Below are 45,478 nucleotides of genomic sequence, written 5' to 3' on the forward strand. Positions count from 1 at the left end.
TGGAGTGCAACAGTCATGGGTCGATCCTCCTTGGGTGTGACGCTTGAGCTAGAACACGACGACTGAACGGATAGATTTGCCCTCATGCATCAGGTCGAAGCCCTTGTTGATGTCTTCGAGCTTGAGCGTGTGGGTGATCATCGGGTCGATCTGGATCTTTCCGTTCATGTACCAGTCGACGATCTTCGGCACGTCGGTGCGGCCACGGGCGCCGCCGAAGGCGGTGCCGCGCCAGTTGCGACCGGTGACGAGCTGGAACGGACGGGTGGCGATCTCCTTGCCGGCCTCGGCGACGCCGATGATGATCGAGGTGCCCCAGCCGCGATGGCAGGCTTCCAGCGCCTGGCGCATCACCGTGGTGTTGCCGGTGCAGTCGAACGTGTAGTCGGCGCCACCGTCGGTCAGGCTGACGAGATGCGGAACGATCTCCCCTGTGATCTTCTTGGGGTTGACGAAGTCGGTCATGCCGAACCGGCGGCCCCACTCCTCCTTGGAATCGTTGACGTCGACGCCGATGATCTTGTCGGCGCCGGCCATCTTGGCGCCCTGGATGACGTTGAGGCCGATACCGCCGAGGCCGAACACGACGACGTTGGAGCCCGGCGTGACCTTCGCGGTGTTGACGACGGCACCGACGCCGGTGGTGACGCCGCAGCCGATGTAGCAGCTCTTGTCGAACGGAGCGTCCTCGCGGATCTTCGCCACCGCGATCTCCGGCAGTACGGTGAAGTTGGAGAAGGTCGAGCAGCCCATGTAGTGGTAGATCGGCTTGCCCTTGTAGGAGAAGCGGCTGGTGCCATCAGGCATCACGCCCTTGCCTTGCGTCGCCCGGATCGCGGTACAGAGGTTGGTCTTCTGGCTCAAGCAGCTTTTGCACTGCCGGCACTCCGGCGTGTAAAGCGGAATGACGTGATCGCCCGGTTTCACGGAGGTCACGCCTGCTCCGATCTCGCGGATGATGCCGGCGCCCTCATGGCCGAGGATCGACGGGAAGATCCCTTCGCTGTCGAAGCCGTCGAGCGTGTAGGCGTCGGTGTGGCAGATGCCTGTTGCCTTGATTTCGACCAGCACTTCGCCGGCCTTCGGTCCCTCCAGATCGACTTCGACGATCTCCAGCGGCTTCTTGGCTTCGAAAGCGACGGCGGCACGTGTCTTCATCGGTAACTCCTCAAGTTCTCGCAGGATGCCAAGATTTAAGTCTCAGCGCGGCTGCAAACGTTCACTTCTTGCCCATGCACGAGTCTTCGTTCTTGGTGTAGGCATCGTTCTTGTCCTCATGCTTGCTTGGACGGGCACGGCCCCAGGCCTCGTTGGAGCGGGCGCGCAGGTAGACATAGAGATCGTCCATGTAGCAGGCGACGTTCGGATTATCGCCGAATGCCGGCATCACGTTCTCCTGCGCGGTCGAGACGTTCTTGCGGCCGGAGGCGACGACGCCGAGGAAATCGGCATAGCTCATGGTCTTGAGCGAGTCCTTCAACGCCGGCGCATAGGTCGAGCCCATTCCATCGGGTCCATGGCAGACGTGGCAATCCGAGTGATAGCGGCGGTATCCGGAATAGGTGTACCAGTCCACCGATCCCTCGGTGATCTTGTAGGTCGGATTACCCTCCTTATCGAGCCATTCGCCAGTTTCGTTCTGCTTGACGGCAGTCGGGTCGCCCGAGCCGTCCGCGACAGCAATTCCTCCGGACGCAACGAAGATCATCGTGGCAATGACAGAGCAGAGTTTACGCAAGAGGTGTTCCTCGAAGGCATCAGGTGGAGACGAGCCGGCGCGTGGAGTTGATCCACGCGCCGGAGCGAGACTGCACAGAGGCTAGTTGGGCAGCGAGAACACGGTCAGCGTGCCGCCGAGTGCCGTGTAGTTGCTGAGGGCCGCGTAGCCGCCGACCGCGCCGAGGCCCGCGGTCGGATCAGTCAGACCTGCCGCCAGACCGATGCCGGCCCAGCCGCCCACGCCGGAGAGCACGGCAACGTACTGCTTGCCGTTGTTCTCATAGGTGGTGACGTTGCCGATGATGCCGGAGGGAGTCTTGAACTTGTAGAGCTCCTTGCCGGTCTTGGCATCGACCGCCTTCAGGTAGCCTTCGAGCGTGCCGTAGAACACCACGCCGCCGGCGGTGGCGAGCGCACCCGACCAGACCGAGAACTGCTCCTTGTTCGACCAGACGATCTTGCCGGTCTTGCCATCCCAGGCGATGAAGTTACCCATGTTGGTATCGCCCTGCGGCGGATACATCGAGAGCGTCGCGCCCACATAGGGCTGGCCCGCGGTGTAGCTCACCTTGAACGGCTCGTAGTCCATGCAGACGTGGTTGGTCGGGACGTAGAACAGCTGCGTGTCCGGCGAGTAGGCTGCCGGCTGCTCGTCCTTGGTGCCCAGCGCTGCCGGGCAGATGCCCTTCACGTTGTGATCTTCACCGGCCTTGTCCGTCGAGGCCGCGTCGAGCACCTTCGGACGGCCATAGGTCGCCGAGTTCTTGTCCATGTCGACGCCGGAGGTCCAGTTCACCTTCGGATCATACTTTTCGGCGACTAGCAGTTCGCCAGTGGCGCGATCGAGCGTATAGCCGAGGCCGTTACGATCGAAATGCGTCAGCAGCTTGCGGGCCTGGCCGTTGATCGACTGGTCGGAGAGAATCATCTCGTTGACGCCGTCATAGTCCCACTCGTCATGAGGCGTCATCTGATAGACCCACTTGGCGACGCCGGTGTCCGGGTTACGTGCCCAGATCGTCATCGACCATTTGTTGTCGCCGGGACGCTGCTTCGGATTCCAGGTCGAGGGGTTGCCCGACCCGTAATAGATCAGGTTCAGCTCGGGATCGTAGGAGATCCAGCCCCAGGTGGCGCCGCCGCCGATCTTCCACTGATCGCCTTGCCAGGTCTTGAGGCTCGAATCCTTCCCGATCGGCTTGCCGAGCGCGGTGGTCTTGTCGTCGACCAGGATCTGGTCGTCCGGACCTTCCGAATAGCCGCGCCAAGCCAGCTTGCCGGTCTTGATGTCGTAAGCGCTCATGTGAGCCTGGACGCCGAATTCGCCGCCGGAGATGCCGATCAGCACCTTGTCCTTGATGACCATCGGCGCCGAGGTGCCGGTCTCACCCTTGCTGGGATCGCCGTTCTTGGCAGTCCACGCAACCTGGCCGGTTTTGGCGTCGAGCGCGACGAGAGTCGTGTCGGCCTGATGCAGGAAGATCTTGCCGTCGCCATAGGCGAGGCCGCGGTTAACCGTATCGCAGCACATCACCGGGATGACGTTCGGGTCCTGCTTCGGCTCGTACTTCCAGACGATCTTGTTCTCGTTGGAAAGGTCAATGGCGTAGACCTTGTTCGGGAACGGCGTGTGGACGTACATCATGTTGCCGATGATCAACGGGCCACCCTCGTGACCGCGCAGCACGCCGGTCGAGAAGGTCCAGGCGACCTGGAGCTTGCCGACATTTTGTGCGTTGATCTGGTTCAGCTTGGAATAGCGGTGATTGGCGTAGTCGCCGGTCGGCATCACCCAGTCCTTCGGGTTCTGCGACATCTTGTTCAGCTCGTCATTGGCCGACGCGGTCCCGACGGCGAGCGCCGCCGCGGAGCCAAGGAAAGTCGCCAGTAGCACCTTGCGCATAGTCATTTCCTCCGTTGGTCTCGTTTATTGTTCCGAAGCATTGCTGATTTACCGGGCTTCTCGTCCGGCATCTGCTCGTGCAGGGCGGTCGCTGATGGGACCAGAAACGATACTGTGCTGTTTCCTCCTCCTGATGAGAGCTACAGGTCCGCGTGCAGGAGCGGCCCGTTCTTTTTGTTCCTGCCGCAATTCCTAACGGCTTCGTAACCGGGAAACTTGCCCAAGAGAGAAGCCGATTTGCTCGATAGCGCACGGACGCGAAGTTTTTGATTTTGCAGGAGCGAATTCAACGTCCGCGACGTCGCGTGAGGCCGCGCTCAACGGTCAGGTTCCCCTTGACGGCGGTGCAACTAAGGCGGAGGATTAAGTTTCAAGGGTGGCAACGGAGTGATGGCGCTCGTTCTCAAAGACCGCCCAAATTTGAGGTAAACGTCACGCAATCACGGCTGAGGGCTCCAGCAAGCGCTGGTCGCGATTCGCGTCGAATCCGGGGACACACCAGTGGCTGGATTAATGTCCGACACAATTCATACGCTCTCGACGACCGGACTGACGCCGAAGCGCCAGATCCAGAGCTGGATCGACGGGCTCACGAGTCTGTGTGGTCACTTCGATGTCGATCCGCTGGAGGCGTCCTCGCTTGAAGGGCGTATCGATTACACCACGGTCTCGCGTCTGAAGCTTTGCCAGATCGAGGTGAGCCAGCATCGCATCGCGCATACGCTGGCGCGCGCCAAGTCAAACGAACACCCTTACATCAAGATCCACTTCCAGACCTACGGCGTGTCCTATTTCGAACAGGAAGGCCGCCACATCGAGCTGAACCCCGGCGACATCCTTGCCTACGACGTCTCATGTCCGCATTTGATCGTCAGTCCCGCCTTCACGCGCCACGACGTGGTGATCGTGCCGAAGGCGCTGCTGCGCGATCGCGGCTTCCCGTCGCAGCGCATGCCGGCCTGCAAGCTGACGGCGAAGACGGGGACGGGGCGGATCGCGCACGATTTCGTCCATGCCACGTTCGACGAGGCAGCGAAACTCTCGGCCAACAGTGCGGTCGGCGTGGCCGATTCGCTGATCGACTTGTTGTTGCTGCCGCTGCGCGAGGCCGACACGATGTTCGATCGGGTCGGGCCCGAGGCGATGTATGTTCGTGCCCAATTTTTCATCCGAGAACATCTGCGCGATCCCGATTTGTGCATCGACCAGATCTCGGCCGAGCTCGGCTGCTCCAAGCGCTATCTGCACATGTTGTTCTCCGAGCGCGGCACGACGGTGAGCGACTACATCTGGCAGGCGCGCCTTCAGAACTGCCGCCAGGAGCTCGAGGCCCACGCCGGCAAGACCATTACCGATGTGGCATTCTCCTGGGGCTTCTCGAGCTCATCGCATTTCAGCCGCGTATTCCGGAAATATTTCGGTGTGGTGCCGTCCTCCATCCACAAGGCGCAGCAGGGCGCCGTGGCGGCGGACGAGAATTAGGCGCCGGCCCGCCGGCTCGTCTCGGGGCTGCCAGGGCGGCCCTCCGCGACGAAGTTCACCGCTGAATGATCCTGGTCCACACGTCGCCAAGAATCGCGGGCTCGTGCGGCGGCAGAAAGGTCAGTCCTGCCTGCTTGCCGAATTCGGCGATCTTGCCCTCTGCGGCAAGGTCCGTCAGCGCCTTGCTGACGGCGTCGACCAGGGCGGCGTCGCTGGCAAGTCCGACATAGCCGCGATTGGCACCAATTGGATAATAATAGCCGGAGGCGGCGATAGCCGTAGCTGGATGCGCGGCACGATAGGCGTCGAAACGGGCAAGATCGATCAAGGTGGCGTCGTAGTCGCCGCGATCGAGTGCACCCAGGAGGTCGTCGCGGCCGGGGACCAGATGCGTGATGTTGTCGATCAGCCGTCCCTTGTCGAAGTTCATCAGGATCGCGTCGCCCAATGAGCCGCTCTCGACCGCGAGGCGGAGCCCGGCAAGATCACCGATGTCCCCGATCTTGCGGTCGCGCGCCTTCGGCCCGAGCACGACGGTCATCGGCGCATAGACGTAAGGCCTGGTCGGCGCGAGCTCGCCGAGCGCAACGCGGCGGCGCCGGTCGTCGCGCGTGGCTCCGGTGAAATCCGGCAGACGCGCGGTCTTCACGCCCGGCTTGACGAGCGAATCCACCGTCAGCGCGTAGCCGCCGATCAGCGAGCATCGCCCGTCGGAGAGCAATGCATTGGCCTCGAGCTGCGGGCTGGAATCCTCATCCAGTTTGCTTTCGAACCACTGGATCTTGAGCGGCCGTCCCATCCGGTCGGCGATCGCCTGCGCCAGTAGCACGTCGAAGCCGGAATCCGGCTTGCCGCGGTGATGCGCCGAGAGCGGCGGGCGATCCTCGTCGAGGCAGATGCTGAGCGGATCGGCCGCCCACGCCGTGGCCGGAGCGGCCAGCATCGCAACAAGACCGAGCACTGGCAGCCGGCGCCTCATGGCTTCCTCCGGCTCGAGATGAAGGCCCAGAGATTTGCTATGTCGTCGTCGCTCAAGACGTCGCCCCAGGGCGGCATCCTATTGTTCTTGCCGTTCTTGACGGTGGTGACGAAGCGCGTCTTGTCGTCCGGAAAGGCGCGCAGGTCCGGCGTGATGGTGCCGGAGTTCATCATGTTGGGGCCGTGGCAGTGCGAGCATCTTTCGGCATAGGTCGACTTGCCATGGTCGATCTGCGCCTGCAACGGATTGCCGTTCGAATCATCCGCAGCACGAACGGTCGCCGCAAGCGCGACCGTCAGCGCCGCGACGGTGGCGAGGATCGCCACCGTCCTGTGAGCTGTGTTCCTCAACGTTCCTTGCCGCTACTGCTTCACCGCAAAGACCCACAGGGAGCCGCCGGGCGGCACCTTGGCCAGCCGCTCGTCGCCGGAGAACAGCGAGTAGACGCCGCCATAGCCGCTCGTGACGGCGACGTACTGCACGCCGTCCTGCTGCCAGGTCACCGGCTGTCCCTCGATGCCGGAGCCAGTCTGGAATTGCCACAGCTTCTTGCCGCTGTCGGCGTCGAAGGCCTCGAACTCGCCGGTCAACGCGCCCGTGAACACGACGCCGCCCGCGGTCGAGAGCACGCCGGAGAAGCGCGGAATGTCGCTCGGTGCCTCCCACTTCGCCTTGCCGGTCATCGGATCGATGGCCTTGAGGTGACCGCGCGGCCCGTCGCCCCACTCCCAGGGGTCGGTGAGGTCCATGCCGAGATACCATTCACCCTGCTTGAAGGTGGCAGGCTCCGTCTTGTACTTGCCGCCAAAAGCGAGCGTGTTGGCGTAGGCCAATCCGGTTTGCGGGTTGAACGACATCGGTTCCCAGTTCTTGCCGCCAAGGATCGACGGATAGACCGTAACCTTCTTGCCCTCGCGCGCATCCTTGACGACGTCGGTCTCGATCGGACGGCCGGTCTTCATGTCGACGCCGGTTGCCCAATTCACCTTCACGTAAGGATTGGCCGCGAGCACCTTTCCGTTGGTGCGGTCGAGTACGTAGAAGAAACCGTTGCGGTTGGCATCCATGAGCACCTTGGTCGGCTTGCCCTCGACGTTCATGTCGGCGAGGACCATCTCGGCCACTGAGTCATAATCGAACGGATTGTTCGGTGAGAACTGATAGTGCCACTTGATCTTGCCGGTCTTGGGATCCATCGCCAGCACCGAGCAGGTGTAGAGGTTGTCGCCGGGACGCACCGCCGCATTGAACGGGCCGGGGTTGCCGATGCCCCAATAAACGGTGTTCAGCTCCGGATCGTAGGACCCTGTGATCCACGTCGAGCCACCGCCGAGCTTCCAGGTGTCGCCTTTCCACGTATCGCCGCCGGGCTCGTCCGGCGAGGGGATCGAATGGGTGCGCCAGAGATGCTTACCGGTTGCCGGGTCCCAGCCGTCGATGAAGCCGCGGGTGCCGAACTCGGCGCCGGAGATGCCGGTGATGACGACGCCGTCGGCGACCAGCGGGGCCACCGTCATTGAATAGCCTTCCTTGATGTCGGCCGCCTTCTGCCGCCACAGCTCCTTGCCGTCCTTGGCGTCGAGTGCGATGACGTTGGCATCGAGCGTAGTGCGGAACAGCTTGCCTTCATAGAGCGCCGCGCCGCGGTTGATGATGCCGCAGCAGACGATGCGCGGCGTCTCGGCCGGATATTCGATCTTGGATTTCCAGATCTGCTTGCCGGTCTTGGCGTCGACCGCCATGGTCGCGTTGTGCGAGGTCACGTAGATCACGCCCTGGTAGACCAGCGGCTGCGATTCTTCGCTGCGATCGTCGTTGAAGGAGTAGTTCCAGATCGGGACGAGGTTCTTGACGGTGTCTTTGTTGATCTGGTTCAGCGTCGAGAAGCGCTGGAGATTGTAGCCCATCCCGTAGTTGAGAACGTTCGACGTATCGGTTGCACCCTTGACCAGTTGGTCGGTCGTCTGTGCGCTCGCAACCGAGCATGCGGATATGACGAGGCTCGCGGCCATCGCAAAACGTTTCATCCGTTCCTCCCAATATGCGCGCCTTTTTGACGCTGCGAGCGCAACACTCCGTCGGAAAACAAAACGCGTCAATACGAAAGTCGAAAGCGGCTTGCCGATATGTTGGACGTCGGATGCCGGTCACCTCAGGGAAACCCGACGATCGACTCCTCACTTGTGCGCAGACGCTGAAATAATTCCGCGGCATGAAGTTGTCTCGGGGGGCGTTGCAATCGGAGGCCGTGGTCCCGCGAGTTGTGGGGCGTGCAGGTTGCAATTCCGGGCTTGAAACGAGGCAGGCTTGTGGACTTATGTAGCTTTCGAGCCCCGATGAATCAGGGCTGTTGGTCAAGGAGGTCTCAAATGATATCGCGTCATTCGGTTGCGCTTGCGCTCACGATCGCATTGCTGGCGGGGCCGGCCTGGTCGGCATCCGGCAGCGCCGTCAAGATGTTCGACACCGATAATGACGGCACACTCGATCTCGCCGAGGTGAAGAAGGCCGCAGCCGCGCTGTTCGCAAAGCTCGACCCCGACCATGACGGGACGCTCGACGCGCGCGAATTGCGCGGACGTTTAACCGCGAAGGAACTCGGTGCCGCGGATCCCGATCATGATCGGACCCTGACGCTCGATGAGTATCTTGCCGTGGTGGAGCAACGCTTCAATGCAGCCGATCCAGACAAGGATGGAACGCTGGACGCGAACGAGCTGAAGTCGCGCGCTGGCGGCGCATTGCTGCGGCTGCTGCGATAGGCAGGGGCGGAACTCTGCCCAACTTCGGAACATCGGCCGATTCGACCTGTTCTCCTCAACAACCCCGCCCGGCGCCGGGCTCCCGCGGCGGGAAGGTTGAGGAGACGAAGCGGATGAACACGAAGCGATCCATTCTTCTTGCATGCACAGCCCTGACGCTGAGCGCCGGCATGGCAGTGGCGGGTCCCTGCAAGACCAATAGCGCCAGCAACAAGGATGCCGGTTCTGGTCCTGTCACGGTGGGCTCGGCGCAGTCACATCCATCCGACGCGGCCAGCAACACCGGCCAGCATCCGCCGACCAGCACGATGAATCGCGCGAGCGGCGAAACACCGACATCGTCCGAGGACGCGCAGCGTCAGATGCAAAGTCAGCCGACGGCGGCTCAGAGCGCCCAAGGCGCCAAGCCGAATGCGATGACGTCCGACAAGGGCTGCTGACCGGGAAGGGCAGCCCGCATCGAGAGGTACGCCGCCTCGCGCAAGGCGCTCCTCGGTCGTTGCGTTTGACCAAGAGGGAACTGGCTTTGTCCGAGAGCGAAATGCGACCGCGAAGAATCGGCACAGAGTCGCTCGGCGTTCGAATCCAGGCTTGAACTGCGTGGAGCACAGCCCTACGTTTTGCCCCGCGCGATGTCGCGCTCGAATACTTGGCTCAAAATACTTGGGGAGACCCGAATGGCCTGGAAAGCTCCGAAGATCATGGAAGTGCCGGTCGGCATGGAAATCAACATGTACGCCTGCGCTGCGCGCAAGTAAGACTGACAATCTGTCACGGCTTCGATGGCGGATGCCGTCGACGCCGTGACAGTGTTCGGCGTTCGGCGCCGTTCACTCTCCGACATTGGGTGAATTTCCCTTTAGTCGGCACGGACCTTGAAACGCGCGTAACGAAGCGCAAGGGTCGGCAACACCAGCAGACTAAGCGCCATCGAGGTCATAAGACCCCCAAGGATGACGATCGCCATTGGGCCCTCGATTTCACGGCCAGGCTCTCCTGCGCCTATCGCGAGCGGCAGCAATCCCAAGCCGGTTACGAGAGACGTCATTAGGATCGGGACAAGGCGATCCGCCGCGCCCTCGATCGCAGTCTCCGCTCCCCATACACGACCATCGATGAGGACGAGATGCTCGTAGTGCGAAATCATGAGGATCGAATTCCGCAGCGTGATTCCGAGCAGCGTGACGAAGCCGACCATCGACCCCAGTGAAAGCAGGCCACCCGTTAAGGCGAGTGCGAGCACGCCACCGACCAATGCAAACGGCAGGTTGATCATCACCAGCAACAGATTTCGCCAATGGCCTGTGACCATCGAAAGCAGAACGACGATGCCTGTCCCGGCCAGCAGCGAATTGACGATGAGATCGCGTCGCGACCTGGCTTGAGCCTCTGCCGCTCCGGCAAATTCGATGTGAGCGCCGGGCGGGAGTTTGACTTCGTGGGCAAGTTTACGTTTGGCAGCGGCCACGAAGGATTCGAGATCGCGTCCGCTGACATTCGCCGTCACGGTTTGAACGCGCTGCGCGTTCTGGTGCTGGATCTGATAGCGGCCAGTCGTTTCATAGACGTCCGCGATCTGTTTCAGCAGAATGTAGGCGCCGCTCGGCGTGCGCACCGGCAGGTCGCCGATCTGGGTGAGCCGGGCGCGGGCGGGCGCATCGAGGATCACGATGATGTTGAAGACGGCGTTGCCTTCATACCCCTGACCGACGACGTCGCCCTGATAGGCGGTGCGCACCAGTTCGAGCACTTCGACCGCATCGAGGCCCCAACGCTGCAGGTCGGCCGGCCGAAGCGTCACGTTGACCTGCGGCATTCCGGGCGGTGACCGTCGCTGCACGTCGGCGGCACCGCCGACTTCGTCGAGCTCTCGCGCGACGTCGCGTGAGGCCCGATCGAGCGAGTCGAGATCAGTCCCGTAGATGTTGACGACCACCGCCGCGCTGAAGCCGGAGACGGTTTCCTCTACGCGCTCAGTGAGGTAGGTCTTGCTGGAGAAGGAAACTCCCGGGAAGTCGGCGAGCGCATCCCTGATGCGTGCTTCCGCTTGGGATTGGGCCTGACCCGAAAGCCCAGGCGCCAAATCGACCTCGAACTCGCTGGAATGCGGACCTACCGTGTCGATCCCGGCCTCGGCCCGGCCTGCATGCTGCGCCACCCTGCGGACGCCCGGGATCTGCCGGAGCGCATCCGTCATCAGTTTGCCGATGCGAAGAGATTCGTCGAGCGAGGTGCCGGGGATTGCCGAGACGTGCAGAATCAAATGGCCTTCCCTGAGGTCGGGGAGGAAGGTGCCGCCAAAGAACGGCAGCATTGCTATTCCGGCGATGGTGACGGCTGCGGCTGCCGTCATCACCAGCTTCGGGTAGCGGCCGATACGGCGGAGCAAGGCCTGATAGGAGCGACGGGACCAACGCACCACGGGCGGTTCATGCAGGCGCTGCCCGCCGCTCCTCCCGACGAGGAGCAGCATCGAGAGTGCCGGCGTCACCGTCAGAGCGACCGCGAGCGAAGCAATCACGGCGAAGATATAGGCGATGCCCAGGGGGCCGAACAGACGGCCGGCAATGCCGGAAAGCGTCAGGACCGGAAAGAACACCAGCAACACCGCAAACGTCGCATAGGCGACGGCCGTGCGCACCTCGAGGAAAGCGTCGAGCACGACGCGCGCTTCGGCCCTCGGCGCCGCGGCGCGGCGATTTTCGCGCAACCGGCGCACGACGTTCTCGACGCCGATCACCGCGTCATCGACGACTTCGCCGATCGCGATGGCGAGGCCGCCCAGCGTCATCGTGTTGAGGGTTTCCCCCATCCACTGCAATGCGAGCACGGCCGCTATCAACGACAGGGGGATCGCGGTGCAGCTGATGATGGAGGTGCGCCAGTCGGATAGAAACATGACCAGGACGACGACCACGAGCGCTCCGCCGATCAACAGGGCGTGGAGGACGTTCTCGGTCGCCGCATCGATGAAATTGGCCGGACGAAAGATATCCGCATGAAGCTTGACGCCGTCGGCTTGAAGGCCCGGTCGCAGCTCCTGCAGTGCGGCTTCCGCGCGTGTGGTGACATCTCGCGTATTTGCGCCGTATTGCTGGCTGACCATGAGCATGATGCCGGGCACGCCGTCGATGAGGGCGGCTCCGATCGGCTGCTCGGGAGCGGTCACGACGGTTGCGACGTCGCCGAGAACCACGCTTGCGCCGCCTTGGTGCAGGAGCACGGTGCGGGCCAGCTGGTCGGGCGTCAGCGACTGTCCCTGGGTTTGCAGCGTGATGCGCTGATTGGCGGTATCGATGAAACCGGCGCCGCGCACGCCGGTGGCTTTGCGCGCCGCGGCCAGCACGTCGTTCAGGCCGACCCGGAAGCGGATCAGATCGTCGGGGCGGACCTGCACTTGCAGGGATCTGACGTCTTTGCCGTAGGTCGAGACCTGTGCGACGCCCTGCACGGCCAGAAGCCGTCTTGCCACGGTCCAGTCCGCGATCGTGCGCAAATCCATCAGCGAACGCTTGTCGGACGTCAGGCCGATGACCAGCACCGTGCCGGCCAGCGGCGTCAACGGCGTCATCGAGGGCGGCTGAACGCCTTGCGGCAGCCGCGCTGCCACGACCGCGAGACGTTCGGTCACCAATTGACGCGCCCGATAGATATCGCTGCGCGGCTGGAAGATGACGGTCACGACCGAGAGCCCCTGGATCGACGACGAGCGCAGACTCTCGACGCCGGCTAGGCCGTTGATCGACGTTTCGATCGGCTGCGTGACCAGGATCTCGACATGCTCGGGGCTGAGGCCTGGGGCCTCGGTCTGGATCGTGACCTGCGGTGGCGCGAATTCGGGGAAGACGCCGTACTTGGCTTCGCCAAGGGCGAACAGGCCGTAGCCCAGCAGCGCAAACGAAAGCGCGAGCACGATGCCGCGGAAACGGATGGCAAAGGCGACGAGAGCGGCTTGCGGCCCTGACCTGCCGGAGCCGGTGCCATCAATCGTCATCGCCGCCCCGAAGCTCGCTTTTGGCCTCCTCGGACAACAGGACCTGCGCGCCCCGCATGACGATTTCGGACCCGGATGGGATGTCCCGAACCACGTAGTCGTCATCGGAGACCGGCTGGTCCGTGCTGATCGGATGCCGTCGGAAGCTGTCGGGGCTTACACGCAGGTAGACCCACGCCCGACCTTGCCACCGCACGATGGCGGTGTCCTCGATGAACACACCCTCGTAACTGTTGCCGGAGGGCACATAGACCGTGGTGTTCATCCCGGGCAGCAGGCCGCTATCGCCCGGCACGGAGAAGAAATAGCTCAATCCCTGAATGCGAGGGTCGGTGCGCGTTGCCGGCGAGATGTACTGCAGATCGATATTCGCATTCCGCGTCGGCGCCTGCGCCAGCGCCGTTCCCGGAGTGCCGGTGACGGTCGTGCCCGGCGGCAGCGTCACCTGGACCAGAAGCTGATCACGTTCGATCAGCCTGACGACGACCGGCGAGCGCTCGATGATTCCCCGGCCGATGACGGGCCCCCATTCCTGCTGTGCTGTTGCCGCGAGCGTCCTGAGCTGTGATTCCGCCGCGGCCAGCGCCGCCTTGTCGACCCGCCAAGTGCCTTCTGCGGCTTCGGCTTCCTTCTTCGGGAGGGCGGCGGAGTCGACGAGATTCCTGGTCCGGTCGTATGCGCTCTTGGCGACTTCGAGCTTGGCTTGCGCCGTCTGGAGTTGGGCTTGCGCATTGGCGTAGCTGTTGGCGAGCTCCGTAATGCGGGAAATATCGAGCACGGCGCCATAGGCACGGAATTGCTCGGGATGGGGAGCTGCTTGCAGAGCCGCAGTTTCCAGCCCGACCTGAGCCTGCTGGCTCGGCGTCAGCTTGACCACCGGCTGGTCGCTATTTGCTGTGCGGGAAGGCTCGGTGTTGCCCGAATTCGGTTTGTCCGGCTGCGTCTCCGCTTTAGCTCGCTGGACATAACCCGTGAGGGCACAGGCGCTGGCGACGAGCACCAGCACGCAGACTGCGGTGGCGACGCCGCGCCGGGAGGTTTCCTTAAGAGCCATCAGCCTGTTAGCAGTTGTCGGGAACCAGCTTATTGACGAAATTAGCAGGCGGCAAGGCGCCGATGACACCTAGGCTATCTCTGCGATGGCTCACTGGGTGTGGTTGCGTCGCCGTGATCATGCTCGCCCGGCTCACGCCTGTGTGAAACTTCCTGCCCGCTGAGGCGTAGCGTTCTATGATAACGTTCCAGCGATCCCTGAAGGATTCTCGGCATGAACCCGATCGACCTGGTGGTGACTGTGTGTGCGGTGCTCTCGCCTGCGACCTGCGAGGAGCAGCATCTGGTGTTCAACTTTGGCGGCTCGCCGGCGCAATGCTCGATGGCCGCGCCGCCCTATATTGCACAATGGGTCGGCGAACATCCGAAATGGCAGGCGGTGCGCTGGCGGTGCGAATATCCACACACGCATGACAAGGCGTAAGCCGCCTACTTGCTGCAATCCTTCAGATCCTTGTCCGCGATCGAGAACACGGCATCCGCCTTGATCTCGATGTCGCGAACGACGCATTGCCGTGAATTGGGATAACTGACCTTGGCGTCGTAGCGGCCGGGCTCGACGCCGGTGATGCGCAGCCGCTCGTCATGATCGACCTCCTTGTCCTTGTCGTTCAGGCACTGGTTCGGACCCCAATCCGTCTTGCCTGCTGGCGCGAGCTGGAAGCCGGAGATCGTCTCGCTCGTCAGGTTCCAGAGCCTGATGCCTTTGCCCTTGCTCTGCGCGAGCGTCGCGCCCGGCATGACAGCCAACAGGATACCGATCGCAATCAGCCGCCGCATGGTGGTCTCCTCAGGACAATCTCATTTGATCCAATTGACCACGAGTTTTCACTTCGATTCAAGCAGCAAGGCTGCAAGCTCGGCCCTGATCCTGGCAAGCTCAGCCTCGCTGCGCCCGGCGCGCGGCACGGCAATCGGCACCTCCTGCACGATGCGGGCGGGACGGGGCGACAGGAAGAACAGGCGGTCGCCAAGACGGATGGCATCGTCCAGGCTGTGGGTGACGAGCAGCGTCATCACGGGACGACTCGCCACCAGCGTCGCGATCTCGTCGCGCAGGCGGCCGGCAAGAGCATCGTCGAGCGAGGCGAGGGGCTCGTCGAGCACGAGCAGGTCGGGCTCGACTGCAAAGGCGCGGGCGAGCGCGACCCGGCGGGCGAGGCCCAGCGACAACTCGCCGGGAAAATGACTGCGATGCGCGTCCAGCTCGAGGATCTTGAACAGCTCCGACAGCTTGGCGTCGGTGACGTCAGGCGCGGCGAGCCGGACATTCTGCTCGACCGAGCGCCACGGCAATAGTCGCGGCTCCTGAAACACCATGCCGATGCGCGCCTCCGGCGGCCGCGCGACATGGCCATCGAAGTCGCGATCGAGTCCGAGGATGATGCGCAGCATCGTGCTCTTGCCGCAGCCGGACGGCCCGATCAGCACGCCGACCTCGCCAGACTGCAGAGCGAATTTGACCGGGGCCAGCACCTCGTGCTTGCCGCCCGCGGCGCTGCTGTAGGTCTTGCCTGTGATCTCGACCTCAAGCCGCACGGGGCCGCCACCGCGTTGCGCGGGCCTCGAACGGCTGCACCAGCGCCGTCTCGATCACGAGCACGACGGCGGCGAATGTCAGGGAATAAGCGAGCAGTCGTGGCGTATCGAACAGCTGGAAGGCAACGCCGATCTCGAAGCCGACCCCGTTCGGGCGTCCCAGCAACTCGGCAACCAGCACGATCTTCCACACCAGCGACAGACCGGAGCGGGCGGAGGCCGCGATATAGGGCGCAAGCTGCGGCAGCACAACATGGCGGAACGCGCGCCAGCGCGGCATCGCGAATACGCTCGCCATCTCGTCGAGCGAGCGGTCGAGCGCGCGCGTGCCCTCGCGCAAGGTGACGACCGCCGTCGGCAGCTTGTTGATGGCAATCGCCGCTATCGCGGCGGCTTCGGTGAGTCCGGCCCAGATATAGGCCAGCACGATCACGACCAGCGCCGGCAGATTGAGCAGCAGGATCAGCCAGGGATCGCCGAGCCGGTCGGCAAGCTTCACCCGCCCCATCAGATAGCCGATGGCACTGCCGACCGACATGGCCAGCACGAAAGCGAGCGCGACGCGCGCCAGCGTCGCGCCGAGGTGCAGGAACAGAGCGCCGCTCGCGGCTTCAGCGATGATGACATTGAGCACCGCGGGCGGGGAGGGCAGCTTCGCGCCGCCGACGAACAGCGCGGCGATCCACCAGATCGCGAGAAACAGGGCGAAGGAGAGAAGGCGCAGCAACTCAATCTCCGGAGAGGGCGTGATAGAAGGTGCCGGGATCGAGCTCGGCCGCCGGACCGACCAAGTCGCGACCGCCGATCTCGGCGAGCACGCGGTAGAGCACGCGCGCATCCGCCTCTTCGTCACTGATGCTCCGGCGCGGAATACCATCGCGATAACGGTCGCGATAGGTCTTGAGCATGGCGGGATCGGTCGCGCCGGTGAGCGCGGCGATCTTGTCCCAGGCCGCATCCGAAGTGACCAGCAATTGTTTGGCCTTGCGCGTCATGGCGATGAAACGTGCCACGGCGTCGCGATGGCTCGCGGCCCAGCTCTCGTCGAAGACATAGCCGACCGCGGACACCGCGCCCTTGGCGCCGAGCTTGGGCAAAATCTCCTCGATGCCGACGAGGCGCCTAAAACCCTTGGCCTCGAGCTGGGCACAGAAATTCCAGAAATTGAGGCTCGCATCCATCTCGCCGTCGAGTGCCTTGGCCGCGATCAGGGGCGGGGCGCCATAGACGATGGTGGCATCCGACTTCAGGTCGATGCCGTCCTGCTTCATCCGCGCCTGCAGCAGCAGCCAGCTCTTGTCGATCGGGCCGCCGCCGACGGCAAGCTTGCGGCCCTTCAGATCAGCCAGCGTCTTGATCGGCGAGGCGGCCGGCACCATCACGGCGCCGAGGGCGCTGGAATAGGGATAGAAGGTCAGCTTGGCACCGAGCGCGCGCTCGCGCGACACCCAGAGCCAGTCCGACAGCATGATGTCGGCATTGCCGGCGCGGAGCGCGATCTTGCCGGCCTCGGGACTCGCAAGCTCCGTGACCTCGAGCGCCAGGTTGGCTTCCTTGTCGAGCCCGGCCTCGCGGATCGTCGCCAGTTCCCAGGAGAATGTTCCGGTCTTCTGCACGGCCAGGCGGATGGTGTCCGCAGCATGGGCCGCCGTGCCGCACGCCAGCACCATCGCGAGCGCCAATGTCCGTGCCAAAACTCTCATCACTTGTGAGCCATTTCCTCTGACAGAGTGCTTTTCAGGACAATACGCATAGCATAGCTTCCATCGCAACCAGCGGGAGGATGCTCATGAGTTTTGCGGGACAGGTACGACCGATTGTCGCCGCTTTGATCGTGCTCGCGGCGGCGGTCACCGTGGCGCGGGCCGAGGAGGCCAACGACTATCCGACGTCGGCGCGCGCCGAATATGTCTATGGCTGCATGAAAGCCAATGGCGAGACACGGCAGGCGATCGAACAATGCTCCTGCTCGATTGACGTGGTCGCCTCGATCGTGCCCTATGAAAGATATGTCACTGCCGAGACCGCACTCAGTATGTCCCAGGTCCGCGGCAATCTCGGCACCCAGTTCAGGACGTCGGAGCAGGCGAATGCGGCCGTGAACGATTTGCGCCGGGCGCAAGCCGAAGCCGAGGTGAGGTGTTTCTGATCTGGCTGGTCATTCCGGGTTCGCGCTCTGCGCCCCGGAATGACGGCAAGAGGCATTCACGTCCCCGACTTCTCCACATCCCACTCATGGCGGAATACGTGTCCCTCCGTGTCCTTGGCTTCCGCGCGGAAGCGCTTGGCGCCGTTGGAGACATAGGTGAAGCGCAGATTGGGGTCTTCCGAGATCGAGATGCCGCCTTCCATCGACAGCACGGGGCTGTCGTCCTGCGTCAGCTTCAGCTGGTTGATGAAGAAGGCGGGGATATAGAGCTGCGTGACCTGGTCCATCTGCAGGCCGGAATTGTTGGGATGCCCGATCATGATCTGCGCCTCGCGGATGCGGCTTGCCGGCGCGTCCTCGCGCGCGAATTGCCGGTAGCGCATCTGGCCGAGGCGATTGTTGGCCTCCTCGGCATTCTTGCCGGCCGGTGCCGAGCAGCCGCCAGAGGCCTTCACATAGGTCTTGGAGACGTAGAGCTGGCCGTCGCTGAGTTCGGCGACCGCATGGACGTCGGTGTAATTGTTGACGCGCACGCGCGTGGAAATCTCGGTGACGTTGGCATCCGCGCCAAGCTCGAATTTCGCCGCCATCGGCGCCGGATTCCGATCGATCACCAGCGTGATCGATCGAATGCGGCGGCTATCTGCCGGCGACAGCTTGCTGCGCAGGCTCACCGGCACGATCGCCGCGTCCTCGGCGCGATAGGGCATCTCGATGGCGATGACGCCGCTGCCGTCGTTCATCGCACGGTTGTTGAAGATGTCCTGCACCAGACCCGGCCAGGGATCGTAGGCCTCTTCGGCGCTGGCAGGCAGCGCAAAGGCGATGCCGAGCAGTGCGGCGATCAGGGGCAGGCGGCGTGTGCATCCTGTCATGGTCAAGGTCCTGTGCGGACGACGCGGTAATCTGACTAAGGTAGCGCGCCCGCTACTCCCATTCAATTTCAGAAAATGCTGCGGTTGCGTTGCGCGCGTTGTAGTCGTCGAACAGTTCCCAATGAGGTCGCTCGGACGCCGCGGCCTTTTCGGCCGCGGTTCTGATCGGCTCGCCATTCTTGTTCGAGGCGCGGACGTCCGACAGCAGCGTCGAAAGATAACGCTTCTCATCGGCCGGCGCGGCCGGCCAGTCGCTCACAGGCCCGTGACCCGGAACGACTCGGACCGCCGGAACGGTCTCCAACTCCTTCAGCAAGGCAAGCCAGCCGCGAATGCTGCCGTCCATGACCGGAATATGGCGGAGAAAGACCAGGTCGCCGGCGAACAGTGTCTTCGTGGTCTCGTCGAATACCGTCAGGTCGTTGTCGCTGTGCGCGGCCGGCCAGGCTCGCAAGGTCAGCTGCCGCGATCCGAGATCGAGCGTCATCGTGTCCTTCACGAGCACGGTGGGCTGCACGATCTTCACGGGATCGATCAATTCGGCGCCCATGATGCGCCGGAAATTATCGAGATAATACGGCCCGCGTGTCGCCAGCGCCTGCGGCAGCTTGCTTTGGCCGACGAAGCTGGTTCCGTCTGCGACAAAGGCCGCATTGCCGAAGACATGGTCGGGATGGCCGTGGGTATTGATGACATAGCGGATCGGCTTGCTGGTTCGGGACCGCACAGCGGCCAGCAGCTCCTCGCCTTCGCGAAGGCTGCCCCCGGTATCGATCACGGCCACCGCCTCATCGCCGACGATGAAGCCGACATTGGCAATGTCGCCCTCGTTCTCCCGCGTCATCAGGGCGATAGTCCCGGAGTGCACGAAGATTCCGGGTGCCACTTCGCTCACAGGCAATTCGGTCGCCCCGGCGCGTGCTAGCGTCGCTGCGACCAGCAGGGTCAAGGCGGCGATCTTTGACGTGAGATGAGACACTTTTTCGCCTCAGTTCAGGTTTCACTGCATTGCACTGCAATACGAAAAGCCAACGCAAAGTTTGGCGAGACATGGTGCGTCCATGGCGTGCATGGATAGCATTCGAACGAAACGAGGAGGAAGCGCGATGGAGGCCGGACGACATCGTCGCTGGTTATTTTCACTTTGTGTGGTAGCGGCGTCTTGTGCAATCGGCAGCATGGCTCGCGCGCAGACGACTGACGGTGGTGACCTCTCCTTCGAGCTGGTCGATCCGAAGGTGCTTCGGGTCTGCGCCGACCCGCGCAACATGCCGTTCTCCAACGAGAAGGGCGAGGGGATCGAGAACAAGATTGCCGAACTGTTTGCGGACAAGCTGCAGAAGAAGCTCGACTACGTGTTCTTTCCGCAGGCCACGGGGTTCGTGCGAATGACGCTGGGTGCGCATCGCTGCGATGTCATCATGGGATTTCCGCAAGGCGACGACATCGTGCAGGGTACGAACCCCTATTACCGCACCACTTACGCGTTGGTCGCGAAATCAGGCAGCGGGCTCGAAGATGTCGATACGCTCGAGGATCCCAGGTTGAAGGGCAAGCACGTCGGCATCATCGCCGGCACCCCGCCGGCGACCAATATGGCCATCGCGGGGCTGATGCGCGACGCAAAGCCCTATCCGCTGATGATCGACACGCGCTACGACAATTCGGCGCAGGCGATGATCGACGATCTCACCGCGGGCAAGATCGACGCCGGGGTGCTGTGGGGGCCGATGGCGGGCTACTACGCCAAGAAGGCCGGCTCGCTGCACGTCACGCCGCTGGTGAAGGAAACCACGGGTCCCAAGCTGGTCTATCGCATCGGCATGGGCGTACGCGCCGCCGATCAGAACTGGAAGCGGCAGCTCAACAAGCTGATCCAGGAGAACCAGGGCGAGATCAACAAGATCCTGCTCGATTTCGGCGTGCCCCTGCTCGACGAAAACAACCGGCCGCTCGGTGCGGAGACGGCCAAGACGTCGCCATGAGGCGACATCTTGCCGCTGCGCTCGTCGTCGCCGCCCTGGCGGTGCCGGCATTGGCGCAGCAGCAGGAGCCGTTCGAGCCGGAAGGCTATCGCACCGACAATTACCGCGCGCCCGTGCCGGCGACGCTGGAAGGCGCGCGCGTGCTCACGACGGTGGAGGCCGAGACGATCTGGCGCGCGAAGAGCGGCGCCTTCATAGACGTATTGCCGCGCGCGCCGAAGCCGAAGAACCTGCCGGCCGGAACGGTCTGGCGCGATGTGCCGCGGAGAAATATTCCGGGCAGCATCTGGCTGCCGGACACCGGCTATGGCGCGTTGCCGCCGGCGATGGACGATTATCTCAAGCGCGGCCTTGCGCGCGCCTCGCACGGCGACAAGGCCGCGCTGCTCGTGATCTATTGCCTCGCCGATTGCTGGATGTCCTGGAACGCCGCCAAGCGCGCGTTGACTTATGGCTATTCCAATATCGCCTGGTACCCTGATGGGACCGACGGCTGGGAACGCGCGAAGTTGCCCACGGACGAGGCGCAGCCGGAGCCGCGGCCCGAGCAGTAGGCAAACTATCTCCACGTCATTGCGAGCGGATGCAGCATCGTCATCAGTCGGACTGCGCCGACCTGAATCTTACTGCTTCTGCAACTTCGTCAGCGTGCTCGAGCCGTCAGCGTCCGTCGCGGAGTACGTCACCCTGTCGCCGGCATGCACGGCATCCAGCATCGCGGCATCCTTGGCTTTGTACTGCTGGAGCGCGCCGGTTGCTCCACCGGTGCCGCTGCCCACCGTGCCTTTCTGGATCTGCTGGATCGAGATGGTGTTGTTGAGCCTGTTAATGCTGGTGACCATTCCGGTCATGTCGTCAGCAAAGGCGCTGGATGCGAGCATAGTGATGGCTGCAGCGCCCGCGAGGATGAATTTTGCTGTTCCCATCGAGGCCTCCCGGCGTTGGAGATTCTCATCGACAAGCCATCCTAGATCGATTTGGTTCCGGCAGATAGCGCGGTAACATTAAGGATCGCGTTGATATCGCGGGAACTTTTATGAAAGTCGTCAGCAAGGCTGACGCTATTCCATTTCCTGCTGGATGACGCGACCGAGCGCGAACAGGCGCTGGTCGATCGTGGTCGGCACTTCGCAGACGAAGCGCACCACCTTGCGGCGGTCCTCGAAGATGCGGGTGTCCCAGATCAGCTGGTTGCTCATGGTGTCGACCTTGGCGTCATCGCGCGGCGTTGCGTCCTGAAGCGCCTGGAGCTCAATCGTCTCCTCGCGGATCCTGTCGGCAGCGTCACGTTGCTTGCGGCTGACGCGCTCTAACCCACTCATGACCTGGGCGCGTTGGGCGTTCAGGGTGTCGAACAGGCCGGCAAACAGCAGCTTGGCGTTGGTGGTCTTGTCGGCCGAGGCCGCGAGGAATTCCTTCACCGACTTCTCGGCCTCGTCCAACGGCGTCTTGCGCGCCGCGAGCTTGGAGACCAGTGCGCCGACCTTGCTGTCGTCCTTCCACTTGTTCTCGGCGTCATCGAGCGGGGGACCAGCCCAAACGGCGGCCAGCGAGATATCCGGAACCTTGGCCTGCGCGCAGGGCCAATTGGGATAGCGTGGATCCGCTGCGCGTGCGGCCGAGCCTGCGACCACGAACGCAAGCGCCGTCATGGCAAATGTGCGAACCATCATCCTTCGCCTCCCGCAGGCCCGCGCCGTGCCAGCCCGCGTGACGGATCATAGGCATAGATCGCGGCGATCATGAAGACGATTGTGCAAGCTCCGACCACCGCCAGCGAGATCCAGTTGATCTGCCCATACAGCGCGAAGCGGATCAGTTCGACCGCATGGGTGAACGGATTGGCCTGGCAGACATAGTACAGATAGGGACTGCCCTCCTGCACGCGCCAGAGCGGGTAGAGTGCCGAGGAGGCAAAGAACATCGGGAAGATGACGAAATTCATCACGCCGGCAAAGTTCTCGAGCTGCTTGATGCCGGAGGAGATCAGCATGCCCAGCGAGCCCAGCATCAGCCCGGACAGGATCAGGGCGGGCAGTACGGTGAGGTAGCCGACCGGGGGCGGGGTGATGTCCCAGAACCAGGCGATGATCAGGAACGCATAGACCTGGAGTAGCGACACGGAGGTGCCCGCAAGCAGCTTGCAGAACAGGAGGAAGCCGCGCGGCAGCGGGCTCACCAGCAAGGTGCGCATGTTGCCCATCTCGCGGTCATAGACCATCGAGAGCGAGGATTGCATGCCGTTGAAGAGCTGGATCATCGCCATCAATCCCGGCGCGATGAAGACCTCGTAGAGAATGTAGGTCTCGTAGGGCGGGATGATGGAGATGCCGAGCACCTGGCGGAAGCCGGCGGCGAAGATGAACAGCCACACCAACGGCCGCACCAGCGCCGAGACGAAGCGCTCGCGCTGATGCAGGAAGCGCAGGCCCTCGCGCCAGACGATACCGGTGAGGCAGGTCATGTACTCGGAGGCCGAGAAGCCGCGCGGCACGTCGCGCGTGGTGATGCTGCTCATGCGCCGCCTCCCGGCATCACTTGCGCGCCGGTCAGGCGCATGAAGGCGGTGTTGACGTCCTGCGCGCCGGCCTCGGCGATGACGCGGCTCATCGAGCCCTGCGCCAGCACCTTGCCCTGGTGCAGCACCACCAGGTCGTCACTGGGCATGATTTCGTCGAACAGATGCGTCGCCCAGAGCACGCCGATGCCCTGCTCGGTGACGAGCTGCCGGACATGGCTGATGATGTCGGCCCGCGCCTTGACGTCGAGGCCGACGGTCGGCTCGTCCAGCAAGAGCAGCCGCGGCCGATGCAGCAGTGCGCGGGCAATCTCCAGTCGCCGCATCTGGCCCCCGGAGAGATCGCGCACCTTGCTGCCGGCGCGCTCGGTGAGGCCAATGCGCGCCAGCAACTCGGCGCTGCGGGCGGCCGCCTCGCGCCTGGCGATGCCATGGAGGGCTGCGTGATAGAGCAGGTTCTGCGTCAGTGACAAATCGAGATCGAGCGTTCGCGGCTGGAATACGACGCCAAGCAGCCGCAATGCCTCGCCGGGCGACCGGCTGATGTCGTGGCCGAAAATGCCGACGCGGCCGGACTGGATGCCGAACAATCGCGTGATCAGCGAGAACAGGGTGCTCTTGCCGGCGCCGTTGAGGCCGAGCAGAGCGGTGAAGCTTGCGGGCTGCACGTTGAAGGACACGTCCATCAGCGCGCGGCGCGGGCCGTAGGAATGGCTGACGCCGTCGATCGACAGTGCCGGCACCGGGGCGGCTTCCAGCCTCGGTCTGTCCTGCGATTCGGCGATGGTGGCGGGGCTGGTCATGGTGCGATCGTGATGCCCCAGGGCAATTCGCCCACTTGAATCGTCTTGATGACTTTCTGCGCGGCGACGTCGATCACGGAAACATCGTTGGAGACGCCGTTGGTGGTGAGCAGATATTTTTCATCCGGCGTGAACGCCATGTGCCAGACGCGCTGGCCGACCAGGAGATATTTCGTCACCTTGCGCGTGGCGGTATCGACCACGGCAATGCGGTTGGCGGGGCCGAGTGCGATGAAGGCGGTCTTGTCGTCCTTGGTCATGCCGATGCCAACCGGCTGGATTGCCTCTTTGCGCAAGCCCGGAATCTCGAAATTGACCTTGCCGATCACCGCATGCTTGTTGGGATCGACAATCGAGACTGTACCGCCGATCTCCGATGACACCCACAATTCGGATGCGTCATGCTTGTAACAGGCAAAGCGCGGCCGTGCGTCGACCAGCACGTTGGCGACGATCTGGCGCGAGCCAGTGTCGATGAAGTGCGCCATGTTGGTCGTTTCCGACGTGTTGATCAGGGTCTTGCCGTCGGGGCTAATGGTCATACCCTCGGGCTCGACGCCGACCTGGATGTCGCCGAGACGGGCGCGCTTTTCCAGATCGATCACGGTCACCGTGTTGTCGTTCTCGTTGGCGACGTAGAGCGTCTTGCCGGTAGCGTCCTGGGTGAACAATTCGGGGTCGGGCCCGGAGGGCAGGGTGTCCACGATGCCTTGCGTCTTGGCGTCGATCATCTGGATGGTGTCGTCATCGCCGACGGCGACCATGACGAACTTGCCATCGCGGGTGAATTCGATCCCGCGCGGGCGCTGGCCGACCTTGATGGTCTTGGTCACGGTCCAGCTGTCGGTATCGATTACCGAGACCGTATTGCTCTTCTCGTTCGAGACATAGGCGATGAAGGCATGCGCTGGTGCCGCCGTCAGCATCAGTGCGGCCAGCAATCCCGCACGCAACATCCCAACCCTCATTTCAGCTTGCATTTGCTCTCCGGGCGATCGTAGCCGAGCGTGTCGAGCTCGGAGACCTGGTGCAGAAATCCTTCCTGCGGCGATACGGACACCACCATGCGGCCGTCGACAAGGAGTATCGGCTGGCGCAGCTGGAGATTCCAGTCGCGTAAGGTGAGCCGGGTGCCCTTGAAGGCGGCGACAGAGAAATCCGGTCCCTTGATGAAATCCGTGACCTTCTTGACGTCGCCGGAATTGGTGCGCGAGGTCGCTTCGCCGATCATCCGCACCGCCGTCCAGGCCTGCATGTCCAGCGCGGTCATGCGGCGTGAGTTCAGCTTCATGAAGCGGTTCTGCATCTGCGTCGCGCCCCACTGGTCCTGTGCGGCGTCCCAGCTGCGCGCCACGAGCCCGGCCGAGCCTGCGACGGGGCGCGGATCCCAGGTGCGGTAGGGCAGATAGACTGCGAACACCTCGCTCTCGTCGGCGGCGACCAGCACATCGTAGGCGGGGGCCTGCTGCGTGAATACCGGCATCTGGCGCTGGATCAACGTCACGCCGGAATCGGTGCGGCGCGCGCCGCCGGTGTCCTCGAACGTGCGCTCCTGCACGATCTTGGCACCGAACCGCGACGCGGCGCGGCGGAGCGCATCGGCGTAGAGCTTGTCCTGGTCATGCGAGCCGACCACCAGCAGCCAGCGCGACCATTTCTTCCAGACCAGATACTGGCCGAGCGCATCCGCCAGCATCGACCGTGTCGGCGCGGAGTGGATCACATTGGCACGGCAGTCCGCCTCGCGCAGCCGCTCGTCAATGGCGCCGGCATTGAACAGCAGCGTGCCGCGATCGCGCAGGGCATCGGAGACCTTCAGCAGCGCGTCAGCGGGCAGGTCGAGGATGATGAAGCTGTTCTTCTCGGCGAGCGCGGTCGCGGCCTGGACCGGGTCCTCGCCATCCTTGATGCGGCGCTCCTCCAGCGTGAAATGCTGGTTCAGGAATTTTCCGGTGGTGTTGTTGTCCTCGATGGCGAGGTTGGCACCGGCGACGCCGTCATTCTGGGCCGGCTGCTCGACCAGCGACAGCGTCGACTTGGTGCCGGCGACGCCGAGATAGCCGACGCCGATTTCAATGGGGTCAGCCGCCAGCGCCTGCGTCGCCGCAAGTGCGAGGCCAATCAGGCCGACCAACCAACGGATCATGTTTCCTCCAAAAATCCTCCCCGGCTTGACCGCCGGTGGAGAATTGTTTCTGCTGGAAGCATGACCGATTTGGCAAGGCTTGCAACCCCGCATTTCGTCCGCGCGCGCGCCAGCGCAGGCATCACGATCGTGCGAGCGCTGCTGTGTTTCGCCGCATTGCTGTCGACGGGATCGGCCGCATTCGCCGATCCGCCGAAGCTTGCCGTATTCGATTTCGAGCTGATCGACACCAGCCTGCCCGGCGAATTCTACGGCTCGAAGCCCGAGGAGGCGCGCCTTGATCGCATCAGCGAACAGCTTCGCAAGGAACTGGCCGATTCAGGCAAGTTCCAGGTGCTGGACATCGCGCCCGTCAGGGATGCCGCCCGTCACAGCAATCTGCAAGCCTGCGGCGGCTGCGATCTCAAGCTTGCCGCGCAGCTGGGCGCCGAAATCGAGATCACTGGCCTGGTGCAGAAGGTCTCGAACCTAATCATCAATCTCAACATCTATCTGCGCGACGTGAAGACCGGCAACATGATCGCGGCGGCCAGCGCCGACATGCGTGGCAACACCGACGAATCCTGGTCGCGCACGATGAGCTATCTGATCCGCAACCGCCTGCTCGCGCCGAATTACGGCAAGCCGTAGCAGGGCATTCTCTCAGCGAGTCCGGAATCGCAGGGTGGGCAAAGGCGCACTCGCGCCGTGTCCACGATCGTTCAATGATTCGAGAGAAATCGTTGGGCACGCTTCGCTGTGCCCGCCCTACGATACTGCGGTGGCGGAGAGTTAGGGGAGAAGAACCTCACCCCTTCAGCCGCTCCGCATGCCAATGCAGATGATCGCTCATGAACGTCGAGATGAAATAATAGCTGTGGTCGTAGCCCGGCTGACGCCGCAGCGTCAGCGGGATGTTGGCCTTGTTGCAGGCGGCCTGGAGCAATTCGGGCTTGAGCTGCTCCTTCAGGAAATTATCGGCCTCGCCCACATCGACCAGGAAGCCTGAATATTTCGCGCCGTCCTCGATCAGCGCCACGGTGTCGTGGCTGCGCCAAGCATCCTTGTTGGGCCCGAGATAGCCGTTCAGCGCCTTGATGCCCCACGGCACCTGTGACGGTGCCACGATCGGGGCAAAGGCGCTGGCCGCGCGATAGCGGTGCGGGTTGCGCAGAGCCACCGTCAGCGCACCGTGGCCGCCCATCGAATGGCCCATGATCGATTGGCGCTTAGCATCGACGGGAAAATGTCTCGCCACAAGCTTGGGCAACTCGTCGGTGACATAGCTCCACATGCGGTAGTTCCGTGCGAACGGCTCTTGCGTGGCATCGACATAAAATCCGGCCCCCAGGCCGAAATCATAGGCATTGTTGGCGTCACCAGGCACATCGGGCCCGCGCGGGCTCGTGTCCGGCGCGACGAAGATCAGGCCGAGTTCGGCGCAGGCTCTGCGGAATTCGCCCTTCTCGGTGACGTTGGCGTGCGTGCAGGTCAGGCCGGAGAGGTACCAGACCACAGGCAGTTTGGCGCCTTCAGCGTGCGGGGGAACATAGACCGAGAATACCATATCGGTTCCGGTGACCTGGCTGGCATGGCGATACACGCCTTGCACGCCGCCGTAGGATTGATTGGTCGAGACAGTCTGGATCGTCATGCCGTTTGCTCCGTGGCATCTCACCACATCATCTTTGCAATGCTTGTGTGACCGAAATTTGCGGGCTCTTACGCCACGCCGCTGTCGATCGCCAGCCGCACCAGCTCCACCGAGGTCTTCACCCCGAGCTTCTGGCGCATGATCGAGGAGGTGTTGGCGACCGTCTTGTAGGACGATTGCACCAGCCAGGCGATTTCGGACAGGCTTTTTCCGGCGCTCAGCAGTCGCAGGATCTCCATCTCGCGCGCGTTCAGTTTCGACAGCGGGCTCTGGGCCAGCGTGGGACCGGCGAAAGCGATGCTGCGCGCAATCGCGCTCGGCAGATAAGTGCCGCCGCCACCGACGGTGCGGATTGCCTCGACCAGATCGTCGGGATCGCCGGTCTTGGATACATATCCCTTGGCGCCGCATTCGATCGCGCGCGCGGCGAAGGCGGGGTCATCATTCATGCTGAACATGATGATGCGGGCCTCCGGCGCGCGCTCGAGGATGCGGCGCGCGAGCTCGAATCCCGAGACGGTCGGTAGGTTGATGTCGATGACACAGAGGTCGGGGCGCTCGACGATGAAGATGCTCTCGCCATCCTCGGCATCGGCGGCCTCCAAAATCTCGATTTCGCCTTCGTCGGCCAGCACGGCACGGCAGCCGGAGGCGACAATGGGATGATCGTCGACGATCAGAATGCGCATAGGCGTTTCCCCGTGACAGCGCCTTCCCCGTGTTCGAACTGCCTGTTTCGTGCCGCATGATACCGGATGAGGAGGTGTGTCCGGTCATGCAACCCGGCCGGGATTGCTGTACGCTTCCGATTAGATATCGGGCGCTTTGCCTCTGTCAACGCTATCGGACAGGTGCACGCGATCCCAGGGCTAGGGCAGACGAAAGCAATGTGGCAAAATCTATCCTTGCGCGGGCGCATCAACCTTCTGCTGGCGCTGCTGCTCGCGCTCGGGCTCGCCGTCAACATCGGTCGCCAGGTCGCGGAGGCCGCTCCCCGCGTGCAGGCCGAGGACCAGAGCGTGATCCGGCTGGCGCGCGAGTTCATCGAGATGATCGTTGCCGATCTCAACGAGGCGCCGGATCCCGATGCCCGGCTGAACCAGATCGCGCGTGACCTCAATCGCCTTCGCCATGTCAGCATTGGGCTCCGCGATAGCGGCGGGAACCCGCTGACGCCGCTGCGGCCCGAGACCGACGATGACACCCCCGGGCCGCCGGCCTGGTTCGTCAACCTGGTTCATCCCGAACAGACTGCCGTCAGCGTGCCGGTCTCTGTCCATGGCACATCGGGCTCGCTCGTCATCACCTCGCATCCCAATGACGAGATCGCCGAGATCTGGGACGCGATTCTCACGCAGCTCGAGGTCGGATCCATAATCGCTTTGGTGCTGTTTCTGGTCATGATGAATGTCGTCGGCCGGGCGCTCGCGCCGCTCGAGTCACTGGGGCGAACCATGACCGAGATCGAGGACGGCGACTACAATGCCCGCGTCACGCCCGGCGGCGCACCCGAGCTCGCCGCGATCTGCACAAAACTCAATCATCTCGCGGCAACGCTCGGCGAGGCGGTTGAGGACAAGCGGCGGCTTGCCGAGCGCGCGGTATCGCTGCAGGACGTCGAGCGCAAGGAGATCGCGCGCGAGCTGCATGACGAGTTCGGGCCATATCTGTTCTCCCTGCGTGCACATGCCAGCGCGCTGGCGAAGCTGGCCGACAGACGGGCGCCAAGCGTCGATGCCGTGCGAAAGCACGGCAGCGCCCTGCTGGAGCAGATCAATGCGTTGCAGCAGTTCACCCGTCGCGTGCTGGAGCGCTTGAGGCCCGTCGGCCTTGCCGAGCTTGGCCTTGGCAAGGCGCTGGAATCGCTGTCGCGGCTGTGGCGGGAATCGCATCCCGACGTGACGATCGAAACGTCGATCTCGCCGGCGCTCGGCGTCATGGGAGAGACCGCCGACCTCACCATCTACCGCGTTGTGCAGGAGGCGCTCACCAATGCGTTCCGCCATGCCGGTGCCACCGCGATCGTCGTGGTGATCGAGCCGGCGGAGCAGCCCGGTCGCGACGGACGAGGCTGTGCCCGGGTGCGGGTCAGCGACAACGGCCACGGCATGGAGCCGGGCCAGAAACTCGGCTTCGGTCTCGTCGGCATGCGGGAGCGCATCCTCGCGCTGGGCGGCACGCTCAATCTGGTGTCGGGCGAGGGCGGCGTCACCGTCGAGGCGCTGGTTCCGATCGCAGCGGCATGATCCTACACGATGAGGAAAATCTCCGATCGGGAAGAATTCCCGATTTGGTCGGGAAAACGGGTGCGGATATTGCCCGACCTTTTGTGGCTAGTGCATCCGTGAGGGCCGACTACACTTCTCCACGCGATCGGCGACGTTCAAAACAGCCGACGCGGGGGAATGGGAACGGCAGGGGATGGGTGCGCGAAAGCTTTTGATCGCCTCGTCGATGGGGCTGGTGCTTTGGACCGACGCGGGCATGGCCGCTCAGGACGAAGACACCAATGTGCAGAATCTGCCCGCCATCGAGGTGGTGGCGCCACAGCCGGCTGCGCGGCGTAGCGCGCCGCGAACGGCGGCGCGCGTGGTGAATTCCGGGAAGCCCAAGAACCGCATCTACGTCTATCCGACGGCGCCCGGCAATGCGAAGGGCCTCGACGTCGACAAAATTCCCTCCAGCATCAACGCGGTCGATGCCAGCCAGATCAAGCGCACCGGTTCGCTGAACGTCACCGATGCGCTGCGTGACAATGTCGCCGGGGTCAACATCACGGAGGTGAGCGGTAATCCGTTCCAGCCGAATGTCGAGTTTCGCGGCTTTGTTGCCTCGCCCATTGTTGGCACACCGCAAGGGCTCGCCGTCTACCAGAATGGCGTGCGCATCAACGAAGCGTTTACCGACAGCGTCAATTGGGACCTGATCCCGACCGCAGCGATCCGGTCGGTCACGGTGGTGACCAACAATCCGGCCTTCGGCCTCAATGCACTCGGCGGCGCCGTCAATCTGCAAATGAAGGACGGCTTCACCTACCAGGGCGCCGAGATCGACACGATGGGCGGGTCGTTCGGCCGAATCCAGAGCTCGGCGCAATGGGGCAAGCAGGTCGACACCAACTACGCCGTCTATGCCGCGCTCGAAGGGCTGCACGACAACGGCTTCCGCACCTCCTCGCAGTCGGACGTGCGGCGCTTCTACGGCGATGTCGGCTACAAGGGCGGGGACAGCGAATTCCACGTCAATATGGGGCTTGCCAACAACAATTTCGGCGCCTCCGCCACCGTTCCGGCCGAGTTGCTGCAGCAATATTGGGGCGCGATCTACACCAACCCGCAGACCACCAACAACCGTGTCGGCTACGTCAATCTCACCGGCAAGGTCGAGGCGACGCCGACCTGGACGTTCGAAGGCACCGCCCATGCGCGCGTGTTCGAGCAGCGCGTGGTCGACGGCAACCCAACCAGCGTGCAGGAATGCGCCGCCGTCGGTTTGCTCTGCTTTGGCGACGATACGACGCCTGCGAACGGTCTCAATGGGGCGCAGCTCGCCAATCCCTTCCCGACCGGAAGCCTCCTCGGCGAACTCGACCGAACGACCACGCGATCGACAACGTTCGGGGTGTCCGGGCAAGCGACCAACACGGACAGGTTGTTCGATCATGAGAACCGATTCGTTCTCGGCGCCAGCTTCGATGCCAGCGTCACGCGATTCAATGCGACCGCAGAGCTCGGAACCATCGGCACCGATTACGTGGTCAGCGGCAGCGGGGTTTTCCTCGGCCAGTCCGGCACCCCCGCGACCGGCGAGATGGGACCGGTGTCGCTACGAACCGTCAACCAATATACCGGCCTCTATGCGCTCGACACGTTCAACGTGACCGATGCCTTCGCCATCACCGGCGGTGGCCGATTCAACCACGCCCGTGTCACGCTGGAGGACCAGCTCGGCACCGCGCTCAACGGCGATCACACCTACGACCGCTTCAACCCTGTTATCGGGGGCACCTACAAGATCACGCCGGAGCTCACCGCCTATGCCGGCTATTCCGAGGCCAACCGCGTGCCGACGCCGCTCGAGCTCGGTTGTGCCGATCCGAACAACCCGTGCTTGATCGCCTCCTTCCTGGTCTCCGATCCACCGCTGAAGCAGGTGGTGTCCAAGACGGTCGAAGCTGGCCTGCGCGGCACCAGGGAATTGAATATCGGTACGCTCGGCTGGAAGATCGGCGGCTTCCGCGCCACAAATTATGACGACATCATGGGTCTGCCCGTGGCGGGACGCCAGGGCTTTGGCTTCTTCCAGAACGTCGGCAACACGCGCCGGCAGGGCCTCGAGGCCGAGGTCAACCTCAAATCGGACACCCTCCAGTTCCACGCCAGCTACGCGTTCGTGGACGCGCGTTTTCTCGACGCTCTCGAGCTGTCGTCCAATAGCCCCACCGCCGTGTTGAACGGCGGCCTCATCCAAGTCGTGCCAGGTAACCAGATCCCGGCCGTGCCGCGCCACCGCATCAAGGCCGGTATCGAATATGCCGTGACCGACGCCTGGAAGATCGGTGGCGAGGCGCTGTGGGTCTCCAGCCAGTATCTGGCCGGCGACGAAGCCAATCTCGAGGCCAAGCTGCCGTCCTATGCCGTCTTCAACCTGCACACGTCGTACCAGGTCAGCAAGAACGTCCAGCTCTATGGCAAGGTCGACAACATCTTCGACAACCGCTACGCGACCTACGGCACCTTCTTCGATACCACTGCGGTGCCGAATTTCGCCAATGGCGGAGCCGCCTTCACCGACCCACGCTCGCTGAGCCCGGCAAGGCCGCGTGCGTTCTATGCGGGGATGCGTGTGACGTTCTGAGTGCACCACAGCAGCTTGCGGCTGGTGGGCAAGGCATGGCCCAATCTAGCTTTCAGGCGCATCCTGCCAGTGTCGCTCCAGCAGAAGCGTTTGACAGAAGCCAAGATTTGTGGCCCGAACGCGCAGTGCTGTTAGGACCCGCGGTCGTCCGCTTACTGGGGTAGACCGAAAAGGAATGCCAAACTCGCTGAAGGGAGCGATCGACCCGAGGCGGAACTCCGTTCTGCTTATAGTTGAAGCTTTCTGATCGCAATTTTTGACAATCAACAGACTAAAGAAGCCGCCAATGGGCGGCTTCTGTCTTGACATATCTTCGTAGCGTCAGACGGACAGTGCTGAGAATGATTTTCGATTGCGATAGGAGGCAAAGCCAACGCCTGCGAAGCCAATGAGCATCATTACCCAGGTGGATGTCTCAGGAACGCCTCCTATTACGCCCGAGGTGTCTCGGGTGACTTCGGCGTACAAATCCGCCGTAGCGCTTCCGCCTTCAATAACGTGCAGTTGGGTGCTGCTGGAGGAAAGGAAGCCGTCACCCACTACGTTTTGGAAGTCCACTAATGTTACGGTGTAGTTCGTCCCGCCGATATTGAAGATGCTTGGCGTGAAGGTACTTGGAAGGTTCACAAAGTCGGCGCTTGCGATTGGGTCGCTCGTGTTCGGTGTTGTCACAAGGCCAAGCGTAAATGTACTCGTGACCAAACCAAGAGCGCTCGGGGTCGTGAAATTCGTGGCTAGCTGAAGGTCAACAGATGTTGCCTGCGTTCCCAACGAGATTGCGCCGTTATGGTAGAAAAGGGTGCCCACGTAAAAGGGGACCTCAAACGCACTTGCAAACGAAGGATTGCCGGTAAATGTCAGTCGCGTCGGCACGTCGATTGTCTGGCCGTACGTGAAGTTGTTTGTTCCAACCCCTGTCGTGGTAGCCCCAACTGGCAGTGGGTTTACAAAAATGCCGCTCGACGAGCCTTCAACGTCCGCCGCTTTCGCGGGTATGTCTCCGAAGCTTGCAATTCCTGCCAGGACGACAACAAGTGCTATGTGGTTTCTCATTTGACGCTCCGATAATTAAATGAATTTCCTTCCTTCCAATTAAACAAAGCCAAAAACCGCACTTAGAATATCCACCTTAATTCATTTTGCGTCAATCGCCGACAGCTTCTTGCCAGCGCAAATTCTGGGGGCTTGCTCTTCCAAATCCGTGGCGGCGGCCCTTTCAATAATCAAGTCATTCTCTCTGCATGGATTTTTAATCGTGCGCCCGACTGCGGAGTTCGACGCTCACTGAGAAGGTCGGCTTATCGGGGTAAAGCGAAAGCGGCTACATGGCGTTCCACTGGCGAACTGAAACTCCAACTCGATCTCTACAGGCCCGCCGTTGTCCCCAAGGCTGCGTTGCAGTTTCTTGCGGACGGCACCGCGCGCAGATTCACATATTCGCTGGGCGACAAAGGAGCGCGATCGGAAGAGCAAAAAGCCAGGCTTCTTGTTGAGCAAGTATGTTGCCTGATGAGTTCGCAGGCGCAAGCTACGTCGATACTCCCACTAATTCTGTGGCAACCGTTTGGAACGGAATGATTCCAAGTGCTCTGCCGGCGCTTCCGGGCGCCTCGACAAGTAGCGCTTTTGCTATCAACAATTTCGGCCGGGTCGTCGGTGTTAGCAATTCCGGTGCGTCGAGCATCGCAACAGTGTGGAATGCCAACATCCCCACAGCGCTGAACCTTCCGGCAAATACGACAGGTAGTACGGCGCTAGACGTCAATGATGTCGGTCGGGTGGTCGGATAGAGCATCGATGGCGAAGGACACGCTTTTTGCAACACTCTGGAATGGGTCGACGCCTACCTTACTTCAGATGCCCGCGACCGACGTAAGTAGCGTCGCATATTCGATTAACGAACTAGGCCAGGTCGCTGGTTCCATCAGATGCGAACGGACGGACCCCTCGCGGTGATGTGGGATGGTTCGTCGATCGTTCAGTTAGATGAACTGAAGGGCGGCACTGACAGCGTCGCTCGCGGCATCAATGATTTCGGTCAAATTGTCGGCTACGGCGGCACAATGGACGGTCAAGCACATGCTCTGATTTGGAGCGCTGCTGCCGTCCCTGAACCCTCAACTTGGGCCATGATGCTTCTTGGGTTCTGCGGGCTCGGCTTTTTGCTGTACCGCCATCGCAACAAGGGCTCCGGGACCTAGGTCAGAACTCCATCGTACATGTTGCGGGCTCGCAGAGGATCGGATACCTGGCAGGAGGAAAGCACGACTTTAATGCAGGGGAGACCGCCTCCGATAATCTACGCTGATGACAAGTCTTTTTGATTCAGCCGTGGCCGAAGCCAATCGCATGTTGCCGTCGCGCGCTCAAACCCCGCCTTAGGCGCCGCCCCCGTTCCAGCACTAATTCTCTCTTCGTGGCTCGTTAGCCGGTGATTAACGCTCCAATTTGAAAAGCGGATCTTACAATTATGCCAGGCGGAATCGCGTAGTTGGGATTCAGCAGCTGGAGTTTCGCGCCAAAAGTTCCGCTTGCGGCGTCTAGGACGTGATCCACGATGATCACCGCGATTTTCCTGATGGCCTAAATTCTCTTGTAGGTGACATGGGCCGTCGCGAATGGAATGCCAGCGCGCCCCGCGCTACCGCGGACGATGCACGCATGATCATCGATCGCATAGAACCAATCATCGAAGTTCAGTTTGAAAGACTTGCCATCGCCTTGCGGCGTATCTCGGGTGTACTTCCAATGGAACGCGCATCCGACCTGCTCGCCGACGGCTTCGCCTTCCAGCCGGTTCTCATGCCACGTATATTGACCTTCGGCCGTCTTATGAATTGTCCATCTCAGTGTATCGCTGTGACCGTCATCGAACGTATAGGTCTCAGTGAAAACGACCGTGTCGGTGTCGCTGTCCAATTCCCCGTGAGCCGTGATTGCCGCACGCTTGAGGAGGCCTCCGACAAGACTTTCCATTACCGCCCATCCTTCGAGGCGACCGACAAAGAACCTCTCGGGAAGGAATAGGGGCGCGGTGCCCGCGAACGCGTCTATAGCCATGGATGATCCTTTCGGCGACACAAGCCGTTGTTCGAAAAGAAGTTCCACCTCGATCGCGGCATCCTCCGGCTCAGCTTTAGCTGAAGCTTGCAGAACGAGCATTCGATAGAGCGCGTCCTGCTTGCTTTAGCGCTCCATGAACTCAAAAAAAGGAACACCGGCGGTCCGATTTGATTGGATGCTCGGAGAGCACCATGAAGAACGTTTGGGCCAAATCAGGCGAGCAAGAAAACCTCAGTAGCTGGGGACTGGCCACCGCGATCGGGCTGCTTGTGGTCGCATTTGTGGTGGAGCGTGTGGCACCGCCGGAGCGCCAGGCGCGACTCGCCGAAAAGTCACCCGCTCGTGCCGCCAGAGCCGGCGCACAAGATGGAGGAGAAGAGCGCGGCCGGCATGCCACCTCTCCGTCAGAGATCCCCGCGAAGGGATGGAAGGATATCCTGCTGCGGGTCTATTCCAACGTCTCGAAGCACCGCATCTTAGCCCTCGCTGCAGGCATGACCTACTACAGCATACTTGCCATTTTTCCCGCGATCGCGGCGCTGGTTGCGGTTTACGGACTGTTCTCCGATCCCATGACCATCGGCAAACACCTCGATCAGCTCGGCGGATTCCTGCCGGGCGGGGCGCTGGAGGTTGCGAGAGAGCAGCTGACCCGCGTGGCGTCAAAGGGCTCCCACACGCTCGGCATCACTTTCCTGATCGGACTGGCAACATCTCTCTGGAGTGCGAATGCGGCCATGAAGTCGCTTTTCGACACCATGAACATCGTCCATGGAGAGGACGAGAAGCGCGGCTTCTTCAAGCTGAATGCTGTTTCGCTGAGCTTCACGATCGGGGGTATATTATTCATCCTGGCGGCTCTCGGCGCCATCGTCGCTGTTCCGGTGCTCCTCAACTATGTAGGCTTGTCCAATACCGCCGACCTTCTACTTCGTATCGGCAGATGGCCTGCGATGTTTCTGGTACTCACGCTGGCCTTGGCCTTGATCTACCGCTATGGCCCGAGCCGGGAAGCCGCCCAATGGCGCTGGGTGACGTGGGGTAGCGCGATCGCCGCGCTGCTTTGGCTGGCGGTCTCCGGCTTGTTTTCCTGGTACGCTGCCAGTTTTGGCAAGTTCAATGAGACGTACGGTTCGCTTGGGGCCGTCATTGGCTTCATGACCTGGCTATGGATTTCGGCCATCGTCGTCCTCCTTGGCGCCGAAATCGATGCCGAGATGGAGCATCAGACCGCTCGCGATACAACGACCGGGCCTCCAACCAGTCTGGGCGCACGGGGCGCACGCGTCGCTGACACGGTGGGCGCCGCGCAAGGCCGGTGAAGGACAGCAGGTGGAGATCATGCGCCGTCGTACGCCTGCTTCTTGCCTGCCATTCACGACAATGCTGTTGGCCGGGATCCCTTCTGGGCTTCAGCCACACACAGATCTACAGCAGCTCGCAGCGAACTGACGTAATAATCAGCCCCCACGGCCATCTGCACTGCTTTATCTTTGAGAACCTCGTCGTCGGCGGGCCATAACCCGACGAGAAGGGGGGTATCAGGGAGCCTGCGCCTCAGTCGCTGCAGCAAATAGCGCAAATGCGAAGGATTGCCCTGGATGTCAAGGTACGAGATGCAAACCATTGCAACTCCCGTTACCTCCAAAGAGCTGATCCCTTCTCGCGACGCCTCATGATAGCTCGCCACCCTTGCTCCGAGACCGTGCTTGTCGAGCAGTTGCGCCAGCATCGCAGCCGCGGATTCGTCGAGGGGACCTTTGCCCGCAAGGCATAACACCGGCCGCTCGCCCTGCCACGGGGCCGAGAGCGAGCGGGGGTTCAAGATGGTCTTCGGCGGAGGCGCTTCCGCAATGCGTTGCTGGTCTTTCGGAGTTCCAGCCGGCGGCTCTCCGGAGGAAGGCGGATGGCCGTCATCGTAGGTCGACAGCTCGCTTATCAGGCCGAGGATCGTATTCCTGACCTTCTCCAGTTGCCGGTGACCGATCGCGCCGCGTTCCGCGTCATTCGCAGCAAGCTGCAAGCCCTTGAGCGCAACCTCGTCGTAGTAGGAAGACAAGGAGCGCTTGTCCAACAGGAGCTCCGCATGGTCTTGAGCCTCGTCGGCATCTCCTGCCAGGATTCGCTGATAGAAGCTCTCGACCGGGGTCAGCGGTGGCCGATCGCCAAGCAGAACGTCAAGAAATTCAAGCCGGTCCACGTATCTGCCAAGAACGACCAGGCACAATGTCAGAGGCATCGAAAGCACTAGTCCGATCGATCCCCAGAGCCAGCTCCAGAAAATGGCGGAAACGACGACCGCAAAAGGCGAGAGGCCGGTGCTGTGGCCGTAGAGAACGGGTTCAACGCCTTGGCTCACCAGCAGTTCGACCACCACATAGAGTGCGGCCGTCCAAATCGCCATGGACCAGCCGGGGTCAACCGCCGTTGCAAGTGCGATGGGCAGGCCTGCCGACATGAACGAGCCGATGTAGGGCACAAATCGCAGCAATGCGGAAAGAATGCCCCAGAGAATTGGGTTGGGCACACCGATCAAATAAAGGCCTGCTCCGATGACGAGTCCGAATGCCGAATTCAACCCAAGTTGTGCCAGGAAATAGCGGCTCAATCGTTTGGCGGCGTCATCCATCGCCACGGTCGTCCGATGCAAATCCGTGGAGCCGAACAATCGGATCATACGATCGCGCAAATCCTCCTTCTGCAGCAGCACAAAAATGGCGACGACCACAATGATCCCGAATGTGGCGAATGGTGACAGGACCGGCGACAGATATTTTTCCAGCAGCGCTAACGGATTTGATGGCTGGGCACCGGGCGCTGGCTGCTCGCGAGGGGGGGAGTCGGCCCTGGGCGTCGAAGGCGGCGTGGTGGAGGTTTGCCCGGACTTTACGTCATAACCAAAATGCTCAACTACGCCTGATATCTTATCCAAGGCTAACTCCCGCACGGTCAAGACCTTCTTCTCGATCGTCGAAGCATATTCCGGGGCATGACGCGTCAATTGCGCGACCTGAGATCCGATGATGGTGCCGATGACAGCGATGATCCCGATCGCAAGGAGGACGGCGATGAGAACCGACGGGATCCGGCCAAGCCGCAACCGGCGAAGGAAGTTCACCAGTGGAGACAGCACGAACGATAGAAGAACCGCGACGGTGATCGGTACGAGCACCTCTCTTGCAAAATAGAGCGCAGCTACGATGATGACGCCAATCTGCAGCGATAAGATGGTCGAAGCCGGACTGGCGGCGGCTGGGACATTTTCTTCTTCCCAGGACGGGGAGCGATCCGCATGAGACATGGCGGCCCTATGAGGCAGGCACCCCGCAAGCGGCGCGGCGCTTAGCCGAACCCGCCGTTCTTCCAAACGTTCCCACGCCCGCAGTCATCGTTTGGGAGCCGCAGACGGGTGATGGCCATAAGCAAGGAGCTCCGACTTTTGTGCCAGTCCAAGAGGCCTCGCGTCTACCCACACCCTCTCTGGCGCCGGGTTCAGCGCAACGCTTGCAGGGGCGGCGGATAGGAACACCCCGGTCTCCTCCAAGTTCAACTTCTCAACCTGTTGAGGAGCCCTAAGATGAGCCGCGGAATGCCCTCCATGACCGCACTTCTCGGAATGCTGGCGATTGCCGGGTATCAGAATCGCGACAAGCTGGCGGAGTTGCTTAGAGGGCCAGGCGCTGGATCGCTGGAGCCAGCCAACCGCCAGCAGCCGCTCGGCGGCCTTCTCGGAAATCTTACAGGTATGTTGAGCGGCGCGGGCGTTGCGGGCCTGCTTCAGGGAGGAATTGGCGAACTCCTGGAAAACTTCAACCAGAATGGCCATGGAGACACGGCCAAGTCTTGGGTCAGTTCTGGGCCAAACAAGGAGATTTCGCCCCCGCAGCTCCGGGAAGCAATCGGGCCCGAAGTGTTGGAAAAGCTCGAGAAGGAGACCGGGCTCTCTCAAGAAGAAATCCTCGCAAGGCTATCGCGTGAGCTGCCACAGGCGATCGACAAGTATACGCCCGAGGGGCGCCTACCAAACTCATAGCCGTTGAACGGTCCCCATCGATTATCAGGAGTGGAGCATGAGCATTATTTGGACGGTTATCATCGGCTTTATCGCAGGCGTGATCGCAAAATTCATCATGCCGGGTGACAACGAACCCTCAGGGTTCATCCTTACGACTATTCTCGGCATCGTCGGCGCCTTCGTTGCCACCTATCTTGGCCAAGCACTTGGCTGGTACCGTCCAGGAGAGGGTGCCGGACTCATTGGTGCCGTGTTCGGCGCCATTATCGTGCTCTTTGTGTATGGCCTATTCGCTGGGCGACAAAAGCGCGCGATCTGAAAAGCAAAAGGCCAGGCTTCTTGCTGAGCAAGTATGTTGCCTCAACCATGCTGCCTGATGAGTTCGCGGGAGCGTGCCGCCGTCAGCACGCACCTGCGATAACGCTCATCAAGAAGACTTCACCTCGGCACGCGCTGCTGCGGCAGCATCCGAGCCAGTTTGCTTGAGGCGGTCCACCAGTTCCGCCCCGGTGTCGCTGATCTCTGCGACGACGGTGTCCGAAGCTTCCCGGAGAGCCTGCGAGACTGCACCGGCGCGTCGATTCAGATCCGCCTTCAGGTCGTCGCTGACGTCGCCGATATACTTGTTCTCCATATCGGACGTGCGAAACGCGCCCGCAACTGCAGCTCCGATCGCGACACCCACGACACCGAGCACGAGGGGTTGCCGTTCAAGCATATCGGCAAGCGACGATTTTGCGCTGTTGACGGTTTGTCTGTCCGGAAACGAACTGCCGAGCTTGCTGAATTGCTCCTGCGCGAAGGCGACGCCCTCGTCGAAACGGTCGCGGACGTTGTCGGCAGCTCCCGACACAGCATCGGAACCGGCAGCGGTGGCGCCACGAAACGTGTCTCCGACGCCCATCGACCTGTCGTCGTCCATTTCAGGTGCGGTCGGAGGCGCCACAGTCTGCTTGACGGCGGATGCCGCCGACCTGAGACCGCCCGTTAGACCGCCCGTTGCAGCGTCGGCGGTTGATGTAACGGTCTCTGTCGCCGATCGGGCCGCGCTCTTGACCCTTTGGTCGCCGGCGAGCAACCAGAGCGCTCCGCCCCCGATCAGCGCGGCGGCAAGGGGGTTTTCCCTGGCGGCGATAACCAAACTGTCCATAAAGCTGGTTTTTGTGCCGGTCATCGCACCATTCCCTTCACGGTATCCTTATCCTTTTCGAGCTGGCCGATCGTTTCCCGGGGGGCCAGATGTCGCGCATCAAGGCGGTTGATACCGATGGCAACCAGCACCGCGGCGATCACCGCCGCGATGATTGCTGAGGTCATATAGGAAACCGGCGGCGACCATCCCGCGGAGATCAATGCTGCGGACAAGGCGAAAAGCGCCATGACGATCGCCGGGATCACCAAAACGGCGCCGCCTACGATTAGGCCTAACGCCCCGGCGATCTTCTGAAGCTTGTCGCCGAGCTCCGCTTTTGCCAGGTCTATTTCATTCTGGAACAGCTTGGCGAACTGCGACATGGCATCGGCGAGCAGTGTTGAGATAGCCCTGAATTCGCCCTGGCTGGTTTTGATGTCGCGCTCGATGCTCATGGTACGGTGCCGCCCTGTGCCGACGAGGTTTGTTTCGTATTAGAGCTGCCCTGGGTGGATTCCTGAGCCCAGGCTTGTTGGCCCGCCCCGAACGAGCTCCCGCCCGGCTGCTGACCCTCTCCCGAAGACGAACTGCCCGTCATCTTGCTCTGCCCGGCGGATGAGGACTGCCCTCCTGATGCTTTCAAGAAGCGGACGGCGGCGAAGCCTGCCAGCACTGATATCCCGAGAAAGGCGGCGGGCTGACGTTTGGCAAAATCGGTGGCACCCTCGAGGAGATCTCTGAAGCTTCCTTCCCGGATCTTCTGCGCAGAGTTCTCGACATAGTCGGCGGCGGAATCGATTCCCCGCGCCGCAAACGGCACGTCTGCCTCAAACGCGCGGGCGGCTTCGCGAATATTGCCTGCCAGGCGCTCGATGAATTCGGCGCCGGAGCGCTGCTGCTCGCGAGCCTGGCTCTGAATCTGGTCAACGGCCCCGTCCGCGACGCTCTTCGCGGCATCTGCGGCCTCCCCGAACTTGTCCCGTGCAAGACCGGCCGATGCCTGGAAAGCATCGCCCGCGCGCTGCTTCATCTCCGCTCCGGCATCGCTAAGCTGTTCTTTGAGATCATTCGCGGTGCCCCTGTTCTGGTTCTTCCCGAATTCAGTGACGTTGTGTGGGTCCAAATCGCTCATGACGGTCTTCCTTCAAGTGTTGGTTTGAGAGGGGCTAAAGGCAGCTTTGACCACGTCTTCGGCTGCCTCTTTCAAAGTGTCCGCCATGTTCTGCGTCATACGGCTGGCATGGCTGCCGAGATCAGCGTCGGTGACCTTTTGCGTCGCAGCATCGGCTGCAGATGTGGTCGCGTTTTTCACCGCCTCGAATCCGGATTGCGCGGCAGCAGCCGCAGCCTGCCTCATTCCGTCACTTGCCCTACCCATCACCTTGGCTTCAGCCTTCGTCTCGGGAAGGGCGGCAGCAATGATGGCGCCGATCGCGATGCCCAAGCCTCCAATCAGCGCGGCATTGTCGCCGATGGTCTGTCGGGTCTGCTCAGGCGCGTTCGCAGCGGCGTCCTTGGCTGCATCCATGCTGCTCTTGAGTTTTTCACTTGCGAAGTTGGCAGCCTGCGCCGCGCTCGCCCGCAGATCCGAGGCAAGACCAGCGGCCTTGTCCTGCGCGTCAGCAGCCGACCCGGCGGCTCGGCTTTGGGCGGAGGATAGTGTCTCCCTGGCCTCGCCCTGCATGGCCCGGGCGACCTCCGTCACGTCCCCAAGCATCTGCTCCGCTTTGTCCATGACCGGACCGGTGACGTCTGCCGCGCGATCCTGCACTGTCTTCGAAGTCAGGGCCAGCCCGGCCCCGATCATGAGAAGCGGCAGCGGCGTACCTCGCACCAGGCGGAGCAGCGGGAAACCCACTGCGGCGCCCGCGGCCACCGCGCGCATCGGATTGTCCATGATTTGCTGCTTGAGCCCGTCGACCCAACTCTGGGTCTTTTGGCTGACATATTCGGTGACTTCGGATTTGATGTGCTGCGGGGAGACCTTATGGCGAATGTCGTCAGCGGTGTCCGATATCTGCTCTTTCAGCAGACTTACCGTAGTCGCCAGCTCTGCGCGTGTGCGCTCAGACTCGCGTCTCAACTCCTCCACCGATCGCGTCATCGATCCACCCTCATATTTCTCTTTGTCCTATTTCTCTCGAATTTAAGGACGAACTCACGCTATATTGAATCGTTCCTCAGGGATCGTCTTGGTCGTGCCTGTTGCGACGTAACCGTGCTTTGAAGAGCGGCTAATCCGCCCACCCTGTCCATGTAATTTTGGAGCGATAGAGCTCGCGCCGCGCGCCCGCCCGCGACCTGGACGTTTTATCCGACGACCTTTGACAGCGCGGCCGAACTATCGGGGTGAACAGGCGTTTACCGACCAGGCAGACGCGTTCGACTATTTCCGCGCCTACGCCGTCCGCGCTTGCAAGCGCGGCCGATGCCGAAGGGCCGGATGAAGCACCTGCAGCTTGTGGTCGGCCGGCTCTATAGCCTGATGCGCGCTAGCGTGAGCGCGATAGCGAAGGAGCGGTATGAGCGGTAGTCCAAGATCGGATGCGCTCCGCGTCGCGGCAGGTCTGTAATGCAGCGCGATCACTTATAACCGGGTATGCCAGTTTTAGCGGCTATCGGTCACATCGTGGAGCGGCGCAAGCCGCCCGTGCCGTGCTGTCAAAGCGCTGTTGTCGATAGTTCTGTCAGGACGTGCTTGGTCACGTCTGGTCGTATGCCTGCAATCTCTGATATTGGCGTTGCGATCTCATGTTCGCGCCATGAAACCTCAGAGGTAGAAAGAATGTCGCCTAGGCCCCCACTGAGCATTTTAACGACACATCGGGTGAGTCAATCGAATGTAACCAGGCCGAACTGAATTGCCTCGCATCGATAAGGGCACTGGCTCGCATTGTCCCAACGTTAAGAGCTATGCGAGCCAGCGCCGATGGGCGAAAGAGCAGCCCTAGGAGCCTTTCTCCCCGCTCATAACCGGGCCAAATCGCTCCCAGCTTTCTCCCTTGAACCGCATCATTTGAAGCTGTTCGATCGGAGCGAAGTCAGTCGGGCTCGTTTTGATCCGAGTTCCCGGCAAGTAGATGCCGATCTCGAAATCGAGGTTGGCTGCCTGCTTCATGACGTTCTCACGCGTGAGATTGTCACCGCATTGCCGAAGCACTTGCTCCAAACCTTTGGCAACGCCATAGCCGAACACAGTTGCAGAGTCGTCAAGATCGCCTTCAGGATACCACTTTGTCATGAAGGCTCGCCACTCGTTCATAGCGGGATCATTCTTCCACTCAGCATCCTTCGGATCTTTAAGGTATGCCGTAGATAGGATGTCCTGGCTGGCCTCATAACCCGCAGGCTTAATTACACCTCCAATGGAAGCAGAAACATTGGTCAAAAACTGCACTGGATGCCAGTTCAGTTCAGCGATCTTCTTGATGGCTTGAGCCGCGAATTTGGGCGTTGCTATGTTAACGAAAATGTCGGGGTTTGCACCTTTGATCTGGACGATCTGAGAATCGACTGTCGGCGAGCTCGTCTCATACGCTGCTTCTGCTACGATGAGCTTGCCGGCTTGCTCGCCGAGGCCGTCTTTTAGCCCGATTACGTAATCCTTGCCGAAATCGTCATTCTGGTAGAGGACCGCGATCGTTTTCCCCGGGTAGTTTTGGAGGATGTACTTGCCATAGATGCGAGCTTCGACCTGATAACTCGGCTGCCACCCCATCGTCCAAGGGAAGTTCTTCGGGTCATTCCACTTAGCGGCGCCTGTCGACACGAACAGCTGAGGGACCTTCTTGGCATTCATGTATTTCTGAATTGCGGTGTTGCCGGGCGTTCCGAGGGGGTTGAAGATGAGTAGCACCTCGTCGCTCTCTACTAGCTTGCGAGCCTGTTCGACCGTCTTTGGCGGACTGTACGTGTCGTCATAAGAGATGAAATTGATCTTGCGACCGTTGATGCCCCCTTCAGAGTTGATCTTGTTGAAGTAGGCCGCCTCTGTTTTCCCAATGGTGGCGTAAGCTGATGCCGGACCTGAGTACGGCATGATGTTGCCGACCTTGATCTCGGTATCACTTGCTCCGGGATCGTATTTCTTTTGGGCATTGGCGGCGGCAGACAGAGCTAGAAACGTTGCCGCCGTGATAGCGACCGAACAAGTGAATTTGACGTAATCACTACGCATCCTTGTCCTCCCATAAAGCTCCGGCTCTTCACCTTCTAGGGTCTTCTCGGCCGGGGCTTCTTGAGTATGCACGACAAGGAATTGGACGCTAGGCAAGTCAGCAGTTCCATGCTGCCGCCGAATTGCAGCGCAGTGCACAATTCCTCATATTGGAATATCTGAGCAACGAACGGTTGAGCTCACTAAGAGCCACCGGTGTATCCGAGCAAATAATGATCGTGTACTCGCTCACCCTGTTCGCTCGCTCGAAATCAATCCATCTAACTGTCGTCGATCTCATGGTTCTCTTCGGTCAGGGAGCATCGATAAAGCGGAATAGCTGCTCGAGCGAGGAAACGAAGCGTCCGAGGAGCGACCAGCGGGCTTAATTGTGAGAGCGTAACCTTCCTGAATTGGTTGCATGCACAAGGGCATGCGGCGAGGCGGATGGCTGCCGATAGGCTGGCCTAGACTGGAAAAGCGGAAACTCAAAGTGGTGACGATCGCTCGGGCCTGGACCTCCGGCAAAAATTGTCCGTCGTCTTGGCAAACCCGCGGCGGTTCAAGATTACCCGCGCCGCCGATATCGCGGCCGACTCTGGCGGCCTAGGTTCTGTATTCACACCGGCGAAGCAAACGTAAGCGTAGCTCTGCCGCCCTTTGAATGACGCTTGACGCCTATTTTGTTCGCGTGGCGCGTCGCCGCGGCATCCAT

At 61.8% G+C, this 45,478-nt stretch carries 44 protein-coding genes and 2 pseudogenes; 16 read left to right on the forward strand and 30 right to left on the reverse strand.

Features of this window, described 5'->3' with window-relative positions; all coding sequences use genetic code 11:
• Positions 1 to 48 precede the first annotated feature (48 nt).
• From IF809_RS29460 to xoxF5, 3 genes are all read right to left on the reverse strand, one after another.
• Complete coding sequence (locus IF809_RS29460) at positions 49 to 1,158, reverse strand: S-(hydroxymethyl)glutathione dehydrogenase/class III alcohol dehydrogenase (protein WP_462839314.1); 1,110 nt, start codon at positions 1,156 to 1,158, stop codon at positions 49 to 51.
• Positions 1,159 to 1,219: 61 nt separating this feature from the next.
• Complete coding sequence (locus IF809_RS29465) at positions 1,220 to 1,708, reverse strand: c-type cytochrome, methanol metabolism-related (protein WP_128969211.1); 489 nt, start codon at positions 1,706 to 1,708, stop codon at positions 1,220 to 1,222.
• A gap of 111 nt (positions 1,709 to 1,819) precedes the next feature.
• A complete protein-coding gene (gene xoxF5 / locus IF809_RS29470) occupies positions 1,820 to 3,622 on the reverse strand; it encodes a lanthanide-dependent methanol dehydrogenase XoxF5 (RefSeq protein ID WP_128964864.1) in 1,803 nt (600 codons plus the stop codon).
• Positions 3,623 to 4,135: 513 nt separating this feature from the next.
• Here xoxF5 and IF809_RS29475 point away from each other — a divergent pair.
• The gene (locus IF809_RS29475) at positions 4,136 to 5,104 is read left to right on the forward strand and encodes a helix-turn-helix domain-containing protein (RefSeq protein ID WP_128964865.1); all 969 of its coding nucleotides are present in this window, start codon (positions 4,136 to 4,138) and stop codon (positions 5,102 to 5,104) included.
• A 55-nt stretch (positions 5,105 to 5,159) separates the two neighbouring features.
• On the opposite strand, the gene IF809_RS29480 is transcribed toward IF809_RS29475, so the two are convergent.
• From IF809_RS29480 to IF809_RS29490, 3 genes are read right to left on the reverse strand one after another with little or no spacing between them, the layout of a single operon-like run.
• A complete protein-coding gene (locus IF809_RS29480; RefSeq protein ID WP_462839315.1) occupies positions 5,160 to 6,083 on the reverse strand; it encodes a substrate-binding periplasmic protein in 924 nt (307 codons plus the stop codon).
• Positions 6,080 to 6,433: a c-type cytochrome gene (locus tag IF809_RS29485; RefSeq protein WP_462839316.1), complete on the reverse strand. Its 354-nt coding sequence runs from the start codon at positions 6,431 to 6,433 to the stop codon at positions 6,080 to 6,082. The genes IF809_RS29480 and IF809_RS29485 overlap by 4 nt, the downstream gene beginning before the upstream one ends.
• A 12-nt stretch (positions 6,434 to 6,445) precedes the next feature.
• Positions 6,446 to 8,110: a methanol/ethanol family PQQ-dependent dehydrogenase gene (locus tag IF809_RS29490; protein WP_128964868.1), complete on the reverse strand. Its 1,665-nt coding sequence runs from the start codon at positions 8,108 to 8,110 to the stop codon at positions 6,446 to 6,448.
• Positions 8,111 to 8,452: 342 nt separating this feature from the next.
• Between IF809_RS29490 and IF809_RS29495 the strand changes: the two genes are divergently transcribed.
• The 3 genes from IF809_RS29495 to pqqA all read left to right on the forward strand — a co-directional run bounded on the left by IF809_RS29495 (position 8,453) and on the right by pqqA (position 9,603).
• The gene (locus IF809_RS29495; protein ID WP_453996224.1) at positions 8,453 to 8,845 is read left to right on the forward strand and encodes an EF-hand domain-containing protein; all 393 of its coding nucleotides are present in this window, start codon (positions 8,453 to 8,455) and stop codon (positions 8,843 to 8,845) included.
• A 113-nt stretch (positions 8,846 to 8,958) separates the two neighbouring features.
• A complete protein-coding gene (locus IF809_RS29500) occupies positions 8,959 to 9,285 on the forward strand; it encodes a hypothetical protein (protein WP_128964870.1) in 327 nt (108 codons plus the stop codon).
• A 237-nt stretch (positions 9,286 to 9,522) separates the two neighbouring features.
• Positions 9,523 to 9,603 carry a pyrroloquinoline quinone precursor peptide PqqA gene (pqqA, locus tag IF809_RS29505; protein ID WP_462839343.1) on the forward strand — a complete coding sequence of 27 codons (81 nt, stop codon included), beginning with the start codon at positions 9,523 to 9,525 and terminating at the stop codon, positions 9,601 to 9,603.
• 101 nt (positions 9,604 to 9,704) lie between these two features.
• Here pqqA and IF809_RS29510 read toward each other — a convergent pair whose 3' ends face one another.
• Both IF809_RS29510 and IF809_RS29515 read right to left on the reverse strand, forming a co-directional pair.
• Complete coding sequence (locus tag IF809_RS29510; RefSeq protein WP_462839317.1) at positions 9,705 to 12,839, reverse strand: efflux RND transporter permease subunit; 3,135 nt, start codon at positions 12,837 to 12,839, stop codon at positions 9,705 to 9,707.
• On the reverse strand, positions 12,829 to 13,845 hold the full coding sequence (locus IF809_RS29515; RefSeq protein WP_462839318.1) for an efflux RND transporter periplasmic adaptor subunit: 1,017 nt from the start codon (positions 13,843 to 13,845) through the stop codon (positions 12,829 to 12,831). Before IF809_RS29515 ends, IF809_RS29510 begins: the two co-directional genes overlap by 11 nt.
• A 261-nt stretch (positions 13,846 to 14,106) precedes the next feature.
• Here IF809_RS29515 and IF809_RS29520 point away from each other — a divergent pair, with 261 nt between their 5' ends.
• Positions 14,107 to 14,316, forward strand: a complete 210-nt coding sequence (locus IF809_RS29520; protein WP_128964872.1) for a hypothetical protein — start codon at positions 14,107 to 14,109, stop codon at positions 14,314 to 14,316.
• Between the two features lie 5 nt (positions 14,317 to 14,321).
• On the opposite strand, the gene IF809_RS29525 is transcribed toward IF809_RS29520, so the two are convergent.
• Genes IF809_RS29525 through IF809_RS29540 form a run of 4 tightly spaced genes read right to left on the reverse strand, consistent with a single transcriptional unit; the run spans position 14,322 to position 17,134 of the window.
• Positions 14,322 to 14,672 carry a hypothetical protein gene (locus IF809_RS29525; RefSeq protein WP_128964873.1) on the reverse strand — a complete coding sequence of 117 codons (351 nt, stop codon included), beginning with the start codon at positions 14,670 to 14,672 and terminating at the stop codon, positions 14,322 to 14,324.
• A gap of 48 nt (positions 14,673 to 14,720) precedes the next feature.
• On the reverse strand, positions 14,721 to 15,431 hold the full coding sequence (locus IF809_RS29530) for an ABC transporter ATP-binding protein (protein WP_462839319.1): 711 nt from the start codon (positions 15,429 to 15,431) through the stop codon (positions 14,721 to 14,723).
• Entirely contained in the window at positions 15,421 to 16,158 is a 738-nt protein-coding gene (locus tag IF809_RS29535; RefSeq protein WP_128964875.1) for an ABC transporter permease, read from the reverse strand. Before IF809_RS29535 ends, IF809_RS29530 begins: the two co-directional genes overlap by 11 nt.
• A 1-nt stretch (position 16,159) precedes the next feature.
• Positions 16,160 to 17,134: an ABC transporter substrate-binding protein gene (locus IF809_RS29540; protein WP_462839320.1), complete on the reverse strand. Its 975-nt coding sequence runs from the start codon at positions 17,132 to 17,134 to the stop codon at positions 16,160 to 16,162.
• An 86-nt stretch (positions 17,135 to 17,220) separates the two neighbouring features.
• On the opposite strand from IF809_RS29540, the gene IF809_RS29545 reads away from it, so the two are divergent.
• Entirely contained in the window at positions 17,221 to 17,580 is a 360-nt protein-coding gene (locus IF809_RS29545) for a hypothetical protein (protein WP_462839321.1), read from the forward strand.
• A 56-nt stretch (positions 17,581 to 17,636) separates the two neighbouring features.
• Here IF809_RS29545 and IF809_RS29550 read toward each other — a convergent pair whose 3' ends face one another.
• The gene (locus tag IF809_RS29550) at positions 17,637 to 18,455 is read right to left on the reverse strand and encodes a quinoprotein dehydrogenase-associated SoxYZ-like carrier (protein WP_462839322.1); all 819 of its coding nucleotides are present in this window, start codon (positions 18,453 to 18,455) and stop codon (positions 17,637 to 17,639) included.
• 52 nt (positions 18,456 to 18,507) lie between these two features.
• On the reverse strand, positions 18,508 to 19,434 hold the full coding sequence (locus IF809_RS29555) for a quinoprotein relay system zinc metallohydrolase 2 (protein ID WP_462839323.1): 927 nt from the start codon (positions 19,432 to 19,434) through the stop codon (positions 18,508 to 18,510).
• A gap of 127 nt (positions 19,435 to 19,561) precedes the next feature.
• Between IF809_RS29555 and IF809_RS29560 the strand changes: the two genes are divergently transcribed.
• A complete protein-coding gene (locus IF809_RS29560; protein ID WP_462839324.1) occupies positions 19,562 to 20,440 on the forward strand; it encodes a substrate-binding domain-containing protein in 879 nt (292 codons plus the stop codon).
• Positions 20,437 to 20,994 carry a PQQ-dependent catabolism-associated CXXCW motif protein gene (locus tag IF809_RS29565; RefSeq protein ID WP_462839325.1) on the forward strand — a complete coding sequence of 186 codons (558 nt, stop codon included), beginning with the start codon at positions 20,437 to 20,439 and terminating at the stop codon, positions 20,992 to 20,994. Before IF809_RS29560 ends, IF809_RS29565 begins: the two co-directional genes overlap by 4 nt.
• A 69-nt stretch (positions 20,995 to 21,063) precedes the next feature.
• Here IF809_RS29565 and IF809_RS29570 read toward each other — a convergent pair whose 3' ends face one another.
• From IF809_RS29570 to IF809_RS29595, 6 genes are all read right to left on the reverse strand, one after another.
• A complete protein-coding gene (locus tag IF809_RS29570; protein WP_462839326.1) occupies positions 21,064 to 21,366 on the reverse strand; it encodes a copper-binding protein in 303 nt (100 codons plus the stop codon).
• 135 nt (positions 21,367 to 21,501) lie between these two features.
• The gene (locus tag IF809_RS29575; RefSeq protein ID WP_462839327.1) at positions 21,502 to 22,113 is read right to left on the reverse strand and encodes a hypothetical protein; all 612 of its coding nucleotides are present in this window, start codon (positions 22,111 to 22,113) and stop codon (positions 21,502 to 21,504) included.
• Positions 22,110 to 22,958 (reverse strand): ABC transporter permease, encoded by an 849-nt coding sequence (locus tag IF809_RS29580; RefSeq protein WP_462839328.1) that lies wholly within the window; start codon positions 22,956 to 22,958, stop codon positions 22,110 to 22,112. The genes IF809_RS29575 and IF809_RS29580 overlap by 4 nt, the downstream gene beginning before the upstream one ends.
• On the reverse strand, positions 22,955 to 23,761 hold the full coding sequence (locus IF809_RS29585) for an ABC transporter ATP-binding protein (protein WP_453996247.1): 807 nt from the start codon (positions 23,759 to 23,761) through the stop codon (positions 22,955 to 22,957). The genes IF809_RS29580 and IF809_RS29585 overlap by 4 nt, the downstream gene beginning before the upstream one ends.
• The gene (locus IF809_RS29590; RefSeq protein WP_462839329.1) at positions 23,758 to 24,741 is read right to left on the reverse strand and encodes a YVTN family beta-propeller repeat protein; all 984 of its coding nucleotides are present in this window, start codon (positions 24,739 to 24,741) and stop codon (positions 23,758 to 23,760) included. The genes IF809_RS29585 and IF809_RS29590 overlap by 4 nt, the downstream gene beginning before the upstream one ends.
• Positions 24,726 to 25,907, reverse strand: coding sequence for an ABC transporter substrate-binding protein (locus IF809_RS29595; protein WP_462839330.1), 1,182 nt, complete (start codon positions 25,905 to 25,907; stop codon positions 24,726 to 24,728). The genes IF809_RS29590 and IF809_RS29595 overlap by 16 nt, the downstream gene beginning before the upstream one ends.
• 60 nt (positions 25,908 to 25,967) lie before the next feature.
• Here IF809_RS29595 and IF809_RS29600 point away from each other — a divergent pair, with 60 nt between their 5' ends.
• Positions 25,968 to 26,537 carry a DUF3280 domain-containing protein gene (locus IF809_RS29600; protein ID WP_462839331.1) on the forward strand — a complete coding sequence of 190 codons (570 nt, stop codon included), beginning with the start codon at positions 25,968 to 25,970 and terminating at the stop codon, positions 26,535 to 26,537.
• 157 nt (positions 26,538 to 26,694) lie between these two features.
• On the opposite strand, the gene fghA is transcribed toward IF809_RS29600, so the two are convergent.
• Positions 26,695 to 27,540, reverse strand: coding sequence for an S-formylglutathione hydrolase (fghA, locus tag IF809_RS29605; protein ID WP_462839332.1), 846 nt, complete (start codon positions 27,538 to 27,540; stop codon positions 26,695 to 26,697).
• Positions 27,541 to 27,608: 68 nt separating this feature from the next.
• Positions 27,609 to 28,229, reverse strand: coding sequence for a response regulator (locus tag IF809_RS29610; RefSeq protein WP_128964890.1), 621 nt, complete (start codon positions 28,227 to 28,229; stop codon positions 27,609 to 27,611).
• Positions 28,230 to 28,427: 198 nt separating this feature from the next.
• Here IF809_RS29610 and IF809_RS29615 point away from each other — a divergent pair, with 198 nt between their 5' ends.
• Both IF809_RS29615 and IF809_RS29620 read left to right on the forward strand, forming a co-directional pair.
• Positions 28,428 to 29,786 (forward strand): histidine kinase, encoded by a 1,359-nt coding sequence (locus IF809_RS29615; protein WP_462839333.1) that lies wholly within the window; start codon positions 28,428 to 28,430, stop codon positions 29,784 to 29,786.
• Positions 29,787 to 29,994: 208 nt separating this feature from the next.
• Complete coding sequence (locus IF809_RS29620) at positions 29,995 to 32,397, forward strand: TonB-dependent receptor (protein ID WP_462839344.1); 2,403 nt, start codon at positions 29,995 to 29,997, stop codon at positions 32,395 to 32,397.
• Between the two features lie 321 nt (positions 32,398 to 32,718).
• On the opposite strand, the gene IF809_RS29625 is transcribed toward IF809_RS29620, so the two are convergent.
• The gene (locus IF809_RS29625; protein WP_128964893.1) at positions 32,719 to 33,450 is read right to left on the reverse strand and encodes a choice-of-anchor K domain-containing protein; all 732 of its coding nucleotides are present in this window, start codon (positions 33,448 to 33,450) and stop codon (positions 32,719 to 32,721) included.
• A gap of 902 nt (positions 33,451 to 34,352) precedes the next feature.
• Here IF809_RS29625 and IF809_RS29630 point away from each other — a divergent pair.
• Positions 34,353 to 34,481, forward strand: a pseudogene (locus IF809_RS29630) (hypothetical protein); the annotation flags it as partial.
• A gap of 9 nt (positions 34,482 to 34,490) precedes the next feature.
• Positions 34,491 to 34,598, forward strand: a pseudogene (locus IF809_RS29635) (PEPxxWA-CTERM sorting domain-containing protein); the annotation flags it as partial.
• A gap of 382 nt (positions 34,599 to 34,980) precedes the next feature.
• Here IF809_RS29635 and IF809_RS29640 read toward each other — a convergent pair.
• Positions 34,981 to 35,457 (reverse strand): DUF3833 family protein, encoded by a 477-nt coding sequence (locus IF809_RS29640; RefSeq protein WP_462839345.1) that lies wholly within the window; start codon positions 35,455 to 35,457, stop codon positions 34,981 to 34,983.
• Between the two features lie 194 nt (positions 35,458 to 35,651).
• Here IF809_RS29640 and IF809_RS29645 point away from each other — a divergent pair, with 194 nt between their 5' ends.
• Positions 35,652 to 36,782 (forward strand): YihY/virulence factor BrkB family protein, encoded by a 1,131-nt coding sequence (locus IF809_RS29645; RefSeq protein WP_462839334.1) that lies wholly within the window; start codon positions 35,652 to 35,654, stop codon positions 36,780 to 36,782.
• Between the two features lie 53 nt (positions 36,783 to 36,835).
• On the opposite strand, the gene IF809_RS29650 is transcribed toward IF809_RS29645, so the two are convergent.
• Positions 36,836 to 38,761, reverse strand: coding sequence for an AI-2E family transporter (locus IF809_RS29650; RefSeq protein WP_462839335.1), 1,926 nt, complete (start codon positions 38,759 to 38,761; stop codon positions 36,836 to 36,838).
• A 276-nt stretch (positions 38,762 to 39,037) separates the two neighbouring features.
• On the opposite strand from IF809_RS29650, the gene IF809_RS29655 reads away from it, so the two are divergent.
• Both IF809_RS29655 and IF809_RS29660 read left to right on the forward strand, forming a co-directional pair.
• A complete protein-coding gene (locus IF809_RS29655; protein WP_462839336.1) occupies positions 39,038 to 39,493 on the forward strand; it encodes a YidB family protein in 456 nt (151 codons plus the stop codon).
• A gap of 37 nt (positions 39,494 to 39,530) precedes the next feature.
• Positions 39,531 to 39,794, forward strand: coding sequence for a GlsB/YeaQ/YmgE family stress response membrane protein (locus tag IF809_RS29660; RefSeq protein WP_462839337.1), 264 nt, complete (start codon positions 39,531 to 39,533; stop codon positions 39,792 to 39,794).
• Positions 39,795 to 39,902: 108 nt separating this feature from the next.
• Here IF809_RS29660 and IF809_RS29665 read toward each other — a convergent pair whose 3' ends face one another.
• The 5 genes from IF809_RS29665 to IF809_RS29685 form a co-directional block, all read right to left on the reverse strand.
• Positions 39,903 to 40,649: a hypothetical protein gene (locus IF809_RS29665; protein ID WP_462839338.1), complete on the reverse strand. Its 747-nt coding sequence runs from the start codon at positions 40,647 to 40,649 to the stop codon at positions 39,903 to 39,905.
• Positions 40,646 to 41,062 (reverse strand): phage holin family protein, encoded by a 417-nt coding sequence (locus IF809_RS29670; RefSeq protein WP_462839339.1) that lies wholly within the window; start codon positions 41,060 to 41,062, stop codon positions 40,646 to 40,648. Before IF809_RS29670 ends, IF809_RS29665 begins: the two co-directional genes overlap by 4 nt.
• A complete protein-coding gene (locus IF809_RS29675) occupies positions 41,059 to 41,739 on the reverse strand; it encodes a hypothetical protein (RefSeq protein ID WP_462839340.1) in 681 nt (226 codons plus the stop codon). Before IF809_RS29675 ends, IF809_RS29670 begins: the two co-directional genes overlap by 4 nt.
• A gap of 12 nt (positions 41,740 to 41,751) precedes the next feature.
• Complete coding sequence (locus IF809_RS29680; RefSeq protein ID WP_462839341.1) at positions 41,752 to 42,711, reverse strand: DUF3618 domain-containing protein; 960 nt, start codon at positions 42,709 to 42,711, stop codon at positions 41,752 to 41,754.
• A gap of 843 nt (positions 42,712 to 43,554) precedes the next feature.
• Positions 43,555 to 44,784, reverse strand: coding sequence for an ABC transporter substrate-binding protein (locus IF809_RS29685; RefSeq protein ID WP_462839342.1), 1,230 nt, complete (start codon positions 44,782 to 44,784; stop codon positions 43,555 to 43,557).
• Between the last annotated feature and the right edge of the window lie 694 nt (positions 44,785 to 45,478).

Source organism: Bradyrhizobium sp. UFLA06-24, from assembly GCF_054967145.1.

Excerpts from the sequence above, each read along its gene's own strand:
- IF809_RS29460 (WP_462839314.1), bottom strand. The coding sequence starts at position 1,158 with ATGAAGACACGTGCCGCCGTCGCTTTCGAAGCCAAGAAGCCGCTGGAG.
- IF809_RS29465 (WP_128969211.1), bottom strand. The coding sequence starts at position 1,708 with ATGATCTTCGTTGCGTCCGGAGGAATTGCTGTCGCGGACGGCTCGGGC.
- xoxF5 (WP_128964864.1), bottom strand. The coding sequence starts at position 3,622 with ATGCGCAAGGTGCTACTGGCGACTTTCCTTGGCTCCGCGGCGGCGCTC.
- IF809_RS29475 (WP_128964865.1), top strand. The coding sequence starts at position 4,136 with ATGTCCGACACAATTCATACGCTCTCGACGACCGGACTGACGCCGAAG.
- IF809_RS29480 (WP_462839315.1), bottom strand. The coding sequence starts at position 6,083 with ATGAGGCGCCGGCTGCCAGTGCTCGGTCTTGTTGCGATGCTGGCCGCT.
- IF809_RS29490 (WP_128964868.1), bottom strand. The coding sequence starts at position 8,110 with ATGAAACGTTTTGCGATGGCCGCGAGCCTCGTCATATCCGCATGCTCG.
- IF809_RS29495 (WP_453996224.1), top strand. The coding sequence starts at position 8,453 with ATGATATCGCGTCATTCGGTTGCGCTTGCGCTCACGATCGCATTGCTG.
- IF809_RS29500 (WP_128964870.1), top strand. The coding sequence starts at position 8,959 with ATGAACACGAAGCGATCCATTCTTCTTGCATGCACAGCCCTGACGCTG.
- pqqA (WP_462839343.1), top strand. The coding sequence starts at position 9,523 with ATGGCCTGGAAAGCTCCGAAGATCATGGAAGTGCCGGTCGGCATGGAA.
- IF809_RS29510 (WP_462839317.1), bottom strand. The coding sequence starts at position 12,839 with ATGACGATTGATGGCACCGGCTCCGGCAGGTCAGGGCCGCAAGCCGCT.
- IF809_RS29520 (WP_128964872.1), top strand. The coding sequence starts at position 14,107 with ATGAACCCGATCGACCTGGTGGTGACTGTGTGTGCGGTGCTCTCGCCT.
- IF809_RS29525 (WP_128964873.1), bottom strand. The coding sequence starts at position 14,672 with ATGCGGCGGCTGATTGCGATCGGTATCCTGTTGGCTGTCATGCCGGGC.
- IF809_RS29540 (WP_462839320.1), bottom strand. The coding sequence starts at position 17,134 with ATGAGAGTTTTGGCACGGACATTGGCGCTCGCGATGGTGCTGGCGTGC.
- IF809_RS29545 (WP_462839321.1), top strand. The coding sequence starts at position 17,221 with ATGAGTTTTGCGGGACAGGTACGACCGATTGTCGCCGCTTTGATCGTG.
- IF809_RS29550 (WP_462839322.1), bottom strand. The coding sequence starts at position 18,455 with ATGACAGGATGCACACGCCGCCTGCCCCTGATCGCCGCACTGCTCGGC.
- IF809_RS29560 (WP_462839324.1), top strand. The coding sequence starts at position 19,562 with ATGGAGGCCGGACGACATCGTCGCTGGTTATTTTCACTTTGTGTGGTA.
- IF809_RS29565 (WP_462839325.1), top strand. The coding sequence starts at position 20,437 with ATGAGGCGACATCTTGCCGCTGCGCTCGTCGTCGCCGCCCTGGCGGTG.
- IF809_RS29570 (WP_462839326.1), bottom strand. The coding sequence starts at position 21,366 with ATGGGAACAGCAAAATTCATCCTCGCGGGCGCTGCAGCCATCACTATG.
- IF809_RS29575 (WP_462839327.1), bottom strand. The coding sequence starts at position 22,113 with ATGATGGTTCGCACATTTGCCATGACGGCGCTTGCGTTCGTGGTCGCA.
- IF809_RS29580 (WP_462839328.1), bottom strand. The coding sequence starts at position 22,958 with ATGAGCAGCATCACCACGCGCGACGTGCCGCGCGGCTTCTCGGCCTCC.
- IF809_RS29585 (WP_453996247.1), bottom strand. The coding sequence starts at position 23,761 with ATGACCAGCCCCGCCACCATCGCCGAATCGCAGGACAGACCGAGGCTG.
- IF809_RS29590 (WP_462839329.1), bottom strand. The coding sequence starts at position 24,741 with ATGCAAGCTGAAATGAGGGTTGGGATGTTGCGTGCGGGATTGCTGGCC.
- IF809_RS29595 (WP_462839330.1), bottom strand. The coding sequence starts at position 25,907 with ATGATCCGTTGGTTGGTCGGCCTGATTGGCCTCGCACTTGCGGCGACG.
- IF809_RS29600 (WP_462839331.1), top strand. The coding sequence starts at position 25,968 with ATGACCGATTTGGCAAGGCTTGCAACCCCGCATTTCGTCCGCGCGCGC.
- fghA (WP_462839332.1), bottom strand. The coding sequence starts at position 27,540 with ATGACGATCCAGACTGTCTCGACCAATCAATCCTACGGCGGCGTGCAA.
- IF809_RS29610 (WP_128964890.1), bottom strand. The coding sequence starts at position 28,229 with ATGCGCATTCTGATCGTCGACGATCATCCCATTGTCGCCTCCGGCTGC.
- IF809_RS29615 (WP_462839333.1), top strand. The coding sequence starts at position 28,428 with ATGTGGCAAAATCTATCCTTGCGCGGGCGCATCAACCTTCTGCTGGCG.
- IF809_RS29620 (WP_462839344.1), top strand. The coding sequence starts at position 29,995 with ATGGGGCTGGTGCTTTGGACCGACGCGGGCATGGCCGCTCAGGACGAA.
- IF809_RS29625 (WP_128964893.1), bottom strand. The coding sequence starts at position 33,450 with ATGAGAAACCACATAGCACTTGTTGTCGTCCTGGCAGGAATTGCAAGC.
- IF809_RS29640 (WP_462839345.1), bottom strand. The coding sequence starts at position 35,457 with ATGGCTATAGACGCGTTCGCGGGCACCGCGCCCCTATTCCTTCCCGAG.
- IF809_RS29645 (WP_462839334.1), top strand. The coding sequence starts at position 35,652 with ATGAAGAACGTTTGGGCCAAATCAGGCGAGCAAGAAAACCTCAGTAGC.
- IF809_RS29650 (WP_462839335.1), bottom strand. The coding sequence starts at position 38,761 with ATGTCTCATGCGGATCGCTCCCCGTCCTGGGAAGAAGAAAATGTCCCA.
- IF809_RS29655 (WP_462839336.1), top strand. The coding sequence starts at position 39,038 with ATGAGCCGCGGAATGCCCTCCATGACCGCACTTCTCGGAATGCTGGCG.
- IF809_RS29660 (WP_462839337.1), top strand. The coding sequence starts at position 39,531 with ATGAGCATTATTTGGACGGTTATCATCGGCTTTATCGCAGGCGTGATC.
- IF809_RS29665 (WP_462839338.1), bottom strand. The coding sequence starts at position 40,649 with ATGACCGGCACAAAAACCAGCTTTATGGACAGTTTGGTTATCGCCGCC.
- IF809_RS29670 (WP_462839339.1), bottom strand. The coding sequence starts at position 41,062 with ATGAGCATCGAGCGCGACATCAAAACCAGCCAGGGCGAATTCAGGGCT.
- IF809_RS29675 (WP_462839340.1), bottom strand. The coding sequence starts at position 41,739 with ATGAGCGATTTGGACCCACACAACGTCACTGAATTCGGGAAGAACCAG.
- IF809_RS29680 (WP_462839341.1), bottom strand. The coding sequence starts at position 42,711 with ATGACGCGATCGGTGGAGGAGTTGAGACGCGAGTCTGAGCGCACACGC.
- IF809_RS29685 (WP_462839342.1), bottom strand. The coding sequence starts at position 44,784 with ATGCGTAGTGATTACGTCAAATTCACTTGTTCGGTCGCTATCACGGCG.